Source organism: Aquibacillus sediminis, assembly GCF_005870085.1.
Lineage (GTDB): Bacteria > Bacillota > Bacilli > Bacillales > Amphibacillaceae > Aquibacillus_E > Aquibacillus_E sediminis.
Genome location: NZ_SZNM01000024.1, coordinates 1 through 56,771 on the forward strand (window position 1 = coordinate 1; position 56,771 = coordinate 56,771).

58 protein-coding genes, 1 rRNA gene, 2 riboswitches and 1 other annotated feature are annotated in these 56,771 nt (G+C 37.1%); of the genes, 36 read left to right on the forward strand and 23 right to left on the reverse strand.

Going from position 1 to position 56,771, the window contains the following annotated elements; translation table 11 throughout:
• Positions 1-86: IS3 family transposase (locus FCI53_RS17080; protein ID WP_138419539.1), on the forward strand; the 86-nt coding region annotated here is incomplete at its 5' end.
• Between the two features lie 58 nt (positions 87-144).
• Here FCI53_RS17080 and FCI53_RS17085 read toward each other — a convergent pair.
• On the reverse strand, positions 145-1,650 hold the full coding sequence (locus tag FCI53_RS17085; protein WP_138420258.1) for a nitrate/nitrite transporter: 1,506 nt from the start codon (positions 1,648-1,650) through the stop codon (positions 145-147).
• Between the two features lie 200 nt (positions 1,651-1,850).
• Positions 1,851-2,360, reverse strand: a complete 510-nt coding sequence (locus tag FCI53_RS17090; protein WP_138420259.1) for a phosphatidylglycerophosphatase A family protein — start codon at positions 2,358-2,360, stop codon at positions 1,851-1,853.
• 133 nt (positions 2,361-2,493) lie between these two features.
• Between FCI53_RS17090 and yutH the strand changes: the two genes are divergently transcribed.
• The 4 genes from yutH to thrB all read left to right on the forward strand — a co-directional run bounded on the left by yutH (position 2,494) and on the right by thrB (position 6,954).
• Complete coding sequence (gene yutH / locus FCI53_RS17095; RefSeq protein WP_171038217.1) at positions 2,494-3,465, forward strand: spore coat putative kinase YutH; 972 nt, start codon at positions 2,494-2,496, stop codon at positions 3,463-3,465.
• Positions 3,466-3,698: 233 nt separating this feature from the next.
• Positions 3,699-4,991 carry a homoserine dehydrogenase gene (locus FCI53_RS17100; RefSeq protein ID WP_138420261.1) on the forward strand — a complete coding sequence of 431 codons (1,293 nt, stop codon included), beginning with the start codon at positions 3,699-3,701 and terminating at the stop codon, positions 4,989-4,991.
• A gap of 2 nt (positions 4,992-4,993) precedes the next feature.
• Positions 4,994-6,055 carry a threonine synthase gene (gene thrC, locus FCI53_RS17105; protein ID WP_138420262.1) on the forward strand — a complete coding sequence of 354 codons (1,062 nt, stop codon included), beginning with the start codon at positions 4,994-4,996 and terminating at the stop codon, positions 6,053-6,055.
• A complete protein-coding gene (gene thrB, locus FCI53_RS17110) occupies positions 6,052-6,954 on the forward strand; it encodes a homoserine kinase (RefSeq protein WP_138420263.1) in 903 nt (300 codons plus the stop codon). The genes thrC and thrB overlap by 4 nt, the downstream gene beginning before the upstream one ends.
• 56 nt (positions 6,955-7,010) lie before the next feature.
• Here thrB and FCI53_RS17115 read toward each other — a convergent pair whose 3' ends face one another.
• Positions 7,011-7,235, reverse strand: coding sequence for a NifU family protein (locus FCI53_RS17115; RefSeq protein ID WP_246050140.1), 225 nt, complete (start codon positions 7,233-7,235; stop codon positions 7,011-7,013).
• Between the two features lie 149 nt (positions 7,236-7,384).
• Here FCI53_RS17115 and FCI53_RS17120 point away from each other — a divergent pair, with 149 nt between their 5' ends.
• The 4 genes from FCI53_RS17120 to FCI53_RS17135 all read left to right on the forward strand — a co-directional run bounded on the left by FCI53_RS17120 (position 7,385) and on the right by FCI53_RS17135 (position 9,936).
• The gene (locus FCI53_RS17120; protein WP_138420264.1) at positions 7,385-7,696 is read left to right on the forward strand and encodes a YuzD family protein; all 312 of its coding nucleotides are present in this window, start codon (positions 7,385-7,387) and stop codon (positions 7,694-7,696) included.
• Positions 7,697-8,393: 697 nt separating this feature from the next.
• A complete protein-coding gene (locus tag FCI53_RS17125) occupies positions 8,394-8,627 on the forward strand; it encodes a DUF1450 domain-containing protein (protein ID WP_138420265.1) in 234 nt (77 codons plus the stop codon).
• 29 nt (positions 8,628-8,656) lie between these two features.
• On the forward strand, positions 8,657-9,520 hold the full coding sequence (gene dapF, locus FCI53_RS17130; protein ID WP_138420266.1) for a diaminopimelate epimerase: 864 nt from the start codon (positions 8,657-8,659) through the stop codon (positions 9,518-9,520).
• A gap of 56 nt (positions 9,521-9,576) precedes the next feature.
• Positions 9,577-9,936, forward strand: a complete 360-nt coding sequence (locus tag FCI53_RS17135; RefSeq protein WP_138420267.1) for a HesB/IscA family protein — start codon at positions 9,577-9,579, stop codon at positions 9,934-9,936.
• Between the two features lie 131 nt (positions 9,937-10,067).
• Here the strand turns inward: FCI53_RS17135 and FCI53_RS17140 are convergent, their stop codons facing one another.
• Complete coding sequence (locus FCI53_RS17140) at positions 10,068-11,051, reverse strand: NAD(P)/FAD-dependent oxidoreductase (RefSeq protein ID WP_138420268.1); 984 nt, start codon at positions 11,049-11,051, stop codon at positions 10,068-10,070.
• A gap of 259 nt (positions 11,052-11,310) precedes the next feature.
• Here FCI53_RS17140 and FCI53_RS17145 point away from each other — a divergent pair, with 259 nt between their 5' ends.
• The 3 genes from FCI53_RS17145 (at position 11,311) to FCI53_RS17155 (ending at position 13,897) form a co-directional block, all read left to right on the forward strand.
• A complete protein-coding gene (locus FCI53_RS17145) occupies positions 11,311-12,528 on the forward strand; it encodes an NAD(P)/FAD-dependent oxidoreductase (RefSeq protein WP_138420269.1) in 1,218 nt (405 codons plus the stop codon).
• Between the two features lie 259 nt (positions 12,529-12,787).
• Complete coding sequence (locus FCI53_RS17150; protein WP_138420270.1) at positions 12,788-13,099, forward strand: YuiB family protein; 312 nt, start codon at positions 12,788-12,790, stop codon at positions 13,097-13,099.
• Positions 13,100-13,204: 105 nt separating this feature from the next.
• Entirely contained in the window at positions 13,205-13,897 is a 693-nt protein-coding gene (locus tag FCI53_RS17155; RefSeq protein WP_171038220.1) for a 3D domain-containing protein, read from the forward strand.
• A gap of 246 nt (positions 13,898-14,143) precedes the next feature.
• On the opposite strand, the gene FCI53_RS17160 is transcribed toward FCI53_RS17155, so the two are convergent.
• The 3 genes from FCI53_RS17160 to deoD all read right to left on the reverse strand — a co-directional run bounded on the left by FCI53_RS17160 (position 14,144) and on the right by deoD (position 16,469).
• Positions 14,144-14,617 carry a divergent PAP2 family protein gene (locus FCI53_RS17160; protein ID WP_138420272.1) on the reverse strand — a complete coding sequence of 158 codons (474 nt, stop codon included), beginning with the start codon at positions 14,615-14,617 and terminating at the stop codon, positions 14,144-14,146.
• A gap of 504 nt (positions 14,618-15,121) precedes the next feature.
• Positions 15,122-15,514 carry a YuzC family spore coat inner layer protein gene (locus FCI53_RS17165; protein ID WP_138420273.1) on the reverse strand — a complete coding sequence of 131 codons (393 nt, stop codon included), beginning with the start codon at positions 15,512-15,514 and terminating at the stop codon, positions 15,122-15,124.
• A gap of 247 nt (positions 15,515-15,761) precedes the next feature.
• Positions 15,762-16,469 carry a purine-nucleoside phosphorylase gene (deoD, locus tag FCI53_RS17170; RefSeq protein WP_138420274.1) on the reverse strand — a complete coding sequence of 236 codons (708 nt, stop codon included), beginning with the start codon at positions 16,467-16,469 and terminating at the stop codon, positions 15,762-15,764.
• 243 nt (positions 16,470-16,712) lie between these two features.
• Here deoD and FCI53_RS17175 point away from each other — a divergent pair, with 243 nt between their 5' ends.
• Positions 16,713-16,976: a phosphocarrier protein HPr gene (locus tag FCI53_RS17175; protein WP_138420275.1), complete on the forward strand. Its 264-nt coding sequence runs from the start codon at positions 16,713-16,715 to the stop codon at positions 16,974-16,976.
• A gap of 185 nt (positions 16,977-17,161) precedes the next feature.
• On the opposite strand, the gene kapB is transcribed toward FCI53_RS17175, so the two are convergent.
• Positions 17,162-17,536, reverse strand: coding sequence for a kinase-associated lipoprotein KapB (gene kapB, locus FCI53_RS17180; protein ID WP_138420276.1), 375 nt, complete (start codon positions 17,534-17,536; stop codon positions 17,162-17,164).
• Between the two features lie 140 nt (positions 17,537-17,676).
• Here kapB and FCI53_RS17185 point away from each other — a divergent pair, with 140 nt between their 5' ends.
• Positions 17,677-17,865 carry a hypothetical protein gene (locus FCI53_RS17185; protein WP_138420277.1) on the forward strand — a complete coding sequence of 63 codons (189 nt, stop codon included), beginning with the start codon at positions 17,677-17,679 and terminating at the stop codon, positions 17,863-17,865.
• Positions 17,866-18,100: 235 nt separating this feature from the next.
• Positions 18,101-18,679, forward strand: coding sequence for a superoxide dismutase family protein (locus tag FCI53_RS17190; protein ID WP_138420278.1), 579 nt, complete (start codon positions 18,101-18,103; stop codon positions 18,677-18,679).
• 83 nt (positions 18,680-18,762) lie between these two features.
• Here FCI53_RS17190 and FCI53_RS17195 read toward each other — a convergent pair whose 3' ends face one another.
• Positions 18,763-19,929 (reverse strand): MalY/PatB family protein, encoded by a 1,167-nt coding sequence (locus FCI53_RS17195; RefSeq protein ID WP_138420279.1) that lies wholly within the window; start codon positions 19,927-19,929, stop codon positions 18,763-18,765.
• 1,008 nt (positions 19,930-20,937) lie between these two features.
• Here FCI53_RS17195 and yugI point away from each other — a divergent pair.
• Positions 20,938-21,339 carry a S1 domain-containing post-transcriptional regulator GSP13 gene (yugI, locus tag FCI53_RS17200; protein WP_138420280.1) on the forward strand — a complete coding sequence of 134 codons (402 nt, stop codon included), beginning with the start codon at positions 20,938-20,940 and terminating at the stop codon, positions 21,337-21,339.
• 182 nt (positions 21,340-21,521) lie between these two features.
• On the opposite strand, the gene FCI53_RS17205 is transcribed toward yugI, so the two are convergent.
• Entirely contained in the window at positions 21,522-21,761 is a 240-nt protein-coding gene (locus FCI53_RS17205) for a DUF378 domain-containing protein (protein WP_138420281.1), read from the reverse strand.
• 156 nt (positions 21,762-21,917) lie between these two features.
• Between FCI53_RS17205 and FCI53_RS17210 the strand changes: the two genes are divergently transcribed.
• Both FCI53_RS17210 and FCI53_RS17215 read left to right on the forward strand, forming a co-directional pair.
• Entirely contained in the window at positions 21,918-23,264 is a 1,347-nt protein-coding gene (locus FCI53_RS17210) for a glucose-6-phosphate isomerase (protein ID WP_138420282.1), read from the forward strand.
• 188 nt (positions 23,265-23,452) lie between these two features.
• Positions 23,453-23,854, forward strand: a complete 402-nt coding sequence (locus tag FCI53_RS17215; RefSeq protein ID WP_138420283.1) for a YugN-like family protein — start codon at positions 23,453-23,455, stop codon at positions 23,852-23,854.
• Here FCI53_RS17215 and FCI53_RS17220 read toward each other — a convergent pair.
• Positions 23,849-24,847 (reverse strand): potassium channel family protein, encoded by a 999-nt coding sequence (locus FCI53_RS17220; RefSeq protein ID WP_138420284.1) that lies wholly within the window; start codon positions 24,845-24,847, stop codon positions 23,849-23,851. The genes FCI53_RS17215 and FCI53_RS17220 overlap by 6 nt on opposite strands.
• 740 nt (positions 24,848-25,587) lie before the next feature.
• Complete coding sequence (locus FCI53_RS17225) at positions 25,588-26,142, reverse strand: thioredoxin family protein (protein WP_138420285.1); 555 nt, start codon at positions 26,140-26,142, stop codon at positions 25,588-25,590.
• 133 nt (positions 26,143-26,275) lie between these two features.
• On the opposite strand from FCI53_RS17225, the gene FCI53_RS17230 reads away from it, so the two are divergent.
• Together FCI53_RS17230 and FCI53_RS17235 are read left to right on the forward strand one after the other, a co-directional pair.
• Positions 26,276-27,334 carry a M20/M25/M40 family metallo-hydrolase gene (locus FCI53_RS17230; protein ID WP_138420286.1) on the forward strand — a complete coding sequence of 353 codons (1,059 nt, stop codon included), beginning with the start codon at positions 26,276-26,278 and terminating at the stop codon, positions 27,332-27,334.
• Between the two features lie 86 nt (positions 27,335-27,420).
• A riboswitch (FMN riboswitch) is annotated at positions 27,421-27,570 on the forward strand.
• A 152-nt stretch (positions 27,571-27,722) separates the two neighbouring features.
• Positions 27,723-28,292 carry an ECF transporter S component gene (locus FCI53_RS17235; RefSeq protein ID WP_138420287.1) on the forward strand — a complete coding sequence of 190 codons (570 nt, stop codon included), beginning with the start codon at positions 27,723-27,725 and terminating at the stop codon, positions 28,290-28,292.
• A gap of 69 nt (positions 28,293-28,361) precedes the next feature.
• Here FCI53_RS17235 and FCI53_RS17240 read toward each other — a convergent pair whose 3' ends face one another.
• Positions 28,362-28,748 carry a hotdog fold thioesterase gene (locus FCI53_RS17240; RefSeq protein WP_138420288.1) on the reverse strand — a complete coding sequence of 129 codons (387 nt, stop codon included), beginning with the start codon at positions 28,746-28,748 and terminating at the stop codon, positions 28,362-28,364.
• A gap of 302 nt (positions 28,749-29,050) precedes the next feature.
• Positions 29,051-29,995 carry a 1,4-dihydroxy-2-naphthoate polyprenyltransferase gene (locus FCI53_RS17245; RefSeq protein WP_138420289.1) on the reverse strand — a complete coding sequence of 315 codons (945 nt, stop codon included), beginning with the start codon at positions 29,993-29,995 and terminating at the stop codon, positions 29,051-29,053.
• Positions 29,996-30,563: 568 nt separating this feature from the next.
• On the opposite strand from FCI53_RS17245, the gene FCI53_RS17250 reads away from it, so the two are divergent.
• The 5 genes from FCI53_RS17250 (at position 30,564) to FCI53_RS17270 (ending at position 36,933) form a co-directional block, all read left to right on the forward strand.
• Positions 30,564-31,952, forward strand: a complete 1,389-nt coding sequence (locus FCI53_RS17250) for an isochorismate synthase (RefSeq protein WP_138420290.1) — start codon at positions 30,564-30,566, stop codon at positions 31,950-31,952.
• Positions 31,953-31,954: 2 nt separating this feature from the next.
• Entirely contained in the window at positions 31,955-33,700 is a 1,746-nt protein-coding gene (menD, locus tag FCI53_RS17255; protein WP_138420291.1) for a 2-succinyl-5-enolpyruvyl-6-hydroxy-3-cyclohexene-1-carboxylic-acid synthase, read from the forward strand.
• 5 nt (positions 33,701-33,705) lie between these two features.
• Positions 33,706-34,500: a 2-succinyl-6-hydroxy-2,4-cyclohexadiene-1-carboxylate synthase gene (gene menH, locus FCI53_RS17260; protein ID WP_138420292.1), complete on the forward strand. Its 795-nt coding sequence runs from the start codon at positions 33,706-33,708 to the stop codon at positions 34,498-34,500.
• A 21-nt stretch (positions 34,501-34,521) separates the two neighbouring features.
• On the forward strand, positions 34,522-35,340 hold the full coding sequence (menB, locus tag FCI53_RS17265) for a 1,4-dihydroxy-2-naphthoyl-CoA synthase (RefSeq protein ID WP_138420293.1): 819 nt from the start codon (positions 34,522-34,524) through the stop codon (positions 35,338-35,340).
• 123 nt (positions 35,341-35,463) lie between these two features.
• Entirely contained in the window at positions 35,464-36,933 is a 1,470-nt protein-coding gene (locus tag FCI53_RS17270) for an o-succinylbenzoate--CoA ligase (RefSeq protein WP_138420294.1), read from the forward strand.
• A 607-nt stretch (positions 36,934-37,540) separates the two neighbouring features.
• Here FCI53_RS17270 and FCI53_RS17275 read toward each other — a convergent pair.
• On the reverse strand, positions 37,541-38,788 hold the full coding sequence (locus FCI53_RS17275; RefSeq protein ID WP_138420311.1) for a DNA polymerase IV: 1,248 nt from the start codon (positions 38,786-38,788) through the stop codon (positions 37,541-37,543).
• Positions 38,789-39,101: 313 nt separating this feature from the next.
• On the opposite strand from FCI53_RS17275, the gene FCI53_RS17280 reads away from it, so the two are divergent.
• Entirely contained in the window at positions 39,102-39,929 is an 828-nt protein-coding gene (locus FCI53_RS17280) for an ABC transporter ATP-binding protein (protein ID WP_138420295.1), read from the forward strand.
• Positions 39,930-40,089: 160 nt separating this feature from the next.
• Here the strand turns inward: FCI53_RS17280 and FCI53_RS17285 are convergent, their stop codons facing one another.
• Positions 40,090-40,347, reverse strand: a complete 258-nt coding sequence (locus FCI53_RS17285; protein ID WP_138420296.1) for a DUF6154 family protein — start codon at positions 40,345-40,347, stop codon at positions 40,090-40,092.
• 126 nt (positions 40,348-40,473) lie between these two features.
• On the opposite strand from FCI53_RS17285, the gene FCI53_RS17290 reads away from it, so the two are divergent.
• Entirely contained in the window at positions 40,474-40,788 is a 315-nt protein-coding gene (locus FCI53_RS17290; protein WP_138420297.1) for a hydrolase, read from the forward strand.
• A gap of 215 nt (positions 40,789-41,003) precedes the next feature.
• On the opposite strand, the gene FCI53_RS17295 is transcribed toward FCI53_RS17290, so the two are convergent.
• Entirely contained in the window at positions 41,004-41,207 is a 204-nt protein-coding gene (locus tag FCI53_RS17295; protein WP_138420298.1) for a hypothetical protein, read from the reverse strand.
• Positions 41,208-41,636: 429 nt separating this feature from the next.
• Between FCI53_RS17295 and ytkD the strand changes: the two genes are divergently transcribed.
• The gene (gene ytkD / locus FCI53_RS17300; protein WP_138420299.1) at positions 41,637-42,113 is read left to right on the forward strand and encodes an RNA deprotection pyrophosphohydrolase; all 477 of its coding nucleotides are present in this window, start codon (positions 41,637-41,639) and stop codon (positions 42,111-42,113) included.
• A gap of 86 nt (positions 42,114-42,199) precedes the next feature.
• Here ytkD and FCI53_RS17305 read toward each other — a convergent pair whose 3' ends face one another.
• Genes FCI53_RS17305 through FCI53_RS17315 form a run of 3 tightly spaced genes read right to left on the reverse strand, consistent with a single transcriptional unit; the run spans position 42,200 to position 44,776 of the window.
• Positions 42,200-43,018, reverse strand: coding sequence for an ABC transporter permease (locus FCI53_RS17305; protein ID WP_246050141.1), 819 nt, complete (start codon positions 43,016-43,018; stop codon positions 42,200-42,202).
• Entirely contained in the window at positions 42,996-43,775 is a 780-nt protein-coding gene (locus FCI53_RS17310; protein ID WP_138420300.1) for an ABC transporter ATP-binding protein, read from the reverse strand. Before FCI53_RS17310 ends, FCI53_RS17305 begins: the two co-directional genes overlap by 23 nt.
• Positions 43,776-43,786: 11 nt before the next feature.
• On the reverse strand, positions 43,787-44,776 hold the full coding sequence (locus FCI53_RS17315; RefSeq protein WP_138420301.1) for an ABC transporter substrate-binding protein: 990 nt from the start codon (positions 44,774-44,776) through the stop codon (positions 43,787-43,789).
• A 177-nt stretch (positions 44,777-44,953) separates the two neighbouring features.
• A riboswitch (SAM riboswitch) is annotated at positions 44,954-45,062 on the forward strand.
• Positions 45,063-45,409: 347 nt separating this feature from the next.
• Between FCI53_RS17315 and metK the strand changes: the two genes are divergently transcribed.
• Entirely contained in the window at positions 45,410-46,609 is a 1,200-nt protein-coding gene (gene metK / locus FCI53_RS17320) for a methionine adenosyltransferase (RefSeq protein WP_138420302.1), read from the forward strand.
• A 184-nt stretch (positions 46,610-46,793) separates the two neighbouring features.
• Here the strand turns inward: metK and FCI53_RS17325 are convergent, their stop codons facing one another.
• The gene (locus FCI53_RS17325) at positions 46,794-47,306 is read right to left on the reverse strand and encodes a gamma carbonic anhydrase (RefSeq protein ID WP_138420303.1); all 513 of its coding nucleotides are present in this window, start codon (positions 47,304-47,306) and stop codon (positions 46,794-46,796) included.
• A 704-nt stretch (positions 47,307-48,010) separates the two neighbouring features.
• Here FCI53_RS17325 and FCI53_RS17330 point away from each other — a divergent pair.
• Complete coding sequence (locus FCI53_RS17330; protein WP_246050142.1) at positions 48,011-49,057, forward strand: tetraprenyl-beta-curcumene synthase family protein; 1,047 nt, start codon at positions 48,011-48,013, stop codon at positions 49,055-49,057.
• Positions 49,058-49,164: 107 nt separating this feature from the next.
• Here the strand turns inward: FCI53_RS17330 and mnmM are convergent, their stop codons facing one another.
• Both mnmM and mnmL read right to left on the reverse strand, forming a co-directional pair.
• Entirely contained in the window at positions 49,165-49,731 is a 567-nt protein-coding gene (gene mnmM, locus FCI53_RS17335; RefSeq protein ID WP_138420304.1) for a tRNA 5-(aminomethyl)-2-thiouridylate-methyltransferase MnmM, read from the reverse strand.
• Positions 49,725-50,687, reverse strand: a complete 963-nt coding sequence (gene mnmL, locus FCI53_RS17340) for a tRNA modification radical SAM protein MnmL/YtqA (RefSeq protein WP_138420305.1) — start codon at positions 50,685-50,687, stop codon at positions 49,725-49,727. The genes mnmM and mnmL overlap by 7 nt, the downstream gene beginning before the upstream one ends.
• 129 nt (positions 50,688-50,816) lie before the next feature.
• Between mnmL and FCI53_RS17345 the strand changes: the two genes are divergently transcribed.
• The 6 genes from FCI53_RS17345 to FCI53_RS17370 form a co-directional block, all read left to right on the forward strand.
• Positions 50,817-51,098 carry a DUF2524 family protein gene (locus tag FCI53_RS17345; protein ID WP_171038219.1) on the forward strand — a complete coding sequence of 94 codons (282 nt, stop codon included), beginning with the start codon at positions 50,817-50,819 and terminating at the stop codon, positions 51,096-51,098.
• A 130-nt stretch (positions 51,099-51,228) separates the two neighbouring features.
• Positions 51,229-51,993: a hypothetical protein gene (locus FCI53_RS17350; protein WP_138420307.1), complete on the forward strand. Its 765-nt coding sequence runs from the start codon at positions 51,229-51,231 to the stop codon at positions 51,991-51,993.
• Positions 51,994-51,997: 4 nt separating this feature from the next.
• Positions 51,998-52,378: a GntR family transcriptional regulator gene (locus tag FCI53_RS17355; protein WP_138420308.1), complete on the forward strand. Its 381-nt coding sequence runs from the start codon at positions 51,998-52,000 to the stop codon at positions 52,376-52,378.
• Complete coding sequence (locus FCI53_RS17360) at positions 52,371-53,057, forward strand: ABC transporter ATP-binding protein (protein WP_138420309.1); 687 nt, start codon at positions 52,371-52,373, stop codon at positions 53,055-53,057. Before FCI53_RS17355 ends, FCI53_RS17360 begins: the two co-directional genes overlap by 8 nt.
• Before the next feature lie 243 nt (positions 53,058-53,300).
• Positions 53,301-53,515: a binding site (T-box leader), on the forward strand.
• Between the two features lie 106 nt (positions 53,516-53,621).
• Entirely contained in the window at positions 53,622-56,039 is a 2,418-nt protein-coding gene (leuS, locus tag FCI53_RS17365) for a leucine--tRNA ligase (protein WP_138420310.1), read from the forward strand.
• A gap of 604 nt (positions 56,040-56,643) precedes the next feature.
• Positions 56,644-56,771 (forward strand): 16S ribosomal RNA (locus tag FCI53_RS17370); the annotation flags it as partial.

Genomic DNA, 56,771 nt, shown 5'->3' on the forward strand with positions numbered 1-56,771 from the left:
TGGTTTACTATAACAATTATCGATATCAATGGAACTTAAAAAAGATGACCCCTATCCAATATAGGAATCATCTTCAAGTAGCTTAATCTCTTTTTTCATAGTGTCCTTGACACGGGTGCCAGTTTAATAGAGCGACTCTTATTTTTATGATTGGTGTTTAGTACCCGAAATATCACTAAACATCCCAACATAACACTGAATTTCTCCACCGCTATTTTTAATAGCACTTATTGTGAGCCATTCTGGGTAAATTTCGCCATTTTTACGTTTATTCAATATTTCCCCTTCCCAAGCTCCTTTTTCATTAATGCTATTCCACATTTCTTCGTAAAACTTAGCATCATGTTTACCAGAACTTAGCATGCTTGGGCGATTACCAACGGCCTCTTCTTCATCATAACCAGTAACTCTTGTAAAGGCAGGATTTACATTTTGGATTGTTCCATTGGAATCTGTAACCATGATTCCTTCAACTGTTCCTTCAATGATTTGACTTTCAATATCAAGTTTTTCTTGATAATACATCCAAACAACAATTACAAAACTAACTAAAGCAAATTGAGATAAAGCCATAAAGCCAATTGCATAGTGTCCAGTAATATTAAATACTGCTGTTAACACTAATGGTGGGAAGAATCCTCCTAGTCCACCCATAGCAGCAACGATACCATTTACAATACCTGCTTGCTTACTGAAATATAGTGGAACAAGTTTAAATACTGTACCATTACCTATCCCTAGACAAATCGCACAGAGAAGGGTTCCGACAGTGTAAAGTTCGATATTAGGTGAGAAGGATAAAATCACACCAGATATGGTAATACCAATAAATGTAAACATTAAAATGATAAACGGATTAAACTTATCTGCTAACCAACCACCTATCGGACGTAGGACTGTGGCTAGTGCGATAAACCCAGCAGTTCGCATCCCTGCATCGACTGGATCTAAATTAAAATAATCGACTAGAAAGTTTGGTAAGTAAACAGTAAAGGCTACGAACGCACCGAATGTAATGAAATAAAATAAAGATAAGAACCACAAAGTAGAGTTTTTATAGACCTCTTTGATTTGTTTGGTTAAAGCAACATGAACTTTTGGCTCATTACGGTCACCAAATAAAAAGTTTAATACGGCAAAAACAAGCATTATAATTAAAAATACTCGAACGGTGCCTACCCAACCAATCATATCTGCGATGACTGGTGCACCAAAAGAAGTAATGGCGGTACCGATATTACCAGCACCATAGATCCCATTAACGAAACCGTGTTTTTCTTTTGGATAATATTTAGGTAAGGAGGTAACACCTACAGAGAAGATTGCGCCACCGACACCTATTGCTAGACCTCCAATAATCAGATCAAACATTGAACTGGCAACACTGATATAAAATACAGGCAATAGTAAAATAATGAAACTGATTGAAAATACAATGCGAGCTCCATAGCGATTTGTCAGATAACCAATGGGTACTCGAAGTATCGATCCTAAAATAACAGGTACTGCTGTCACAAGTGATACTTGTCCTGGAGTCAGGGGTATATCTTGTTTAATACTAGGCATTAGGGAAGATATTAACACCCATACCATGAAGCCAGCGATTAAACTGGATGTTTGCAGTGGTAATTGTAATTTCTGCTTATTCATTAAAGAATCTTCCTTTCTTCATATATATCTAGTTGGGAAAAATAATCTAACGCTAGTTTAATGGGCATGATTCTTATTTTTAGTGAAAAACATCACAGCTTTTTTAAATTTTAAGTAAATAGGTGCTGGGGATGGTTGAATAGAAGGGATTCACTCCATATGTGAACAATCTGTTACACATATGGAGGATTAAGTTAAGATTAATCTACACTTTTATCATTTGCTGCACTATGTGCAAGGCGACTGGACGCTGCTGCAGCAATAGCACCAACAATATCATCCAAGAATGTGTGACATTCTCCACTGTTCTTATCATTTAATTTCTCTAATATACCTGGTTTTTGTTTATCGATATATCCATAATTAGTAAAACCAATCGATCCATATACATTGACGATGGAAAAGGCAATAATTTCATCCACACCATATAAACTTTCATCTGTTTCAATCGTCTCTTGCAATGGGGATTCTAATTTCTTTTGTTCAGCTAGCACATCTAGCTGAATCCCAGTAATAATCGCATTTTGCACTTCTCGTTTCATTAAAACTTTATTAACATGGTGGTTACAATCATCCATTGTTAGCTCTTCATTATATTTGTGTTGTAAGTAGTAAACGAGTTCGGCAATGTCTTTCACTGTCACGCCACGTTCGCTCATCCATGTTCTTGCTTTTTTTTCTAACTCAGTTGCGCTTGTATGTTGTTCCATCACTTTTCACCTTACCTTTAAATTTATAGTATTAGTTTTCCCTCTTATCATACGTTTAAATCATCAAATATGGTTCAGATTTATATACATATAACATAAACTTAATTAAAAGCAAAAAGGGGAGATTTGCCTGTTGGAACTTTTAAAACATTATGTTCCCTACTTTAACGGAAGAAAAACAACCATTAACGGCTACGACGGATATACCGATGGAAATAATGTATATTTTATCATTCCAATACAATATAATGAAGAAATATATTACGAACAAAAAGCAATCAGTGATTTTTTAAAAGATAATGGTATAGAAATGATTACGTCTCCAATGTTAAACACTCAAAATCAAATTGCAACACATCAGGATGAACAGGACTTTATTGTTTACCATCAAATATTGCAATCACGATCATTTTCGTTGTCACATGGCCAGTCATTAGCTACTTTTCATCAAAAAGGCGTGGATTATCCATATCAACCAAATTATATTTCAAGTTATGGACAATGGAAAACACTCTGGATTAATAAGGTGGAAGCCTTTGAAACAATCTATCAACAACAGTATCGGGAACGTCCGGTTTCACCATTTCAGCGATTGTTTATCGATACGTTTCCTTATATTATTGGCTTATCGGAGAATGCCATTCAATATTTACAAGAAACAGAACAAGAGCAACGGTTCGATCATAGTGATCGTCCGACAATTACTTTTCAGCGTTACCATGATCACATGCGGCAACAAATGATCTGGTCAGATGATTTAGTTTATGATCATCCAATTCGAGATCTAGCTGAACATATTCGATTCTTGCTATTACAGGATGATGACCGTTCATTTGAGAAAGTCCGCCAATTTATTGCGGATTATGAACAGGTTCAGCCTTTATCAATATTTAGTTGGCGTTTATTGTATGCACGGTTATTATTCCCTATTCACTTATATGATTTTATTGAAAAAACGTTAGCAAGTGGGGATCAGAGGGATCATTACAAAACATATAATTATTTGCTAGAAAACCAAGCGTATTATGAACAAACGATGAAAAACTTTTTTAGAGAATTGAATATAGATTCTTCCACACTACATATCCCAGTATTAGATTGGTGATGTAGAGGATGTGGAGTTTACTTAGGAACCAACTATAGATCAAGTTAAAATACCGGGCTTATTGTCCGGTATTTTTATGTTGAAAGCAAAGTATAATGTGAAACTTCAATTACTCTGCAAGTTTTCTCAATTTTTAGGCATTTGTATCTTGATTCTCCTTAGTGTGGGAGGTATAATGTCCTCTATAGATAAACAAATGTACATGGAAGAGAAACAAGAGGAGGTTGAAGCACATGAGTGTGATTAACATAGGATTATGTGGCTTGGGAACTGTTGGAACTGGAGTCTTAAAAATATTAGAAAACCATAAAGAAGAAATCAAGCATAAGTTGGGTTCTGACATTATTGTAAATAAAATTTTGGTAAATGATATACATAAACCAAGAAATGAAGAAATAGATCCCGATAAGCTAACGACAGACGCAGAAGAATTAGTAAGTAATCCTGATGTTGATGTTATTGTCGAATTAATGGGGGGGATTGATGACACCAACCTCCTTCTTGAAAAAGCGTTGAGAAATAAGAAACATATCGTTACTGCTAATAAAGACTTAATGGCTGTTCATGGGCAAAAACTATTACAAACAGCCAAAGAAAATAAATGTGATATTTTTTACGAAGCAAGTGTTGCTGGTGGTATTCCCATCCTTCGAACTTTAACAGATGGTTTGGCTTCAGATCGTATTCGAAAAATAATGGGGATTGTCAATGGCACCACCAATTATATTTTAACCAAAATGACTGATGAACAATTAGCATTTGAACCTGTGCTTAAGGAAGCGCAAGAATTAGGGTTTGCAGAGGCTGATCCAACTTCAGATGTTGATGGGTTAGATGCCGCACGGAAAATGACGATCTTAGCAAACTTAGCTTTTAAAATGGAATTTAGTTTAGATGATGTGGAAGTAACAGGTATCCGGGATATTACACAAGAAGATATAAGTTTTGCAGAAAATCTCGGCTATACCATTAAATTAATTGGTATTACTGCGATTCATAATGGAAAAGTAGAACTAAGTGTCGAACCTGTTCTTTTACCAACGGAACATCCATTAGCACAAGTGAAAAATGAATACAATGCCGTTTATGTGGATGGAGAAGCAGTTGGAGAGACGATGTTTTATGGACCTGGTGCCGGTAGCTTACCTACAGCAACAGCAGTTGTCTCCGATTTAATGGAAGTAGTGAAAAATATTCGTCTAGGTATTAGTGGAAATGCGCATGTAGGTCCACAATTTGAAACACAGTTGAAAGAAAACCATGAAAAGCACATGAAATATTTCTTGCGCATGGAAGCAGATGACCAAGCAGGAACTTTCCAAGCAATCACGAATATATTTACTGACGAGAAAGTTAGCTTTGCAAAAATATTGCAGCTTCCAGGCAGTGAAAAAGGAACGGCAGAGATAGTCATGATTACCCATAAGATTAGTAAACAACAATTAGTAAATAGTCTGGAACAATTGAAAAATTTAGCAGTTGTGAATCGAATGATTAGTTATTACCGCGTGGACGGGGAGGAATAATAATGAGTTGGCAAGGACTTTTACACGAATATGAAAATTATTTACCAGTGAATCAAAACACACCAAAAATCAGTTTAATGGAAGGTAACACACCGTTAATCAAATTAGAAAAGCTATCCCAACAGTACTCGATCAATGCGTATGCAAAAGTGGAAGGGATAAACCCAACCGGTTCTTTTAAAGACCGTGGAATGGTGATGGCAATGGCTAAAGCTGTAGAAGACGGGGCAAAAGCAGTGATCTGTGCTTCTACGGGTAACACTTCTGCATCGGCAGCAGCATTCGCAGCACGAGCTGGATTGAAGTGTATCGTTGTCATTCCTGAAGGGAAAATAGCACAAGGAAAATTAGCGCAAGCGGTTATGTATGGTGCAGATATTTTCTCCATTGAAGGGAACTTTGACGATGCACTTAAAATTGTTCGAAAGTTAAGTGAGACTGAGGATGTTACATTGGTAAACTCTGTTAACCCATATCGGATAGAAGGACAAAAAACTGCAGCATTTGAAGTGTGTGATACGTTAGGAAAGGCACCCGAATATTTATTTATTCCTGTTGGTAATGCTGGAAATATAACAGCTTATTGGAAAGGTTTTAAAGAATATCATCAAAGTAAACAAACAGGACTTCCAAAAATGATGGGCTTCGAAGCAAGCGGTGCAGCTGCGATTGTTCATAATCGGATATTTGAGAACCCTGAAACAGTTGGAACGGCAATTCGAATAGGTAATCCAGCAAGCTGGGACAAAGCTGTTCAAGCTCGAGATGAATCCAATGGTGCTATTGATGAGATCACGGATGAGGAAATGATTGAAGCATATCAATGGGTAGCAGCAAATGAAGGGATTTTTGCTGAACCTGCCTCTTGTGCATCGATTGCTGGTCTATTTAAAGCATTAAAGCAAGATAAAGTTGAAAAAGGTTCGACAGTAGTAACCGTATTAACAGGAAATGGGTTAAAGGATCCAAATACTGCGATTGACTATGGGGAAGTAAAACCACGCGTATTACCAAATGATGAAGAAAGTGTCGTCCAGGCAATCATGGACAGTGTTATGGTATGAGTTGGGTAATTAGGGTTCCTGCAAGTACATCGAATTTAGGTGCTGGATTTGATTCAATTGGGCTCGCGTTAAATCGATACCTTGAACTAAAAGTAACCCCGTCACAGTCGTCTTGGGAATTCGTTCCGCAGTCTGAATGTCTAAAGGACACCCCAACAGGAAAAGAAAACCTTATTTATAAAATTGCACAACAAACAGCAATTGAATTTGAGAGAAAAGAGTTGCCACCTTGTCAAGTAGAGGTAACGAGCAATATTCCATTAGCAAGAGGATTAGGGAGTAGTGCGACTGCAACCATTGCAGGAATTGAGTTAGCAAATCTATTGTTGGAATTAAATTTATCTCAAGAAGAGAAATTACAATTTGCTACATCTATTGAAGGTCATCCAGATAATGTAGCTCCATCACTAGTTGGTGGTTGTATCATTGGTCATTATGATGGAGAAGTCGATTGGTTGAAAGTCCCTGTACAAGATGTAACCTTTCTAGCTGTTATCCCATCGTTTGAATTGAAAACGAAAGAAGCGCGTGCTGCATTGCCAACTCAGTTCAGTTATAAAGAAAGTGTACATGCGAGTAGTGTGGCAAATGTGAGTGTAGCGGCAATATGTCAGCATAATTGGGAACTTCTAGGAAAGATGATGAAAAAAGATTGTTTCCATCAACCATACCGTAAAAAATTAGTACCACATTATGATGAGGTGACAACCTTTTTAGATGATACCGTATATGGCTCTTTTCTAAGTGGGGCAGGCCCAACCATTATTGCAATCGTTGCTAACGACGTGGTTGAGAAACAATTGCCTATTTGGAAGAAACAGTTTCCAGAATTTGAATGGCTACCATTGCAAGTGGAGAATGAGGGAGTCACAACGATGAAACTAAATGCTTCATTTTAAACAAAAGAAATCCTCCGTTGATACGGAGGATTTTATGTTCATATGGGATTGTTTATTTAAAATACTTGTTCAATTTCGGTAACGCCAGGTACTTCAGCCATAAGAGCTCTCTCGATACCAGCTTTTAACGTAATCGTAGAACTTGGACAATTTCCGCATGCTCCCATTAGACGAAGACGTACAATGCCATCATCAACATCAACTAATTCAACATCGCCACCATCACGCAGTAAAAATGGACGCAGCTTATTTAAAACTTCTTGTACTTGCTCTTGCATCATCCATCTTCTCCTTTCTTTATTACAATTATATTATAGATTGTTTTGTTTGAAAAATCCATCTTGATTGAAATGTTAAGTACTTTTATTTTATCTTTATCGTTAGTTTTTGTAAAATAAAACTATTCCATTTAATGAGGGGGGCTTTCTAAATGAGTACAAGTAGAATTGTATTAACGGTTTATGGTGCAGATCGAATTTGTGCAAGTTGTGTTAATGCACCAGGCTCTAAAGAAACGTATGAATGGCTACAAGCCGCGATTGCAAGAAAGTATGAGACTGCTTCGATTGAGTACGAATACATTGATATTGATCAGCCTCCAAGGAATGATACATTTATTGAAAAAATCAATAACGATGAATTATTTTATCCATTAGTTTTAGTAAACGGCGAAATTGTAGCGGAAGGAATCCCGCGATTAAAACCAATATATCATGCCTTAGAACAACTGGGAGTATCATAACAAGGGGAAAACCTATTATAGTTCTAATGCGCATAAGCTGTATTATGTGCAGTAACTATACTAAATTTACTTTCTGGCATTCTGATTGAAATAAGTTCGAATATATCGTTCCGGCAGAATACTCCGCTTTCCATGGGCACGGCTTCAGCTAACTTGGTAAAGAAAACCACTTTACCAAGTGGATCTTCAGCTCGTGCTGTTCCCATAGGACAAGGAAGGCTTCGGCAGCAATACACCGCACGAAGAAAATTGGTCTTTATTTTCGAGGAGTCTCCGTATTCTGCCTCCACTAAAATAGGTTTTCTGATTATTGGTAGGTTTTATACTGCAGTAAATTCAAGAGTAGTAAATTAATTGCAATATTATGTTACAACATGTCAATTAACAATAAATAAAAAGGTATATTTTATTATTTTTATTAAGTAACGCTCTATAAAGCTTCAAAGTTCTAGAAAAGCGGAGGCAATACACGAAGACTCCTACGGGAGGAAAGGCCTAGGTGAGACCCCGCAGCGAGGGACGAGCGAGGAGGCTCATCAGCCGCCCGTGGAAAGCGTAGTGTATTGCCGTAGCGTTTGTTCAACACCTTCCAATATTAAGGATGGCAAAAAGTCATGATTAATTTACTGCACATAATACAGCTTATGTGTCATATTAACCAAAGCGTAGCCTTATATTTTCAGCAATAGGAGTGTTTATGAATCCTAAAATAGAATTTTGTATCAATAATATTGTCCGAGGGTCTCAAAAAGCGAAGGAAGAATTAGAGCAAGACCCTGACCTTGATGTTTTTGAAACAGGTTGTCGGAGGTTTTGTGGTATTTGTTCGCGTCATTTAGTTGCTGTTGTGGAGGGCAAACCTGTTACAGCGAATAATACAGAAGAATTACTAGACAAGGTATATGCCTATATAGATGAAAATTTTGACTAAATACAATAAGGAAATAGAGGGTGTTCACGATGGAAATACCATTTACAAAAATGCATGGATTAGGAAACAGTTATATTTTCTTAGATTTATTTCATATGGATCTAGAAGAAGGCTTATTATCTAAACTAGCGATCGATGTTGCTGATGTGAATACAGGTATCGGTTCTGATGGTCTGATCTTAATTCATCCTTCAACAACAGCAGATGTAGGAATGAGGATTTTTAATAAAGATGGTTCTGAAGGAAAGAACTGTGGCAATGGTTTAAGATGTGTTGCAAAATATGCTTATGAAAATCAGCTAGTCGATCAAAAGACTTTTCAAATTGAAACAAAAGCAGGTAATGTTACTGCAGAGGTTCAAGGTGATCCTAATTATGTGGAGGAAGTAACAGTGGATATGGGGCCTCCAATCTTAGAACGTTCTAAAATTCCGATGGTTGGAAAAAATGATGAAAGCGTCATTGCAGAAGCCTTTGAATTAGATGAACGCCGATTACAAGTGACAGCGGTATCGATGGGGAATCCACATGCGGTGTTTTTTGTCGAGGATATTAATGAAGCACCATTATATGAACTAGGCCCAATTGTGACGAATGATGATCGTTTCCCTGAAGGAGTAAATGTTGAGTTTGTTGAGGTTGTTTCAAATAAGGAGATTCATTTTAGGGTATGGGAGCGAGGTTCTGGTGTTACCCAAGCTTGTGGTACAGGTGCATGCGCTGCAGTGGTTGCAGCTACGTTAAATGGCTATGTAACAAGAGGACAATCTGTTGTTGTTCATCTTAGTGGTGGAGATTTAACGATTACATGGGCTGAAGATGGGACAGTATGGATGACAGGAAGTGCTGTTACAACATGCACTGGAAAATTTTTCTGGAATCAACAGAGTTGAATAAGCATTGGATTGTTTAGTATACTTTAGTGAGTATCATTTAAGGAGGATGGCAAATGGTATTAAATATTACAGACAACGCAAGTCTCCAAATTAAAGAAATGATGAAAGATGAAGATAGTGAGAATATTCGTTTGCGTTTTGGTGTAAAAGGCGGAGGATGTAGTGGCTTATCCTATTCGATGGGATTTGACCAAGATATAAATCAAGATCTAGATATGACGGAAGAAGTGAACGGTATACCATTAACGATTACCAAACAAGATATTCCGATCATTGAAGGCACGACAATTGATTTCAAACAAAACATGATGGGTGGGGGATTTACAATCGATAATCCGAACGCCATTGTGTCTTGTGGTTGTGGATCTTCATTTAAGGCAAAAGAGCGTGAAGGCACACCGGAGAATTGTTAAACCTAACTTAGGAAAGAAGCTGTTTGATAAGAACAAGCAGTCTCTATTTTGAACATCAGTAAAATTCTAGTTGTGAAAACTTGAAACGTCCACGTGTTAAAAAACAGGCTGTCCTTGACAGCCTGTTTTTTTTAAAACATACTTGTTGAATGTTTTGGTTGTACACGTGCACTAGGATCAATGTAAGATTTCGCGTTGTTAATTGCTGTTGGTCCTTCACCAAAACCTGACGCTATGAGATTAACTTTTCCTGGATAAGTGCATATGTCACCTGCAGCATAAATTCCCGGTACATTTGTTTCCATTTTTGAGTTGACGACAATACTATTTTTTTCGATTTCAAGGCCCCAATCTTTGATAGGTCCGAGTGACGAGATAAATCCATAATTAACAAGAACATGATCAACATCAATGATTTCCTCATGATCGCCTTTTACCTCTGTTAATTTCACTTGCTCGATCTGGTCATTACCAATTAATTGATCCGGCACATAAGGTGTCATAATTCGTACAGATGAGTTAAATAAATTCTCAACACTGTGTTCATGTGCTCTGAATTTATCACGACGGTGAACAAGCGTTACTTCTTTGGCAATTGGTTCAAGCATTAATGCCCAATCAACCGCTGAGTCTCCTCCACCAAATAACACAACTTTTTTATCACGAAAGTCTTCCATATTGTCAACGAAGTAATGTAAGTTTTTTCCCTCATACTGTTCAGCACCTTCAACGGATAACTTACGAGGTTGAAAAGCACCATTACCTGCTGTTATGATAAGTGTTTTGGTATAATGGACGTCCGTAGATGTGGTGATTTTCAATGCGTCATCATCGGTACGTTCCACTGTTTCCACGGATTGATTTAAGACAATAGTTGGATCGAACAGATCTGTTTGTTCTTTTAAATTGTCAATAAGTTCTTGAGCACGTACTTTTGGAAATCCAGCTACATCATAAATGTATTTTTCTGGATAAAGGGCACTTAATTGACCACCAATATGTGGAAGGCTCTCTATAATTTTAACGCTGGCTTGACGAAGACCACCGTAAAACGCAGTAAATAAACCGACAGGGCCGGCACCAATAATTGTGACATCATAAACCTGATCAGTCATGATTCATTCCTCCTATATATACATAAACTATATGTAGAACAACATATAGTTTATCATAATTCTTGATTATGTGTAATTGGCTAATGCTTATCACTAGGTAATTAACAGAATTTTCTGTATCAATACTAAGGGGTTGAAAATTTAGATGAAACAGGCTACTATAAGCATTGGAATAATTATTACAATTTTGTGTCGGATTACGTGAATTATATCACGATGTAAAGAAATTGACAAAATATGAAATTGGAAGTGATTAGAGATGAAGAAACCAAGAATTTTGATCCTTGGAGCAGGCTATGGTGGATTAATGACAGCGGTGAAACTACAGAAAAAGCTAGGCGTCAATGATGCATCGATTACATTAGTAAACAAGCATGATTATCACTATGAGTCAACATGGCTCCATGAAGTAGCAGCAGGAACGATTGCGCCTGATAAAGCACGATTTGCAATTAAAGATATTATTAACACTTCAAAGATTGATTTTGTACAAGATACTGTCCTGTCAATTGAACCAGATGATAAGAAGGTAATTCTTGAAGATGGGGAATTAGAATATGATTACCTTGTTGTTGGCCTAGGATTTGAAGCAGCTACATTTGGTATTCCGGGACTATTAGAAAATGCATTTACAATTGGTAACATTAATCAATCTCGTTTAATAAGAGAGCATATTGATTATAACTTTGCGATGTACAACAATGAAAAAGAAAAGAAACCAGAACGTTTGACCATTGTTGTTGGTGGTGGAGGTTTCACAGGAATTGAATTTCTTGGTGAACTAGCTAACCGCGTACCTGAGTTATGTAAAGAATACGACATTGACCGTGATCAAGTACGTATTATTAATGTTGAAGGTGCACCAACTATTTTACCTGGATTTGATCCAGAATTAGTGGAATATGCAATGAACTCTCTAGAAAAACGCGGTGTTGAATTTAAGTTAGGAGCAATGCTTAAAGAATGTACACCAGATAGTATTACATTTGAAAAAGATGGTGAACAAGAAACGATTGCAACCAAGACAACTGTTTGGGCTGCTGGAGTTCGTGCCAATAGTATTGTTGAGAAGTCTGGTTTAGAACATAATCGTGGTAAAGTAGAGGTTTCGCCAGAACTACGCGCACCTTCACACCCAGAAGTGTTCGTTGTAGGGGATTGTGCATTAATTATGAATGAAGAAACTGGAAGACCATATCCGCCAACTGCACAAATTGCAATGCAAGAAGCAGAAGTGTGCGCAGATAATTTAGCAAAACTTGTCAAAGGTGAGGACGAGTTAGAAGCTTTTGAATTCATTAACAGAGGGACAGTTGCTTCACTAGGTCACAGTGACGCAATGGGAGCTGTATTCGGTGATAAGAAATTATTCGGATTCACAGCATCTCTTATGAAAAAAGTGATTGATAACCGTTCATTATTCAAACTAGGCGGTATTGGCTTATTACTTAAAAAAGGTAAATTTAATATCTTTTAAGATGGCAAAAAGCAAGGACAAGTCACTGTCCTTGCTTTTTTTAGAGGTTACGGTGCATTATATAGCCTTAACGAACCTAGCAAACAAAAATAACCTTGTTTATACTAGAAATGATATAAGTTATTGCAGAGGAAAAGCAAAATGTTATAGAAACAGTATAAGTGCAATAGCTCTAAGGCTTGCTACTAGACAAGCTTTCGATGTGTGCGTCATAATGGAATAAAATTGATTAATTAGGGGATTTGAGGGGAGAAAGTTCATGCTACAATTGGTTGTTTCTATTGTATTATTTTTTGTATTATTTTTTGGGATTGCTTTTATTTTAAATATGTTATTACGTCAAACTTGGATTATGTCTTTTTTGTATCCAATTGTTATATTCTTAATTGTAGACGATTTTCCACTATCAAATTATGTTCGTCAACCGGTGGAAGCAATTTCTACAGTAATTAGGAATATTACTCAATTAACCACTCAGGACATTCTCATACTGTCGTTTGGTTTCATTGGAACCATTACATCGGGGATTGTTATAAAGTTACTAAGAAAAAACGGGTATCGGATGTTCTAGGTTACCAGTTTACGCTATCATTCTGTAATTTGGCTATTATTCGTGTATAAAACATTCATCATTTGGAAAAGATGACATTTTGAGAGAGGTGTTATCGAAAAAATGATGAATATTAAGCTTTTGAAGCGAATTGTCATGACTGTTTTATTTCTTGTAGCTTTTTATATAACATTTGCTTTTATTACAAATGTCTCTGCTGTGCACTTAGAGTATGGTAGTTCAAGCAACCGTGTGGGGAGCGAAAAATTTTCAATACCAATGTTAGAACAACCACAACGAGACATAGCATTGAGTAAAAAGCGTTTGAATCATCAGCAAGCAACAACAAGATATATTTCAAGTCAACAAATTGAAGGACCAAAAACATTAGAAGAAGCAATTGATTTTGAACAATATCCTAGTACAACGGTTACTGCAACTGGTTATACAGCTGGGATAGAGTCAACTGGTAAATCCCCAGATCATCCAGAATTTGGAACAACTTATTCCGGTGTTCAAGTTAAACGGGATTTATATTCAACAATTGCAGCAGATTTGAGTGTGTATCCGATTGGAACCATTATGTATATACCTGATTATGGTTATGGTGTAGTTGCAGATAAAGGGTCAGCCATTCAAGGGAATAAAATTGATTTATATTACCCTACGGTTGAAGATGTTTATGAAAAGTGGGGAAAAAAACAAGTCGAAGTTTATATCATTAAAAAAGGTGATGGAAGCTTAACTGAAGAAGCGTTGCAAGACCTTAATGAAACGGAATCATTACAGGTATTCCGTGATCAAGTCCGAAAAGGTTAACAAAAACCTCCAAGAAATTGCTTTTTTGAAAAGCAACCCCTTGGAGGTTTTCCTATTTTTAATTAACTCAAGATTTATCCCGCATGTAACTGTCCGTAAGAGCCCATCTCAATCTATGAAATAAAACCAAAGAAGATAAGAGAGGATGGGGCTGCCAGGATATGTCTCAATGAACTGCAGCTAAGTTAGTACCTAACAATCATTGCAGTACGGAAGGTCCTCAATGATTAAGTTTCACTTTAAGGATTAAAATAATGGATAAATGACAAATGCTAGTAGGATACCAGTAAGTCCGCCAAAAAAGACTTCAATTGGTTGATGGCCTAGCAATTCTTTTAATTCCGCTTTCTTCTCATATTCTCCTTTTTTAGACCAGACCTTTGCTTCCTCAACAAAATATTGAAAATCTTTCACAAGTGTATTTAATAAAATAGCTTGTTCACCAGCTTGACGGCGAATGCCAGTCGCATCAAACATAATAATGATGCTAAATACACAGGACACAGCGAAAAGGCCTGAAGACAATCCGTGTTCAATAGCTATACCGGTTGTGACAGCTGTAACTGCAGCGGAATGACTACTTGGCATTCCTCCAGTACTAAAAGCTAAGCCCGGCTTAAATTCTTTCATTGCGATGAAATGGATTGGGATCTTAATACCTTGTGCAAAAACAATGGCAAAAAGCGCAGTCCATAAAGGAAAATTTGAAAATAAATCCACGTTTAACACCCTTTCTCTGTCACGGTCATGTATGTACAGTGATTCAATTATATCATAAGACGATTAATAATTATTCAAAAAAATAGTTGTTTTAACCAATCTATACCAAAACAAAAGAGTGCGTTTGGGTCCGAATAAGAACCCGAGCGCACTCTTTTGTTGGTCTCACTTCTTCATGTAGGAATGTTGGCGGTAATGGATGGAAAGACGAACACTCTTCTACTATGTATATACCATCAATAGATTATTAGACAATAACTCAGACGATGATACAAATAAATAAGGGAGTAACTTCGGTTCATTTGTTCACTCAGCAGTACAACCTATTATATTAGCAACAGATAGAAGCTTAAAGAAAGTCACCGGTATACTAATGCAAATTGTTAAGCGCTCATCTGAGCAACTATAGGAACTTCAGTTACTCCTATTTATAGGTAGGTAATCATTGATGATGAAATAATTCTTTTTTCGAATCCTTTTATCAATTTCTTCACGATGGTAGGTTTACCAATGAAGGGAGACGCGAAGAATACTGCTATCCATATCGTCAACTTGATTTATTAATTTAAGCTGTAAGCTATCTGGATTGTAGTTTATTTCCATCGGATGGGTTATGCCGATTTCTTCCATATATTGATGGATTTTTTCCGTCTGTGATCGTTGGGCCGCATCTAACACTTTATATGCAAAGTCATCTGAATCTGTGAATTCATGAATAATCTTGTCTACCTCATGCATTAATGGTTTAAATGATTCTGCTGATTTTTTCAATTGTGTTGGATTCACTTCGGGAAAATTTGGCCGACTATATCTTTGTACATCATAAGGATATACTGGTTGACCTGGATAGTAATTCCAATAGTAATAGGGGTAATAATGGTCCTGCCGATAAAACATACTATTCCTCCTTTTGTTACACCTATGAATAGTATATTAGTTGACAAGAGAAGTGTTCATGTTAACGCGTAGAGTGGCGTAATCCATAAAAATTTATTGCGACAAAACAACACTCTTTAAAAAACAGCCTCGACATAACTAAATGTTAAATTCTATATCCTATATACAATCTAAATATGTTACGAATTAGATATAAAAAAGATCACGATAGTCGTGATCTTTTATCCTGGGGTATTGAAGTTTCATTCTATTTAATTGCTGCCTCTAGTGCAACTTCAATCATATCATTAAACGTTGTCTGACGTTCTTGTGCACTTGTTTCCTCGCCAGTAATGATGTGATCAGAAACAGTGAGTACAGATAATGCTTGGCGATTGAATTTTGCAGCAAGTGTATACAGTGCAGTTGTTTCCATTTCTACACCTAGAACATTATAACTTGCCAGCAGTTCGAATAGTTCCTTAGCATTATCTCGGTAGAAACTATCACTTGTAAATACATTACCAACACGTAGGTTTAAGCCTTTATCTTCCCCTGATTCGTATGCTGCTTTTAATAAGTCAAAGTTTGCAGTTGGAGCAAAGTCAATGCCTCCAAAGTTCATACGATTCATTTGAGAGTCAGTGGTAGAGGTAGATGCTAAAATAACATCTCTAACTTTTACATCTTTTTGTAGAGCACCACATGTCCCAACACGGATCAATTTTTGGACATCGTATTCTTGGATTAATTCATTTACATAAATAGAAATAGAGGGTACACCCATTCCTGTACCTTGAACGGAAATATTTTTACCTTTATATGTACCCGTATATCCATACATACCTCTGACTTCATTATAACAAACAACATTCTCTAAAAAGTTTTCGGCAATATATTTTGCCCGTAATGGGTCTCCTGGTAACAATATTGTATCCGCAATATCTCCTTGTTTTGCACCAATATGAACACTCATGATCTTACCTCCTATACTATTTTATAAAAGTAACGTACCATACCAGGAACTAGAAAACAAATTTGTGTTGGTATGTTTGACCCATAATCAAAAAAAATATAAAAAAGGTTCCGATATAGTTTCTAATCTAATCATTTTCGTATATAATAAGTTTAGTTCGGAATTTCACATATATTGGAACCTAACCATATATGTACAAACGATTTTATTCCAACTGTAAGCTTGGAAATAGGAGGAATACTAATGAAAGAACAAAAATTTAAAATTACGGATGACACAGGTATTCACGCACGACCGGCTACGATTTTGGTGAATAAAGCTGGTCAGTTTCAGTCAGAGATAGAACTTCACTATAATGGAAAATCTGTCAACTTAAAATCTATTATGGGTGTTATGTCACTAGGAGTACCTCAAGGGGCAGAAGTGACAGTTACTGCCGATGGTGGAGATGAAGACAATGCAATCGAAGGGATTGCAGAGACAATTAAAGAACATCTTGGAGAGTAACATATAGGGTATAGAAAAAAGCTAGAGCAACCTCTAGCTTTTTTTCTTTGCAATCATGTAAGTACTTTGAAACTTGGTCAATCTTTATGCTGACTCTAACGCACATTGACCTCAAGTTCTATGTTGTAAAATTTAATTTCTTCAGTGAAATATTTATGTGACCAAGAAACTCACGGATGTTCATTTTATTTACTGAAATACATCATTTCTAATTGATTTAAGTTTTCTAATGCTGCTTGATTAAATTCAGTATCTTTTTTTGTTAGTTTATCCTTAAGAGCTTCGACAGCTTGTCTTAAAGAAGTTTGATAATCAGGTACTTCTTCCCCATAGGGATGGACAGCAGATTTGTTCACATTCATTTTTTCCAAGTAACTCAATGCTTTTCGTTGGTGAAAAAAGACACCATCTAATTGGCCATAATTATGAATGTCACCCTGGAGTGGGTGTTTGATTACAGCTAACACTTGAACTAAATATTTCTCTCCTCTGTCTTCAACCAGTTTGCCGATATAGGTTCCAGATTTGTAATGAGCTTTTACAATGTCATCTATATTCATTGAATCAACCTCCATGTGGTGTTTGACTGACTATAGTAATTGTGACAGAGTAATGCTAGAAAATTCAAGTTTTCAAACCTATAAATAGTGGAGACCAGCCATGATTTGTTATAATGTGAATAAAGGATGTGATTGAACCGATGATGGAGTTTTTATATTTTCCAGAAGATAAAACAAGCTATATACCATCTATTATTAGTTTAATTATTATTGTGATTGGTGCGATTGTCACAATGTATATGTTTAAACGTTTATCTAAGAAAGAGGAAGAGAAAGTCGATCACCAGTATCAATTGGATCGTACATCAGATTATAAAGACGACACTTAAGGCCTTCACCATTTGGTGGGGGTCTTTTTAAACTGATAGGAAAGTATAAAAACTTTTGTCGCAGATGAATCGTTAGCGTAGTTAAAAAGTTACAAGAATTTAGTAAAAGTTATAAGTGCAACTAAGCCTCTGTCTTTGCCAAAGTTGGCAAGTTTTCTTTATAGAGATAAAGGAATAGAATGTTTACCAATTGTCAATACTAGATTGAGATTATTCAAGAAGGGAGAATACATAGATGAGAATGGTAACAATGTTCATGGTTAGTTTTCTCTTCCTTATTTCAGCTTGTCAGGGACAGGAGCGTTCGCCAATAGACGTAACCATGTATAATCCAGCGGGAGATTCGATTGGTACAGCGACATTAAATGAGCAGGCAGATGGTGTTCAAGTAACGCTTTCTGTAGAAGGGTTAGAGCCAGGCTTACATGGTATTCATGTCCATGAATATCCAGAATGTGAAGGGCCAGATTTTAAGTCGGCTGGAAGTCACTATAATCCAGAAGGAAATGAACATGGTTTAATGCACCCAGAAGGCTCTCATTTGGGTGACCTACCTAATATCGAGGTTAGTGAAGATGGAATGGTTGATGAGGCTGAACTTCAGATTAACGGAGCAACCTTAACAGATGGAAATACATCCATTTTAAAAGAAGATGGCACTTCTCTAATTATTCATCAAAAACAGGATGATGGTGTTTCACAACCCGCTGGTAACGCTGGAGAAAGAATCGCATGTGGTGTGATCTCCTTAGATGAGGCGGATCAAGAGGCTCCAACAGATCCAACAGAAACCGATGAAGATACAGAAGAATAGGTGCTACTAAATGGTAGCACCTAAGTTTTTCATAGTACCATCGCGTTCGTAAATAAGAATTAAGAAACGCTTCTGGAGCTTTGCTATCTTTGATCTAAGGCGTGAATGATTTGATTTAGCCCCTTCTCAAGTGTTGCTTGTGAACAAGCAATATTCATCCGCATAAATCCATCACCTTGGTCACCAAACGATACGCCATCGTTTAACCCTACTTTAGCCTTTTCTTGCATAAAGTTCTTAAGATCTTGATGAGGCATATTCATATTTCTACAGTCCATCCAAACTAGGTAAGTGCCTTCTGGCTCAATAATTGTAATTTCGTCACGATTTTTAAATGTATCGATAACAAGATTACGGTTTGATTCTAACACGTCTAACAATTCATTAAGCCATGCTTTCCCTTGTGTGTATGCTGCCTCTAATGCTGTGTTTCCCATTGTATTTAACATATTAATGCCTTGTTTCTCAAAGAACTGTTTTAATTTATCGCGTTTTTCTTTATCAGCAACCACGACAAATGATGCTTGTAAACCAGCCAAATTAAATGTTTTAGTTGGAGACATAGCGGTAATCGTCTTTTGATTAATTTCATCCGATAGGGATGCTATTGGAATATGTTTATGGCCAGAATAGATTAAATCAGCATGGATTTCATCTGAAAGTAGCAATACATCATATTGCAAACATAATTGTGCCATTTTTTCTAATTCTTGTTTGGTCCAGACGCGTCCAACAGGGTTATGAGGGTTACAAAGAATAAATACTTTAACCCCTTGTTGTAATTTTTTCTCGAAATCATCAAAGTCAATTTGGTATTGATGATTTTCATATTTTAATGGATTGGTTACCAATGTACGGTCATGAGCTTCAATCACTTTATAAAATGGTGGATAGACTGGTGTTTGAATAAGTACCTTATCTGATGGTTCAGTAAAAGCTTGAATTGCCATGTGTAAGGAAGTAACGACACCAGGACTAAATAGAATTGATGAAACACTTACATGCCATTGGTGTTGATTTTCCAGCCAATTCGTTACGGACTTGGTATAGGAAGGATCTGTGAATGTATAACCGAATATTCCGTGCTGTGCTCTTTCTACCAAAGCATCTGTTACAGGTTGGGGGATTTCAAAATCCATATCAGCCACCCACATCGGTATGACATCTTCTGATCCATAAATGGATTCAACTAAATCCCATTTTACTGATCTTGTACCTTTTCTATTTGGAACTCTCTCGAAATTACTCATTTTACTACCTCCTAACAATAAACACTCTTCACATCATATATAGTTATTATAGATAAAATTAGTTTTGATTGGAAATGTTTGAGATTTTCGATGCGTTTCAAAACGTCGTAGTTGATAGAAACCCCGACGTAACTCTTTTTTTGTGAATTATACTGTTTTCTGATTTAAACTGAGTACTATGCAATCGCTTCGGTAGAATACTCCGCTTTCCATAGGCACAGCCTCGGGCCAACAGGATGTTGGTCACGCAGGCGTTGCTCGCGTGTCCATGGCCACCTTAGCATGTGTTCCTTTACCAAGAGGATCTTCGACTCGCGCTGTTCCAATAGGACAGGGAAGGCTTCGGCAGCGATACATCGCACGAAGAAAATTGGTCTTTATTTTCGAGAAGTATTCTAACCTTTGCTGTAGTGGTGTTCTGATTAACGTCAGATAAGATGCCTAAAGCAATAGCTGAGCCTGAGTGCATTGTTACTTACGAGAAAATTGATTCTGTGTCATAAAATCAAGCAAAAAGCTATAAAATTACGATACACATACCAGAGCGGAGGAAATACACGGAGACTCCCGTGGGACTAGTGGCATCGGTGAGACCCCGCAGTGAGGGTCGAACGAGGAGGCTCACCAGCCCCCACAGGAAAGCGTAGTGTATTTCCGCAGCGGCAATAACACCACTCATTTTATTAAGAATGGAAGGAATCATGAAAAAGTTACGTCGTAGTTTATAGTTATTGTGTCATAAACAACGATTTTTTAAAACGGCAAAAAAAAAGCAAAGCGTTAAACGCTTTGCTCTCACAGGGGGAATACGAGAAAGTCTTACATTCCTATTTATATCCTAAAAAAGCGCAAGTTAAACATGTGACATGAAAGTTTTTTAAATAAAAATAGTTTTATTTAGGATAATAATCTTTATTTTGAAAATAACTTTTTCAAAAACAGACATTATATGGTAAAATATATAATTGTGTATAAAGTAGTATGAATAAAAAGCGGGAGTTGTTCAGCATGTCGGAAAATTTAACTGAAGGTCAAGTTTTAACAGGTAAAGTAACTGGAATTCAACCATATGGTGCGTTTGTTGCACTTAATGAAGAGGTACAAGGTTTGGTTCATATATCTGAAGTTACACATGGCTATGTAAAAGATATAAATGAACACCTTACTGTCGGTGATGAAGTAAAGGTGAAGATTTTATCTATTAATGAAGAGAATAACAAATATTCTCTATCCATTCGTGCAACACAAGAAGCACCAAAACAAGCACCAAAACAAGCACCTAAGCCAAAGCAATCTCAAAAAACAGTAAGCGGGCAACAAACTTCTGAACCAGGATTTAACACATTGCGAGATAAGCTAAACGATTGGATTGAACAATCCAAAGAACGTGAAAGTACATTTAAAAAATAAACTTAACAACAAAATAGCGTAGTCGCTAGCTACGCTATTCTAAGCAAGTTTAGATCCGTAAGCACAAATTAATACTTGCTTAACTAAAAAAGGCTCCTATCTACCCATTCTTTATAGGAATGGATAGATAAGGAGCCTTTGTGTTTAGATTTGTTCGTCAAACAGGATACACTGTATAATGTTTATCGTTCTGTCCTTGGTTCTCTACGATCAGACAATTCTTCAGATGGTTTAAATAAAAGGGATAAACTTATTAAGCCACTAATCCCAACAAGGGAATAAATAATTCGAGCAAATGCCCCACTTTGCTCACCGCCACCGAATATAGCAGCAACCAAGTCGAATTGAAATAAACCAATAAGTCCCCAATTGATTGCACCAATAATCACGAGAAATAATGCAATACGTTGAAGTCCGCTCATCTTTCATCCCTCCTTTGCATGTATCTTAGTAAATATTTTGATCTTTACTTGATAAAATTATTCTAAAATTTAAAGAATTGTTCATTGCTTCACTTGATTTATATGGATTGTTTAGGGTACATTAATTAGGAGTAATAAATTTTGGAGGGTGAATAAATGAGTTACGTACGTTTTGAATATGATAAAGCGTTGTCCTTTTTTGGGGAACATGAACTAGACTACTTAAAAGAACCTGTTAAGTTAGCACACGAAGCAATACATAACAAGACAGGCGCAGGGAATGACTTCCTCGGATGGGTGGATTTGCCTGAAAATTATGACAAGGAAGAGTTTAGCCGAATTCAAAAGTCAGCAGAAAAAATTAAATCTGATTCAGATGTTTTGCTAGTTATTGGAATCGGTGGTTCCTATTTAGGGGCTAGAGCTGCAATTGAAATGCTAAATCATTCTTTTTACAATCAATTAACATCTGAACAACGTCAAACCCCACAAGTGATTTTTGTAGGAAATAGTATCAGTGCTCCATATATGAATGATCTGTTTGACTTACTAAAAGATAAAGATGTATCAATTAATGTTATTTCTAAAAGTGGAACAACAACAGAGCCAGCGATTGCATTCCGAATTTATCGAAAATTCTTAGAAGAAAAATATGGTAAAGAAGAAGCAAAAGGACGTATCTATGCAACGACTGATAAGGCGAAAGGTGCGTTAAAAACACTTGCTACGGAACAAGGTTATGAAAGTTTTGTCATTCCAGATGATGTAGGTGGACGTTATTCTGTCCTAACAGCTGTAGGTTTACTACCAATTGCAGTAAGTGGTGTTAACATCGAGGAAATGATGAAAGGTGCCCAAAAAGCTCAAGCAGAGTTAGCGGAAGAAGATCTTGCGAAAAATCCAGCATACCAATATGCAGCAGTTCGTAATGTATTGTATAACAAAGGAAAGACAATCGAGATGCTTATTAACTATGAGCCTTCACTGCAATATTTCGCTGAGTGGTGGAAACAATTATTTGGTGAAAGTGAAGGAAAAGATTTTAAAGGGATCTATCCTTCATCTGCAAACTTTTCAACTGACTTGCACTCATTAGGGCAGTATGTACAAGAAGGACGTCGTGATTTATTTGAAACAGTTCTTCATGTGGAAGAACCGAAATCAAATATTACGATTGAAGAAGAAGAGCAAGACCTTGATGGCTTAAATTATCTTGCAGGTCAAACAGTTGATTTTGTTAATGAGAAAGCATATCAAGGGACAATGTTAGCACATACAGATGGACAAGTTCCAAATTTAATTGTTCACCTACCAAAATTTGATGCGTATACATTTGGTTATGTCGTGTATTTCTTTGAAAAAGCTTGTGCAATAAGTGGTTACTTACTTGGAGTTAATCCATTTGATCAACCAGGTGTTGAAGCATATAAGAAAAACATGTTTGCGTTATTAGGTAAACCAGGTTTTGAAGAAGAAAAAGCAAAGCTTGAAAAAAGATTATAAACAATAATTTTTAAGAGGTCCTTGTCATTGACGAGGACCTTTTTTTCATTAAAATAAACAATTTTAATTTTCTTTTATAGGGAAAGCCAAGTTAACTCCTACCTTGATTCGAAAATTGCTAATTTGGATCATAGACATAGAACCGGATAATTTAGGGTAAAGTATAATAAAAAAGGAGTTTTCCTATCATGATACCTGTTCCATCACAACTTGAAGACCGTGTATTCCCATTATATGAGCTAGAAAAGCAATTAAAACCGTTAGGCTATGTCATTGGTGGTAATTGGGACTATGACCATGGATCAATCGACTATAAGATGGCGGACGATGATGGCTATCAATTTATCCGCATCCCCTTTACACTTGAAGAAGGCATGCTTGATGCACCAGGAGCTATTGTTCGGATTGGACAACCTTTGTTACTCCATCATAAATATCAACCAAGTGTTGAGGATCATGCGGATAATGGAGTCATTCAAGGAGCGATCAACCAATTTCAATCACCTACAGATCCAGATGCGGAAGTTTCGGATAAGTATATCGAAAAAGGCAAACGGTTAATTGAGCAAGTGGAACGGATTTTATTATAGACTTGTCAACACAAGTAAATAATCATTATCTTTTAATTTTGTGTCGAATGGAGGGTTAAGCATTAACTCTCCATCCCTCATGATTCCAATTAAAATTTGTTCTAGTGATACATAGTAATCCGAGCATTCTAGAAAAGTATATCCCTTCATTTCTGGTGGTAACAGAATATGGTGAAATTGTTGATTTCCTAATACCTCCAGTAATACATCAAAAGGTTTGACTGGTTCATCACGAAAGATTTCTTGGAAAAATAATGTGCTCATAAAGTCGTTGGAGCGGATAACACTGTCTGCCCCTGCTCTTTTTGCATTGGTAATTTGTTCTTTGGTTAAGATTTCAGATATGATATACACATTTGGATTATTTCCTTTAACAGCAAGGGTTGTTAAGATACTTGTTTGATCTGCTTGCCGCTCTTTTTTGTTAGGATCCGACGTAATAACAACATACTTCGCTTCATCAATATTGGCTTTTTTCAAAATTTCATCTTCTGTAGCATTTCCGCGAATAAAATGGATGTAATGTTTTTGGAATGCTAAATTGTCTAAGGATTGATCGATTAGAACAATTTGTACATCAAAGTCTTTTTTATGAATGGTGTCTACCAATTGTTTTGTTCTTTCATTCCAACCAACAAAAATAATGTGATCTTTGCCTTTATATTCAACTCTTCCTTTCGATAATTCTTGTTCTTGTTTTATTGTTCCAGCAGATATGGTAGCCATATAGAATGTTACCACGCCGCCTCCAGCTAAAATTAGAAAAATTGCTAAAACTTTTCCCATAGCACTTAAGGGTACATAGTCCCCATAGCCGACAGTTGATCCTGTCACAAATGCCCACCAGATACCATCAAATACACTAGGGAAATGCTCTGGTTCGATTAGATGAATGACCGTACCGAACAACAGCATGGTGATCAGAACGGTTAAAAGTAAACGAACAAAAACAGGTAGATGAAAATAAAATTGCCAAAATCTGTATAAATTCATAACTGCATACTTCCCCTATCTTTTTTAAGGCTCTTATCGTAAGTTTTGTTAATCTCTAGTGCATATAAGCTGTATTATACGACATAAATTTACGTTCCTTTCTGTCTGAATTTAATATGTATTATACGATCGTTCCGGCAGAATACTCCGCTTTCCGTGGGCATGGCCTCAGCCTCCTCGCAAAAACCGCTGCGGGGTCTTCGGACTCATGCTATTCCCACAGGAGTCTCCGTATTCTGCCTACACTGTAATAAATTTTCTGTTTTTTGATCATTTTTTTAGGATAACTAAACTAAAAGCTTATTGGCTTTCATCCGCTTTAACATAAAAATATCTAGTAATCGAGATTTTATCTGCATACATATAATGCTACAAGTAGTGATTTTATGGAAGTTCCTTAAACTATGGTCAAACTATAAATCCTGACAAGTTCAAAACGCGCAAACAGCGGAGGCAATACACGGAGACTCCTACGGGAGGAAAGGCCTAGGTGAGACCCCGCAGCGAGGGACGAGCGAGGAGGCTCATCAGCCGCCTTAGGATGCGCGTAGTGTATTGCCGCAGCGCCATTCAGCACTCACCTTACTAAGAATGGACGGCAGTCATGTCGTATAATTCAGCTTATATGCATAAACAGCAAGGTATTAAGAACAGCCTTTTAAAAGCCAGTATTGCCCAAAGTAATGAATTGTATAATGCAAATATGTAATAAAAAAAACCAACTTGCAGTGAAAGTTGGTTTAAATATTCGTTAATGTTTGCTTAATACTTAGATATACTTGGTTCCAAAAATCTGTATTTTCACGGTAGGATTTGCTTACAAAAGTGAATACTTGTTTTTGTTTATCTTTAAAATCTGCTGCATTTTTTGCTGGGAGGTTAGCTGTAGCTTCCTCAACAAATGTTTGAATCTTTGGTGCACGAGGTCCCCATGTTGCTCGTTCTTTCCCTTCTTCATCAATAAAAATAAAGATAGGAATCGACCTTGATTTTCCGTTCGTTAGATATTGATCCATTAATTCAAGGTTGTTGTCCCTCGCCAAAAAACTTGCTTCGATATTTGCTTTTTGAGCGATATGTAATAGGATTGGGATGTTCATCATTGCATCCCCACACCAATCTTCCGTTAAGACAATCACCCGTAAGTTCTTTTTCTGTACTTGTTTAAAGAAATCATCGTCATCTGGGATTTCAAAATGATCAAAAACATGTAATAAATTTTCTTTATTTGTTTTCATTGATTCAATATATTCGTCTGGGTCTATCCCTTTTTCAAACCATTCTTGTAAATTCAATTAGTCCATCCTCCTATTCATAAAAAGTATAAACAACTTTAATAAAGGAAGTAAAAGGATATGCCTTTTAGCCATCTTATTTAGTAATTTCCTGAATTTTTGATATGATGAGGATTGAAATGGAGGTAGTAAAATGGAACAAAACAGACAAGATTTTTTATTGGAGTTATTGAAGACACCATCTCCTTCTAGTATGGAAATGGAAATTCAGAAGAAATGGATCGACTATGTTAAACCCTTTGCAGATGAAATCATGACCGATAATGCTGGGAATGCAATTGGTGTATTGAATAAAGATGCTGATTTTAAGATATTGTTAGCGGGCCATTGTGATGAAATTGCCTTAGTGATTAATCGGATTGATGAGCAGGGCTTTTTACATTTCGATAAGATGGGTGGCATTAATCCAAAAGCGGCTGTTGGTATGAAGGTAACTGTGCTTGGATTTAATGAAACAGTAACCGGCGTTATAGGTGTTAACGCACAACACCATGGTGGAATTAAAGGTGATTTTGATTTAGAAGATTTATTTATCGATTGTGGTGCAAAATCAAAAGAAGAAATGGAAAAATATGTTCAAATTGGTGATTTAGCGGTCTACAAACGTGAACCAGAATTCTTAATGGATCGTTACATAACAGGTAGAGGGTTAGATAACCGAACAGGGGCATTTATCGTTGCTGAAGTTTTAAGACGTTTATCAGAAAAACAAATCAATGTTGGTGTGTATGCTGCAAGCACAGTTAATGAGGAGACCAATATGGGTGGCGCTTATTTTGCTGCAGCCGGCATCGAACCAACGATGGCTATTGCTTGTGATGTTACGTTTTCGACAGATTATCCAAGTGTGAATAAGAATAAACATGGAGATATTCGCTTAGAAAAAGGACCAGTACTAGCTAAAGGAGCCCCAATTAATATTAAAATCAATAAGCTGTTAGAACAAGCAGCACGTTCATTGAATATGAATGTACAATATGAGTTAACAACAAGAAACACTGGGACAGATGCCGATCGTATGAGATTGACTGGTAGAGGTGTTCCAGTTAGTTTGGTATCTTTGCCATTACGCTACATGCATGCTCCAGTTGAAACAGCTAGTATCAAAGATATTGATGAAGAAATTGATCTAATTGTGAAAATGATTGAAGATTTAACAGGGAAAGAGAGCTTGAATCCATTAGAAGATTAATATTCACTCAATGTTCACTAATTCACAAGTGTATGTATTCACAAATTACGAAAAATGTTATACAATAACTTTAAATTAAATATCGATTCTATCTTCGGGGCAGGGTGCAATTCCCGACCGGCGGTGATGAGTGTAATGAAACACTCTTAGTCCGTGACCCGCTTTCAAAATGAAAAGCGGTGGACCTGGTGCAACTCCGGGACCGACAGTTACAGTCTGGATGGGAGAAGATAAAGAGCGAAAAAGGTATAGTATATACCTTTATTTCCTATTATACGTATACCCTAAAGCCCCCATAGGTTTTAGGGTTTTTTATATGGTAGGAATAAGTGCTCTCCCTTCATCAGTAGATTAGAATCGATGTAAAGTGATGAAGGAGGAGAAGATTATGCAAAAATCTTCAAAATTATTAAAGTTAATTACTTTCTCGTTGTTGGGTACTGTTTCGTTTTTGGTCATGTTTTTAAATTTCCCGTTGCCGTTTTTACCAGCCTTTTTAAAAATTGATTTTAGCGACGTGCCAGCATTAATTGCAGCGCTAATTTTTAGTCCGGTAGCAGGTGTCATTGTTGAATTGATTAAGAATATTTTACATCTCTTATTAGGTGGCGGTGAACCTGTTGGTGTTACTGCTAACTTAATTGCAGGTATTCTGTTCGTTGTGCCTGTTGCACTTATTTATCATCGTTTTAAAGGTGTAAAGAGTATTGTTTCTGGTCTTGTAGCCAGTACGATTATTATGACGATTGCTATGGGAGTTCTAAATTATTACTTCCTTTTACCAGCATATAGTTTGATGTTTGGTATTGAAGAATATAACACAGCTAAATTTGCCATTGTAACCGGTGGTGTTATACCGTTTAATATCGTAAAAGGAATTATTGTTGGTTTATTATTCATACCATTATTTACAAAATTACGACCATGGATGGAGCGAAAACAAGCTAGTTTTTCATAAAGGTACAGGGATGCTAATGTAGCATCCCTGTTTTTAGGTGTTAGGAACGGTTAATAGTGATAACTGTCATTATTTCTTCTTTGGTACAATCCCAATTGTACATCTAGATATTGCAATTAATTGCTCTTCTTCATCAACAATCTTTATTTCCCATACCATCGTAGTTTTTCCAATATGTATTGGAGTTGCTCGCCCTAGGACCCAACCATCGCGTTTACTTTTAATGTGATTGGCGTTAATTTCGATTCCAAAAACGTTGAACTTAATAGGGTCAACATGTAAGAATGCTCCAATACTAGCTGCAGTTTCCGCAAGCGCCACACTTGCTCCCCCATGAAGAACCCCCATTGGTTGGTGTGTTCTAGCATCCACGGGCATTTTTAGTTCAACGTTGTTTTTTTCTACTCGGACTGTTTCAATTCCTAGTGATTCCATTAATGTATTAGAAAAATCCATTAGTTTCTCTCCTTTGCAAAAAACTCTTTCATAATAAATTTTTTGGTGCCTACTATTCTCAAAGAGCATTCTTGTGGACATGGACATTTTGCGGAACGAAGAACCATTTCTATTCTTGGGCGGTCTCTCATTCCGTTATTCTTGTTTTTAGACGCTTTTTGCGGTATAGCCGTTCCTCATGCTGTTATCTGTGGATTTTTGGTGTGTTGGCAAGCTTTGATTGGTCACACAATGCGATGGTAGAATAAAAAGGTTGTCCTACAGTAATGGATAATCTCCCTCTTACTTGTAGGACAACCTTCTTAAAATGTTATAGGAATAAAAAGTTGTATTAGTAACGATAATCCTAATAAGAAGCCAAAAATTGTATTTGTTTTGGCTGAGAATCCCATCGCTGACATCATTTCATAGTTGTATTTTTTACCCTTGAATCCTTTATAAGCATTATTCGCCATTTTCAAACTTAATAAAGTAATAAGTGACCATAGTGGTAAAATTCCTATCACAATATAAATGATGGTCAATAGGTAGTTTAGGATAAACATAATTCCAAGTAGATGGATTGCATTCTTTTGACCAATTAGAATTGCGATCGTTTTTCTTCCGTTTTCTTTATCTCCATCATGATCTCTAATATTATTAGCAAGGTTGATCAAACCAATAAATATGGCAACAGGAATGGAAATAAGAAAAACGTTACCAGTAAGTTGTCCTGTCTGAATAAAATAACTGATGGCGATTATGACTGTACCCATGAAGAACCCTGAGCTTAATTCCCCAAATGGTGTGTATGCTATTGGACGAGGTCCACCAGAATATAGGTAGCCTTGTAGGATACAAATTAAGCCGACAGCCATTACCCACCAATTGGATTGAATACAGAGGAAGACACCGAGTAACATGGCAACACCAATAAATGTATTGGCTAAGTTCCGTACGGTCTTTGGTTTAATGCCATCACGTACAATGGTACCGCCAATACCAATCGAGTTTTCATTATCCAACCCTCTCACATAGTCAAAATATTCATTAAACATGTTGGTAGCCGCTTGAATTAGTAAAGATGCAATCAGCATTGCCAAAAATAGTAAAAAGCTAAAGGCTTGGTCAAGTGTAGCTAACATAGTTCCAACAAATACTGGGATAAATGATGCCGTTAATGTATGTGGTCGTAGCATTCGCCACCATACATGAAAGCCAGGCTTTTCATTTAAGGCGCTCTTTACATTATTGTCGAGTGTTTGCATAATGATTATTTCTCCCCTTAACAACGCCTATAAGTGCGTGCTCAAAAAGGAATTTAAAAGGACCAAGAAGATCGAGGCGGTTCATCTCTCAAGGACTGAGCGTATGCTTTTAGGGAACTAAGACCTAAAAAAGCAAACGATCCAGAACCGACGATATGTCCTTTTACCAGACCTTTTGAACATTCTCTATAAAAGCGAATATTATCATATTAAGTTTAGGTAATACAATCAAGTGTGTCAATGTTAACCCTTGTATTATTTGTTAGGAATTAGTTCCAATTGTTGAGAATCAAAGATAAACAGAATAAAATAGATAATGATGTGTATCTCATATTTTGCCCGCTTTAACAGCAGTAAAATCCTTACATAAAGCTTAAGAGGAATTAAAAAAAGATAAACGGGGGTTTATTTGACTGTAAAGCTTTCCCTTGGTTAGACCACTATCACTGAGGATGAAGCATGCAGATTACTGAAGCAAGATTCACTTTGTTTTCAAATAGAATGCAATATAATATAATATATAAGTCTTAAAAAGGACAACCATAAACCTATTGGAGGGTTTATTAAGATGATTCAAAAAGAAATGAAACGTGTTGTGGAGCTTGTAGGAGAAGTTATTCATGTAGCAAAACAAAAACAATCTCCACAACTTTTAAGTATAACGGATAAAATTGAACCGACGGATCCATACCACTTTTTTGAACAAGCTAAACAGATTGGTGAAAATCGATTGTTTTGGTCAAGCACGACAGAAGGATTTTATTTGGTTGGTGCTGGTGAAACTTTTGCAATCAAAGCTAATCAAAGAAATCGATATGAGCAAACAGAAAAACAATGGCAACAAATGCTAGCAAATGCCGTGATTTATAATCCTTATCAATCACCAGGAACTGGCCCAATTGCAATTGGGGGTTTTTCATTTGACCCTGAAAAGGAAAAAACGACTTTATGGAATAATTTTGATGATAGTCAGTTTCGAGTACCAACTTATTTATTGACAATTACAGAGAACACGTATTATTTGACGCTGAATATTATGGTACGTCCAGAAGATCATGCACAACAAATTGAATATATGATTGAGAAGGACAAGCAACTATTGTTTCACACCACAGGGTCAACATATGAGACACCAGTCATTTCAAACAAACAAGAAATTGGTGCTACTGACTGGAAGCAAGTTGTCGATCAAGCTACCGAGGCGATTATGCAAAATCAAGTAAGTAAAGTAGTACTCGCGAGAGAAATGCGGGTAACATTTGAAAAAACGGTAAATATAACTGCTATCTTAGCTAATTTGATGCGTACGCAAACAAGGAGCTATATTTTTGCTATCGAAAACAACAGCGATTGTTTTTTAGGTGCTACACCGGAACGTTTGGTTCGTGTCGATGGTGAGCAATTGTTATCAACATGTCTTGCAGGTACGGCACCTCGTGGGAATAGTGTGGCAGAAGATAACCAAATTGGTCAGCAATTGTTGCATGATGAAAAAAATCGTTCTGAACATCAATTCGTTGTTGAAATGATTCGAGATGCGATCGCTTCCTATTGTGATAACATTGTAATTCCCAATAAACCAGTCTTATATCCTTTGAAAAACTTGCAACATTTGTATACACCTGTTAAAGCAAAATTGAAAAAAACACATACGATTTTTGATATTGTGAAAGAACTTCACCCAACCCCTGCACTCGGAGGGTTCCCAAGACAAGCATCGCTAACATTTATTCGCGATTATGAACAACTAGATAGAGGTTGGTACGGGGCACCAATAGGTTGGCTTGATGCTAATCAAAGTGGCGAATTTGCTGTTGCGATTCGGTCCGCATTAGTAAAAGAGACGGAAGCCTCCTTATTTGCAGGTTGTGGAATTGTAAAAGACTCTGACCCCGAGGAAGAATATCAAGAAACAACGATGAAATTCACACCAATGCTATCGGTTTTAGGGGGGTAAACATGGAATATACAGAAAAACTTACAAGGTATGTCGCATCTTTTGTGGATGAATTGTATCAAAACGGTGTCGAAGATGTTGTGGTATCACCTGGTTCACGATCGACTCCAATGTCGATGACGTTTGCTGAGTACCCTCATATTCAACATTGGGTAAATATGGACGAACGTTCGGCAGCTTTTTTTGCTTTAGGAATGGCCAAACAACAGCATAAACCCGTGGCGCTTGTCTGTACATCTGGAACAGCAGCTGCTAATTATTACCCAGCCATCGTGGAAGCTTATTATAGTAGAACCCCATTAATTGTCATAACAACGGATCGTCCTCATGAACTAAGGGATGTAGGCGCGCCGCAAGCAATTGAACAAATTAATATGTATGGGGAATATGTCAAATGGTTCCATGAAATGGCATTACCTGAGGCTACACCAGCCATGCTTGATTATGTTCGAAGTAAAGGGGCAAGGGCATTTCATACTGCAATGCAGGGAAACCCAGGTCCTATTCATTTGAATTTTCCATTTCGAGAGCCATTAATGCCAGATTTTACTCTTAATAATCTATGGAATAACGAGACTCTATTGACTAGCCATCATGCAACGCTAGATGGTGAACGCAGATTATCTAATAGGCAACTTGATCAATTGATTTCCCAATTGGCAGAATATCGCCAAGGGTTGATTGTTTGTGGGCCGCAGATGGATCTAGCATTGGCTAACAGTGTGACAGAACTTGCCAAACACTGGGGGATTCCAATACTTGCAGATCCATTATCCCAATTACGTACTGGTGATCATGATAAGGAGTACGTTATCGAAAGTTATGATGCGATATTAAAAAGTCAACAAGTGAGGCAGCAATTAAACCCAGACTTCATCATTCGATTTGGTGCTATGCCTGTTTCGAAACCGTATTTATTGTTTTTGAAAGAAAAACAAGGGATGACGCATTTTGTTGTGGAAGCAAGTGAAGGGTATCGGGAGCCTACAGGTAGTCCGACGCGGTTTATTTATGTAGAACCGGCTCAGTTGTGTGAAGATTTGCTAGCAGCTAGTTCGCTATCCTTTGATACTAGTTGGTTAAGTCGTTGGCAGCAGATGAATCGTATTGCCAAACAGTATCTTTTAGAGCCTGAAGGAGAAGCATTAACAGAGGGCCATGCCGTTACATATTTAGCAGAAGCTGCACCGGATTCAAGTACAGTATTTGTAGGGAATAGTATGCCAATCAGAGATATTGACACGTTCTTTATGAATCGCACGAAGCAGATCAAATTGCTCGGTAATCGTGGGGCGAATGGAATTGATGGGTTAACCTCAAGTGCACTAGGCGCAGCCGCTCATGGAGAAAAGGTTACACTTTTGATTGGCGATTTATCCTTTTTCCATGATTTTAATGCATTATTGATAGCGAAACAATACAATTTAAATTTAACCGTCGTGCTAATTAACAATAATGGTGGTGGAATCTTTTCCTTTTTACCACAATCGAAGGAAAACTCCCCGCATTATGAAGTACTATTTGGTACACCGTTAGATATTGATTTTAAACATATCGTTACCATGTATCAAGGCACTTACCAACAGCCTACAACATGGGAGGCATTCCAGCAAGCTTTATCGGAAAGCTATCAGCATCAAGGACTGTCTGTTATTGAAGTTCAAACCAACCGGCAGGAAAATGTCGATTGGCACAAGCGGAAGTGGGAACAGATCCAAGAGCATCTAGTTTCTCTATTTGAAGGGTGAAAACTATGTACTATTCAATAGGTCAAAAGCAGTATTGGTTGGAGCAACATGGACAAGGTGATCCGCTTGTGTTACTTCATGGTTTTACAGGAAGTACAAGAACTTGGGATGCCTTTGTGGAAAAATGGAAGGATAAGTATAAGGTGCTTACTATTGATCTCCCAGGCCATGGCAAAACACAAGTGAATAAAATTGTTCAAATGGAAGAGGTTTGTGACGACTTACATACCTTGCTTCGCGGCTTAGGTTATCCACCTGTTCATGTGATTGGTTATTCAATGGGTGGTAGAACAGCTCTTTCTTTTGCAATGATGTATCCTAATGATGTCGCTTCGCTTATGCTAGAGAGTGCATCACCTGGACTCCGTGAGTCAAAACAACAATTAGCAAGACAAAAAAATGATGAACGTCTAGCAAGAAAAATAGAGACAGAAGGTTTACGTGCTTTTGTCGATTACTGGGAAAAGATCCCTTTATTTGAAACACAGCACATGCTTCCGCAATCTATTCAAACTAGATTACGACAGGAGCGTTTGAGTCAATTTGAACAAGGGCTTGCAGCTTCATTAAGAGGTATGGGAACAGGCCAGCAACCTTCATGGTGGGACCAATTATCAAACTTATCAATCGATGTTTTATTAATTGTTGGTGCATTAGATAGTAAATTTGTTGACATTGCCAAACAAATGTCGGATAGTATAAAATCGAGTAGATTGGAAATTGTTGCACAGGCGGGACATGCGGTTCATGTGGAACAAGCTCAAAAATTTGATACAATAGTAAGTGATTTCTTAAGTTAATCATGAATGGAGGATCAATCAATGGCTATTGAATGGACTAATGAAAGAAACTATGAAGATATTCTTTATGAAACATATAATGGGATTGCCAAAATTACCATTAATCGCCCGGAAGTGCGAAACGCCTTTCGTCCACAAACAGTCAATGAATTAATTGACGCATTTACATATGCTAGAGATGACTCGAATGTCGGTGTAATCGTACTTGCTGGTGCGGGTGACGATGCATTTTGTTCTGGTGGGGATCAAAAAGTACGAGGTCATGGTGGCTATGTAGGTGATGATCACATCCCTCGCTTAAATGTTCTTGATTTACAACGACTGATCCGTGTTATACCAAAACCAGTTGTAGCAATGGTATCTGGTTATGCGATTGGTGGTGGCCATGTACTACATGTTGTTTGTGACTTAACAATTGCAGCAGATAATGCTATTTTTGGACAAACAGGACCAAAAGTTGGAAGCTTTGATGCTGGTTACGGTGCTGGTTACTTAGCACGTATTGTAGGACATAAAAAAGCTCGTGAAATATGGTTCTTATGTCGTCAGTATGATGCACAAGAAGCGAAAGAGATGGGGCTTGTTAATACAGTAGTACCGGTTGATCAATTAGAAGCGGAAACAGTACAGTGGTGTGAAGAAATGTTAGAAAAATCTCCAACAGCTTTACGTTTCTTAAAAGCTTCATTCAATGCAGATACTGATGGATTAGCAGGTTTACAACAAATGGGTGGAGACGCAACATTGTTGTATTACACAACAGATGAAGCGAAAGAAGGCCGAGATGCATTTAAGGAAAAACGTAACCCAGACTTTAAACAGTTTCCACGTTTCCCTTAATAAAACACATGTCAATGGGACCAATGCACGTTTGTGTGTTGGTCTTTCATATGTAATGAAGTAATAATCCGTTTAAGAAGGAGCTTTTTGAACGTTCCTCTATTGAAAGAAAGGGTTCTGTGAATGAGTGAAATAATGGAGCACTGGCTAGAGAAGCGAGCAAATCTCTCTCCAAATGAATTAGCAATAGAAATGCCGAATCATACCTCGATCACTTTTAAACAATTACGGGATCGTGCGAGAACCTTTGCGAGAAAATTGGTAACTTGTGGGGTGCGTGAAGGAGATCATGTTGCCCTTTATGTTAATAACTCTGTAGAAATGGTTGTTGTCATTCATGCGATCTCCTACATAGGTGCCGTTGCTGTATTGATTAATACTAGATTGTCAAAGACAGAAATTGCTTATCAATTAACAGATGCGCGTGTTTCCATGTTGGTAACGTCTGATCAACTGTATGAACAAGGAACAGATATAGAAACCGCTATCCCTGTTTACTGCTTTAAAGATATCGAACAACAATCAGCTGCAAACATTGACCTTAAACAAGAAGTAAGCTTAGATGACTTGTTTACGATTATTTATACTTCTGGTACAACCGGTTTCCCTAAAGGGGTCAAACATACATACGGAAATCATTGGTGGAGTGCTGTTTCGTCTGCATTAAATATAGGTTTAGATCACGATGATAAATGGTTGGCTTCCTTACCACTATTTCACGTCGGTGGATTGTCGATCTTAATGAAAAGCGTTATTTATGGGATGCCTGTTTATTTACTAGAAAAATTTGATGTAGATGTGGTACATAAAGCTATTGTTCAAGAAGGAGTCACAATGGTTTCGGTTGTATCTATTCTTTTAGATCGTTTAATCGAAAGATTGGCGGATGGGTTTTATCCTGAAACCTTTCGATGTATGTTGCTTGGTGGCGGACCAGCACCTCAAGTTCTTTTACAAAAAGCTAAAAATAAAGGGATACCTGTATTCCAAACGTACGGTATGACAGAAACCTCGTCGCAAATCGTTACATTAAGTCCAACGTACGCTTTAGATAAATTAGGTTCAGCAGGCAAAGCACTATTCCCCGCCCAATTAAAAATAATGAAAGAGCATCGTGTTGCGGATGAATTTGAAGTTGGAGAGATTACAGTTAAGGGTCCAATGGTGACAGATGGCTACTTTGCTAATGAGGAAGCGAACGAAAAAGCTTTTCACAATGACTGGCTTTCCACTGGTGATTTAGGATATCTTGATGATGAAGGATTTCTATATGTCATGGATCGGCGAAAAGATTTAATTATTTCTGGGGGAGAAAACGTTTATCCAGCAGAGATTGAAAGTGTATTGGCTGGGATACCTGGTGTGAAAGAAGCAGGGGTTGTTGGGATTGAGGATGATACTTGGGGGCAAGTGCCAGTTGGATTTGTCGTGAAAACTAGCGTTGATTTGGATGAGGACGCGATCTTACATAGTTGTTCTGATCAGTTAGCGAAATATAAAATACCGAAGCAAATTTATTTTGTCGATGCACTTCCTAGAAACGCATCGAATAAACTAGTAAGGCATAAATTGCTAGAGTGGATAGAGCGGTAGCGGCGAGTCTATTCCTTACATTCTGATTGAAATTAGTGCGACTATATCGTTCCGGCAGAATACTCCGCTTTCCATGGGCACGGCCTCGGGCCAACAGGATGTTGGTCACGCAGGCGTTGCTCGCGTGTCCGTGGCGACCTTAGCCTGTGTTCCTATATTCACTGTAGGATCTTCATCTCGTGCTGTTCCCATAGGACAAGGAAGGCTTCGGTAGCGATACATCGCACGAAGAAAATCGGTTTGTATTTTCGAGGAGTCTCCGTATTCTGCCTACACTGTTAAAAATTTTCTGATTACTGATAGATGTAATACATTCCAAAACAGTAATAAAGAAATTTACTTTAATGTTGTGTTATAACATCCCCAATTAAAGTAAATATCTGATTTTATCAAGCAAAGCACTAAAAAGCTTCAGAGTACTGAAAAAAGCGTAGTGTATTTCCGCAGCGATATTAGCACTCATCATATATAGGAAGTTGCAAGTTATGGCGTATAATATAGCAAATGCGCCACAAAAGTAATAAAGCTTATAAAATGTCTTCCTCTAAAAGTTAGTCGACTATGAACCCTCTATTAACCCAACAATAGGGGAGACATTCAGGAACTTTTAAGCTTTATGCCCACCAATTTTTTTACTGCGTTCTAAGGTCACACCTCCATCAGTAAAACTAGTTGCTCGTAATAGAGATGTAGGACCATAACGTTCTCGAATTTGATCCATTACATAGCCAATATCTTTTTTCTTTGTTCGATTTTCAAATAAATCGAGCTGTGTTTCTTGATCATCATATAACTGTTCTAAAGACACAGATACTTTTCGAATTTTACTGGTTCCATCATAAAATTTATGAAATAATTGGATACAAACATGATAGACATCCATGGTCACATTAGTTGGTAGTTCAATCGAACGAGAGCGATGAAAACCGCCACCAGTTTCTAGGGAGTAACTAATTCCTAAATGAATGGTTCGACCAGCTTGATGCGCTGTTCTGGCGCGGCGACAAACCTCTTCACACAGATCCAAGATACAGGCAAATACTTCGTGTTGCTCGTAATCACGTAATAATGTAATACCATGACCAAAGCCTTTTTGTTCATTCTGAAAGTCTCCAAGGACTGGACTAAGGTCAATTCCCCAGGCATGCCAATACAATTGTTCGCCCATGATACCGAAACGCTTTTTTAAGCGTTCTAACGGAAAGTTTGCAACTTGTTCTAAGGTAACAATGCCAATTCGATTTAAATTGCGTTTCATTCGTGTGCCAATTCCCCAAATATCTTCAACAGGAACAGGCCACAGTTTGGTTTTTACATCTTCATATGTACATTCAGCAATCCCTGTTTTTTTTGCGTATAAATCCATTACGACCTTTGCCAAAAATTTGTTATCCCCAATACCAATCGAACAAGTAAGTCCCATCGTATCTAGAAGCTCATCTTTAATTTGTTGCGCTACATTCCAACGATTCCCATACAGTCTTTCGAGGCCATCAATCGTCACCCAAAGTTCATCAATTGAATATTGGTGAATCGCTTCTTTTGGTACATATTGGTGTAGTAACTTGGTAATCTCCACGGATACTTGTAGATAGTCTCCCATTTTTGCTTCCACGACATAGATGTTAGGATCGTCAGGTAACTCAAAATAGCGACTTACATTCTTAACACCGTGTCTTTTCTTCAATTCAGGAGATGCAGCTAGAATGATACTTCCAGATCGACTTTTATCACCAACGACAGCTAGCATGGTTGTCATTGGATCAAGCCCTTGTTTCACGCATTCGACACTAGCATAAAAGGAACGCATATCAATGCAAAGCACATCATGTTTAGGAAAATTCGTATAATCAATCATTTGCTCCACCTCCAGGAACGTATGTTCGTTTTGTATAGTATAACTTAAATGGTATGTAATAGACAATGTAAAAAATTTCCATGCAATAAAGCATAACTAGTTAGTGGGTGCAATAGGATGATGGTGATAATGCTTCTAATAAGTACCAAAGAATGTACATATATTATTTGAGAAACGTTCTCAAAACCATTGACGAAAGTCGGGAAACACAATAAACTAGGGTTAGGTATAATTCAAAATGAAAATCAGTATCAATTAGAAACTATACATTATTTTGATTGAACGCAAGCCTCGTAAGGGAGAGATTGCAATGGAAACATTGGCAGCCAAAGATTTAACGCTTGGTTATGGTGATGATATTATTATTGATGATTTAAACATCACTATTCCAAAAGGAGAAATAACCGTTTTTATTGGTGGAAATGGTTGTGGGAAATCGACATTACTTCGATCGATGGCACGATTGTTAAAACCAAAAGAAGGTGGCGTCGTGCTACATGGGGAAGATATTGCGAAAGTACCGACAAAAGATGTAGCTAAAAAATTGGCGATTTTACCGCAAAGTCCTGTAAGTCCAGAAGGCTTAACTGTTATGGATTTAGTCAAACAGGGAAGACATCCACATAAAAGTTTATTTAAAAAATGGTCACAAGAAGACCAACAAGCTGTAGAAGAAGCGTTGCAGTCCACCAATATGCTTGATTTACAAGATCGGGCAGTTGATTCATTATCAGGAGGCCAGCGTCAACGAGCGTGGATCGCAATGACCCTTGCTCAACAAACAGATACGATTTTATTAGATGAACCAACAACCTATTTAGATATGACACATCAAATTGACATTTTAGATCTCTTGTTTGAGTTGAACGAACGTGATGGTCGTACTGTCGTGATGGTTTTACATGATTTAAATCTTGCTTGTCGCTATGCACATCATATTGTTGCGATTAAAGACAAGAAGGTGTATGCGCAAGGAAGACCAGAACATATTGTCAACTGTAGTATGGTTAGTGACGTATTTCAAATGAACTGTGATGTGACATACGATCCCATGTTCGGAACACCAATGTGTATTCCCCATGGAAGAGGACGTTGTTTAATAAAAAGCGCTGTAGAAGAAGCGAAAAAAGTAAATTAAGATATCCTCACCATATAGGTGGGGTTTTTTATTGCACTGATAAGAAGTATAAATTTTAGCAAAGATGAATGTCCGGCGTAGTTGACATTTAAGAAAATCGGTATAAATTGGGATCACCTGCCCTTAAAGGCTTGTCAAATCAGCCATTAGAAACCTTCAGTTATTGTATAGATTGAGAAAATGAACTGTCATCCTCATCATCCATGATCGTATTTTTAAGTTTATTCCCCACATGGTTATGAAGATAATGAGCAAGTACTGTGTTTAATTCTTCTTTGTGACAATCTCTACAAATTTCCAATAAATCTTTATGATCCATTTGTTCTAAAATGGAATGGATAAACACCTCTAAAGATTCAGATTCATCATCATTAAAATGTTTTAAATACAATTCTAAAACCTCATCGGCAAATTTCATTTTTATCTTCCTTTCCTTTTTTGTTATAGAAGATGGAGTCTTTGTAACATACCATATGCAAAAAGATGAAAAAGTTGTTCATAAATCTTATCAAATAGAGAAAATTAAAGGGTAGGAGGGAAAGAGATGGAAAGAAAAAAATACTATGTCAATGTAGGAACGCATGAAATTTCTCAAGTTCAAGTCGGTAATAACAATGATTTTACCATTTATGCGACAGATGACGAAGTGTACCTATTAAGGCAAAAATTAGATGAAATGCATCATGATGACATACATGCTTTTTGGCGAGCGCATGTCCCAATTAAACCATATCACAATGATGAGGAAAATGATGCATACGATGAGGACATTATTTCTGCCTTTGCGATGATCCGCGATCTTGGAGATGACAAGACGAAGGAACACATTGAGAGTATGGAAATATTAGATTTGGAGTAAGAAAAAGGTGTCTTAGGAGCAACTGCTACAGACACCTTCTTTGTTTGTTTTTTATCCATTTTAATGCACATAGGCTGTATTATGTGCAGTAACTTTTATAATAGTTTTTTTATTTGAGTACTTTTTCTTTAGATAATGAGCATTTAGTACTTTTCATACATCATCCAGCGCTTTTTCTCAAGATCCTGCGTATTTACGTTTTTTTCATACATCATCTAGCGCTTTTTCCAAAGATCCTGCGTGATTACGGCTTTTTCATACATCATCCAGCGCTTTTCCCAAAGATCCTGCGTGATTACGGCTTTTTCATACATCATCCAGCGCTTTTTCTCAAGATCCTGCGTATTTACGACTTTTTCATACATCATCCAGCGTTTTTTCTCAAGATCCTGCGTATTTACGTTTTTTTCATACATCATCTAGCGCTTTTTTCAAAGATCCTGCGTGATTACGGCTTTTTCATACATCATTCAGCGCTTTTTCTCAAGATCCTGCGTGATTACGGCTTTTTTATACATCATCTAGCGTTTTTTCTCAAGATCCTGCGTATTTACGTTTTTTTTATACATCATCCAGTGCTTTTTACGTTGATTGCCACGTAATTTGAAAATCACTGTACTACACTATTTTAATTAATTAATAATTTGATGCACATAATACAGCAAATGCGCAATAAAACAGAGGGGGGAAGTAATGCATTTGTAGGAAACAATTCTCCTTGTTTTAAAAAAGTTCATAATATGAGATGATAAACTTGTATGGATTGCATATATGAATAAATGTACTAAAATGAATCATAGAAGAGGACAAACTAGAAATGCATTTAATAAAAAGGTAGCTGAATACATATGAAAATTTTTACTGATTATTATGGTAATGAAGTGAAGTTATCGTTTGAGGATCATCCCTTTTCAAAAAAACCTAAACATGTATGGGTGATTTGTCGGTATAAAGATTATTGGTTATTGACAAAACATAAAGATCGCGGGCTTGAATTTCCAGGCGGGAAAGTAGAAAACGGTGAATCTGCTGAACAAGCAGCAATACGAGAGGTGAAAGAAGAAACGGGGGGAGAAGTAAGCCAACTATTTTATGTAGGACAATATTTTGTAGATGGGAAAGGTGGAAGTATTGTAAAAAACATTTATTTTGCCTTGGTTGATGAGGTGTGTAAACAAGCAACCTATTATGAAACGGACGGCCCAGTATTGTTGGAAGAACTTCCAAACAGGATTGTCACAGATGCAAACTACAGTTTTATGATGAAAGATAAAGTGTTACCAAACAGTTTAGACTACATAGCTAATATGTCTCAATTTCAATAAGAGAAGGCTGCAGAAAAGGTTGAATCAAACCTTTTGGACAGCCTTTTATGCTGGTAGTTTGAAGCGTCTTTTTTGTCAAAAACCATTTACTCATTTTTCGTATTTTTAATTAACCATTTCTCTAATTTTTCTACTAGTTGATACATAATCGCTGCAAAAAATGCAATGATTAATAAACTATAAAGGACTAGTGTGAAGTCAAACACTTGGAATCCGTATACGATTTGATACCCTAAACCTTCTGCAGCTACTAAAAATTCACCAACAATTACCCCTACCCAAGATAACCCCACATTCACCTTAAGTGTAGAAATCATGGCAGGGAAAGAGGCAGGAACTATGGCTTCTTTAAAACATTGCCATTTACTTGCACCAAAACTTTTAAGAACTTTTATATAATTATCATCTACTTCATTAAAAGCAGAATAGATGACAAGGGTTGTAATAATAACAGAGATAATCGCCCCCATCATAATGATCGACAAGTAACCAGGACCAAGTGCAACAATGATAATAGGCCCTAAAGCTACTTTCGGTAGTGCATTTAAAACAACAAGATAAGGGTCCAAAATTTTAGAAAGTCGCTCAAACCACCATAGAAGGGCTGCTAAAAGTATACCGACAACAGTACCGATAATAAATCCAGCTACGGTTTCAAACAGCGTAACTTTTGAGTGATGCCAAAGAGAACCGTCCACTAATTTATCTGTAAACATTGACCATACCTGTGAAGGTGAGCTAAATATTAGAGGGTCAATCAATCTGAATGAACTAAGGAGTTCCCATAGTGCAAAAAAGCTAAAAAAAATGACCAGTTGCCATAAGCGAATTTTTACTCGATTAACCTTTAGCTGTTTTTGATACTGTTTAAATAATTGTTCGTCAGACAATTGTTTTTGTTTCAAGCATATTCAACTCCTCCCATACCCGATCAAATAACTGTTGATACTTTACATGTTTGCGGGCTTGAAATGGGGATAGGTCTCTGATTTCGATTGGGACTTCAAAAGTTTGATGGATGGAACCTGGATTTGCTTTCATTAGATAAATTTTATCGCTCATTGCAATTGCTTCTCCAATGTCATGCGTAACTAAAACAGAGGTTTTGTTGTATTGCTTTAATAAAACAGAGACAAGGTTTTCGAGTTTTAACTTGGTTTGGAAATCTAGAGCTGAAAATGGTTCATCAAGTAACAAAAGCTTTGGATCAGTAATCAACGTTCGAACAAGAGCTGCACGTTGCCGCATCCCACCAGATAAGCTATCAGGATAGGCATCAATTACATTTGCTAAGCCGATATCTTCTAGTAACTTAATCGCTTTTTCTTTTATTGCTCGCTGCTTGGTTTGTTGAATTTTAGGACCTAATAACACATTATCTAAAATCGTTTTCCATGGAAATAGATAATCTTGCTGCAACATATAGCCAATATTTGAATAAGAAGTAGACAGAGGCCGATGATCTAAAAGGACCTCTCCACGAGATGGTTCAATAAGGCCAGCAATAATAGATAATAGTGTTGTCTTGCCACAACCACTAGGACCTAGAAAAGAAACGAATGAACCTTTAGGGACTTGTAACGTAACATCTTCCAAAGCTTTGGTATATCCAGTTTTATAAAAGTATTGGTGTGAAGCATGGTTTACTGTTAGAAAAGACATGTTCATCCCCCCTATTCATTCATCACATCTTCAGCGATTTCTGTATTCACAAGGTCTTCATGGGCAATGTCTGCTGGTAATTCACCTGCTTCATCCATAATGGCTTTTAGGTTATTCCATTCTTCTTCATCTAGAATTGGATTTTCTGCAAAGGACCCTTGTGATTTGTAGCGATCAATCGACGATTCTAATAATTCTAGGCTCGTATCTTCAAAGTAGGCTTGCACAATTTCAGCAATTTCAGCGGCAGAATGTTCTTGAACATAGTTTTGCGCTTTATAAACTGCTCTCGTAAATTTCTTGACAGTTTCTTCGTTCTCATCGATAAAGCTTTGTTTTGCCATAAATACTGTGTATGGCACATGACCTGATTCTTCGCCAAATGAAGCAACGATATGCCCATTACCTTCTTGCTCTACTTTACTTGCAGTTGGTTCAAATAATTGAACATAATCACCAGTACCAGAAATATAAGAACTAGTTATGTTGGCAAAGTCAATGTTCTGAATTAGGTTCAGATCATTTTGTGGGTCGATTCCGTTTTGTTTTAATACAAATTCGCCCACCATTTGCGGCATCCCGCCTTTACGTTGTCCTAGAAATTCACTGCCCTTTAAATCTTCAAAGGTAAAGTCATCATGTGGTTCGCGAGCAACTAAAAAGGTACCATCTGTTTGCGTAACTTGGGCGAAATTAATAACGGGGTCGTTTGCTTCTCTGGATTCTACATAGATGGACGTTTCGGAACCAACAAGCGCCACATCGGTATTATCAGATAATAAAGAGGTCATCACTTTATCTCCACCAGCAATTGTTTGTAACTTAACATCCAATCCTTCTTCTTCAAAAAAGCCTTGCTCTAGGGCAACATATTGCGGTGCGTAAAAGATACTCCGTGTTACTTCTCCAAGGTTAACTTCTGTATTGGATTCGTTGCTAGAGCATGCAGTAACGATCAGTAATAGAGTGAATAAACTTATATTAATCAATATTTTTTTCATAACAATCACCCTTTCGTTTGTAAAGGTTTTATTTTATACAATAACTTATGTGTAGATTAAAAATGTGTGAATGCCCAACTGATTAGAAGTGAAAAATGTTGAAATTTGGATAGTAATTGTTTTGTATAAATTGACAAGGCCCTTTTGTTTCGATACGATGAAATGCGAACGGACACTCTCTTATCCAGAGTGATGGAGGGACAGGCCCAATGAAATCCAGCAACCACTAACTGTGAGATGTAGAGGTGCTAACCTGTTGCAAGGGAAATACCTTGAACGATAAGAAGAGCGGAAGACCATTCGTCTTTTTCTGGTGAAAGTCTACATAATTCTAATGGTACAGGGCGTTTATTTCCAAAAAAGCCCTGTATTTCTATGGGACATATTGTTTGGAATGAAGCATGTATAGAGAAAAAGACACTGTCTAAAATTCCTTTCGAGTGTAGGGAGGTTTGTTTAGAAATACACAATGGTCGGTACTCATAAATGAAACTATCTTAGTAAAGAATGAAGGTATACATGATAAAGTTACGTATTTCAAGTGAAGAAATCATGGATATATAGTTTCGGATTATCATACTGGGGAGAAGAGAAGTTCCGTATTCCAAGAAACGTGAAGGAGGATTTAGCAGAATGGCTGCAAATCGTCGATTATTTACATCGGAATCGGTTACAGAAGGACATCCAGATAAAATTTGTGACCAGATTTCTGATGCCATTCTAGACGCAATATTAAATAGTGATCCAAATGCTCGTGTTGCTTGTGAAACTACTGTGACAACAGGGCTTGTACTAGTAGCGGGAGAAATTACAACAACTACGTATGTTGACATTCCTAGTATTGTGCGAAAAACCATTAAAGGCATAGGTTACACTCGTGCAAAATATGGCTTTGATGCAGATACGTGTGCTGTGTTAACAGCAATTGATGAACAATCTCCTGATATTGCAGGTGGTGTTGATCAAGCATTAGAAGCAAGAGAAGGAAATATGACAGATGAGGAAATAGAGGCAATTGGGGCAGGTGACCAAGGGTTAATGTTTGGTTATGCCAATAACGAGACACCTGAGTTAATGCCACTACCAATTGCTTTAGCACATAAGATTTCCAAGCGATTGTCAGATGTTCGTAAAGATGGGACATTGGCTTATCTGCGGCCTGATGGAAAGACACAGGTAACGGTTGAGTATGATGAAAACAACAAACCAATCCGGGTGGATACGATTGTTATTTCTACACAACACCATCCAGACATAGAAACGAAGCAAATCCAACAAGATTTAAAGCGTGATGTAATTGAACCAATTGTCCCAGCAGAATTTTTGGGTGATGAAACAAAGTACTTTATTAATCCAACTGGAAGGTTTGTTATTGGTGGTCCACAAGGTGATGCAGGGCTAACAGGACGAAAAATCATTGTCGATACGTATGGTGGTTACGCACGTCACGGTGGTGGTGCATTTAGTGGCAAGGATGCAACAAAAGTTGATCGTTCTGCAGCTTATGCAGCCCGTTATGTTGCGAAAAATATTGTTGCGGCAGGTTTAGCTGATAGTTGTGAAGTACAATTAGCTTATGCGATTGGTGTAGCCGAACCCGTTTCAATCTCCATTAATACCTTTGGGGCAGGACAAGCATCAGAAGAAGAATTGGTTAAGGCGGTTCGAGCATTGTTTGATTTACGCCCAGCCGGTATTATTAAAATGCTTGACTTAAGAAGACCAATTTATAAAGATACTGCTGCTTATGGTCATTTTGGAAGAACGGATATCGAATTCCCATGGGAAAAAACAGATAAAGTAGATGACTTGAAAAGATTTGTATTGAAATAAAGAAAAGACCAATTCTCGAGGGAATTGGTCTTTTTTAATGACCAGAAAAAGCCAAGTCCAGCTTCAGCGCATACTAGTCTTAAGTCAATGCTCTTTGGGAAGAAAGCACTAAGCCGAGGATTGCGTCGGAGGATAACCAAGACGCCCCGAGCTTTTGTTCTTCAATGGAGGTATCCAACAAGTGTTAGTCTTGTAATGTTTTATAGTATTTTCCTTTTTCTACATAGGAATTTTTGATTCTTTCCATTTCCTGGATATCCTCATCAGTTAAATCGCGAACAACTTTTGCCGGTCTACCAAAGGCAAGTGTTCGAGGTGGGATTTTTTTACCTGGTGGGACTAAACTTCCCGCGCCAATAAAAGCCTGCTCCCCAATTTCTGCTCCATCTAAGATAATCGATCCCATTCCAACCAGCGCCTTCTTTTTAATGATTGCAGAGTGGAGCGTTACTTGATGCCCAATTGTGACATTTTCTTCGATTATTAATGGCATGTTAGGGCTTTGGTGTAATAAACTTAGATCTTGAACATTGGAATTTTCACCAATATGTACGGGTGCAACATCGCCGCGGATGACGGTTTTGAACCAAACACTTGCATACTTATCGATCGTGACATCTCCAGTAATAACGCTGTCTTCCGCTAAAAAGGCGGTTGGAGCAATAGTAGGTTTTTTTCCTTTGTATTCATACAACATTACAGTTGCCTCCTTTATGGAATAAAAATGTATGTTTAGGTACCATCGGAAAAGTTTACTGCTAAGGCTTACTTCTTACGTAAGATATCGCATTAATGCGCATTTGCTGTATTATGTGCAGTAACTTTTATAATAGTTTTTTATTTGAGTACTTTTTCTTTAGATAATGAGCATTTAGTACTTTTTATACATCATCCCGCGCTTTTTCTCAAGATCCTGCGTATTTACGACTTTTTCGTACATCATCTAGCGCTTTTTCCAAAGATCCTGCGTGATTACGGCTTTTTTATACATCATCCCGCACTTTTTCTCAAGATCCTGCGTGATTACGGCTTTTTCATACATCATCCCGCGCTTTTTTCAAAGATCCTGCGTGATTACGGCTTTTTCATACATCATCCAGCGCTTTTTACGTTGATTGCCACGTAATTTGAAAATCACTGTACTTCACTATTTTAATTAGTTAATAATTTGCTGCACATAATACAGCTTATATGCAGCAATAACAATCTTTTAATAAATAGCTCAGACAAAAAAATGATTGTCATGCAAAAGTCATGGGTCTGGAAATGGAAGAATTTACTTCACATGCTATAATTAATAGTAACACAGTCCAAACTATGATTGTTGGAGTGAATCTATACAGTGTAGCAAGGGAGGGGAATGGATTGTACCATTCCATACCGAAAACATCACCGATTTTGATGAGTTATGTTTACAGTAAAGTTTTTCCAAGAGTAAAAAAAGAATTAGATTATTGGATTCAACAAGCGCGCCGTATTGAGAATCCTGAGTTAAAAACACAAGCATTGGCAAGCATTACAGAAAAAAAGTTTCATTGCCAAGGTGGTAGTGTTTACAGTATATTAGCGAAAAAACGTTGGCCTGATGCTATTCGATTTATCGTTGCGTATCAAACGATTAGCGATTATTTAGATAATTTATGTGATCGTAGTACATCTTTAGATCCGAAAGATTTTCGCATGTTACATCAAGCTATGGAAGACGCATTAACTCCCAATAATGAAGTGAAAAATTATTATAAGTATCGACAGGAACAAGATGATGGAGGCTATTTAGCTGCTCTTGTAAAAACATGTCAAAATAGCTTATCGACACTTGAGCATTATTCCGCTATTCAAAAGCAGTTATTACAGTTAGAACGTTTATACAGTGACCTTCAAGTACATAAGCATGTAGTAGAACAGGAACGGATACCAAGGCTTAAAGCATGGTTTAACTCCTTCAAGTCACAATGGACGATGTCCTTACACTGGTATGAGTTTTCTGCTTCAAGTGGATCAACCTTAGGTATTTTTTGTCTTGTTTCCTATGCAATGGGTGGGAAAATGACAGAGCAATTAGCAGAGGATATATGTAAAAGTTATTTTCCGTATATGCAAGGATTACATATTTTGTTGGATTATTATATTGACCAACAAGAAGACTTAAATGAAGGCGATCTAAATTTTTGTAACTATTATGTAAATAATGATCAATTAATTGAGCGGTTTATTTATTTTATTGATCAAACAAAAAAGCAAATCCAGCGTCTTCCAAACAAGCATTTTCATGAGATGATTTATAACGGTTTAGTAGGGTTATATTTAGCGGATCCAAAAGTAAGGCGGTTAGATAGCGGAGGGAAGGTTACCAAGGTATTATTACAGGCCAGTGGTCGTCGATCTAGTTTTTTTCATTTGAATGCAAAAGCTTATAATAAATTAAAGGGTAAGTATCGGGTGTCATAGTCCTGAAACACCTTTGTTAGAGCAATATAGCAAGCGCCACAATGGAATTAAATTTTAAAAAGAGCCACCAAAAAAACAGCATGGATCACATCCAAGCTGTTTTTTTGTTAATTTTTTCCTATCGCTAATACAAATGGTGGGTTATTTTTTTGATTAATAAATCGATATTGTAATACTTGATACTGTTTTTGATCATAACGATGAAGATGTTCTAATAATGCGTCTCTTTCAATATCTCCTCCGTGGTGACCGTGGTACACAACTAGTACTAACACTCCACCAGGTTTTAAGTAATCCGTTATGGTATCTACTGCGGCGATGGTACTCTCTGGTTTCGTAATAACGGATTTATCGCTTCCAGGTAAATAACCAAGATTAAATATTGCCCCACCTATATGATTTTTCAAATGATCAGAAAGATGTGATCCAAGGTATTGATGATCCTCTTGGATTAAAGTGACATTGGAGATGCCTTCTTCTGTTATACGTTGTTTCGTATGAGTGATTGCTTCAGATTGAATGTCGAAAGCTAGAACGTGCCCTTCTTTACCAACAATATGGCTTAAGAAGATCGTATCATTTCCTTTTCCGCACGTACCATCGATCACAGTCTCGCCAAGTTCTGCAGAAGCCTTTAATAGTTCATGTGCATATGGAATAACTCGCTTTAACATGATAAAATCTTTTCCTTCACATTATAGTATTTACCTTGCCAGCTATTGCGGCGTTCTAGTTCATGGTCAATCGAATTAAGGACGTCCCATTTCTTAATACTCCACATTGGACCGATTAATAAATCAGGAGGTCCATCCCCAGTGATACGGTGAATGATCATGTCCTTTGGTAATAATTCCAACTGATCTACAACAAGGTTGATGTACTCCTCTTTTGATAAAAATTGCAATAAACCTTTTTCATATTGCTTTACCATTGGAGTTCCTTTTAATAAGTGTAGTAAATGAATTTTGATGCCTTGTACATCCATTTCACTAACAGCCTTGGCAGTTTGTAGCATCATGTCATAGTCTTCTCCAGGTAAGCCGTTGATGATGTGAGAACAAACACGTATATTGTGTTTGCGTAATTTTGCAACACCTTCAAGATAACAATCTAGGTCATGGGCACGGTTAATTAGGTCAGAAGTTTCTTGGTGCATGGTTTGTAGTCCTAATTCTACCCATAAATAGGTTCGTTCATTTAATTCGGCTAAATACTCCACCACATCATCAGGTAAACAGTCTGGGCGAGTCGCAATCGACAAGCCAACAACCCCATCTTGTTTTAAAACTGTTTCATATTTCTCTCGTAATTCCTCTACAGGTGCATGGGTGTTTGTGAATGCTTGGAAATAGGCCATATATTTTCCATCTTTCCATTTATCGTGCATCTTGTTTTTTACATTGTTAAATTGTGTTTCTAAATCATCCACACGGTTTCCAGCGAAATCGCCACTACCAGCAGCTGAACAGAATGTACAACCGCCATGGGCCACTGTGCCATCACGATTTGGGCAATCAAAACCGCCCTCAAGCGCAACTTTAAACACTTTGTGTCCAAAATGGTTTTTCAGGTGATAATTCCATGAATGATATCGTTTTTGGTCAAATGAATACGGAAATGGATTGTTCATAATCTAGCTCCTTTAATGAAATATAACTATTGTAGCATGAAGTGTTTCGCAAAACACTCCCAGATAAGTGTAACATCTTCCATGTATGTACGATGTGATTTAGAACAACTTAGGAATGAGGTGATGATAGTGGCAACAAGAGATTCTGTAGAAGAACTGGTTCAACAAGCAGATATAACATTGGAAAAAGCGCAAAAACAGTTAGAAGTCACAAATCGTAATGGGTTTGAAATCGATAATGAGTACTCCGATGTACAACGACAACTATCTGAAGTGGCAGCTGAAATTGAAAATATGATGACTAGTGCCAATCATCAACAACGAGAGCAGTTGCATCGACTTAAATTACAAGTGAATGGTTATCTAAATGACATGATATTAGATCAAGTCGATTTAAAGCAATTTGAATAGAGAAAAAACCCTTACTTTTTGGTAAGGGTTTTTTATATGAGGAAGCATCATTTTGCTGTATGAAGTCTTGAAGTTCCTTTTGTTCTAGTGTACTATTTAGATAGCACACTAGAACAGGGGAGGAATATTCGTGGATCAAAGGCTAAAGGGGCTTATATTTAAGGAATATCGGATGATGCGCAACTTTTATATTTCTGTATTTTTACTGCAATTTGCCTACTTCATTTTTCTTGGTTGGAACGCTGTATCGATTGATGATTTAATTATTCGCTTTTCATTAGAGTTAGCAATCGGATTAATTATTTTGCCTGCAACTGTATTATTTAGTTTAAATATGGAAGTAAATCAAATGGCAGATTTTTTACATATTCCAACCACCGTCCACAAGAAAATTTTCGTGAAATTATTTAATGCTACCATTGTTGCGCTATTATTTTTTGCGATCTATACAATTGTATTGGTTGGGCTTACTTTGATTGGAGGAAAGGGAATTGAAATGACCGATTTATTGCAATTGCTATTATGGTATTGTATTTCGGCCTTAAGTATTTCCGTTTTTTTCGTTGCTATTATTTTATTGTTATGGAGTCTACATCAATATTTAAAGTTGTTTATTGGATGGGGATGGAGTGCTGTTTCCATTTTTATTTTCTTTTATGTTTTTTTCTGGGGGATAGACAAGATTAAAGAAACAACGATGTATGATCAGATTAGTGGATGGGGACAAGTTGCTATCCCATTTTCATCGACAACTCAACCGCCATTCTTTATAGGGATGGAGCATACAAACGGACAAATTATCCTATTTTTAGGTTATTACCTTTTCTATACGATACTAATCTTGGGAGCTTATTTTACTTCAGTGTTTCTAATCGAACGAAAATTGGAGGTGTAGTCAGGTGGCTCACTCTTTCTTACCTGATAAGCCAATTTACCTTCAACTGGTAGATCGTATATCAAGTGAAATCGTACGTGGGGAACGATTACCAGGGGATAAATTACCTTCTGTTCGCGACTATGCAATTGAATCCGGTGTGAACGCGAACACGGTGCAACGCGTATATCGAGAATTAGAGTTCTTACGAGTAGTTGAGACACGTCGAGGTCAGGGGACGTTTGTTATTGAAAATCAAGAGAAGTTAAACCAATTAAGAGAGGATATGAAACAAAAGTATATAGATCTGTTTGTAACAGACATGCGTGAACTAGGTTTTACGTTAGAGGAAATGGTCAAAGGGATTTTACATTATCAAGAAAGGGAGGGGGGAAGCGATGATTAACTTGCAACAGGTAACCAAGAAGTTCGGACGTTTTTCAGCGCTTAAGGATTGTAATGTGTCGATTGAATCTGGAAAGGTGATTGGGGTTGTGGGTGAAAATGGTAGTGGTAAGTCAACAATGTTAAGATTGTTAGCTGGATCTCTCCGCCCGACGCATGGAAAAGTAATGATAGATGGTGCAGTTGTTACTCGGAAAATCAGTGAAAAATTAGCCTATCTAACAGACAATAACTATTTTTATCCATATTTTACAATCCAGCAATTAATTGATTTTTATCATAGTCAGTTTAATGATTTCGATAGGAATAAAGCGCAACAACTGCTTCACTTTATGGAACTCGATTCATCAACTAAAATAAAACATTTATCAAAAGGAAACGTTGGACGGATAAAAATAGTGATCACGTTGTCTAGAAATGCACCATATCTTGTGTTAGATGAACCATTCTCAGGTTTAGATCCGATGGTGCGTAAATCAATCATTACTAGTATGATTCGTTTTGTAGATTTAAGCCAGCAAACATTAATTCTAACCACACATGAAATAAATGAAATAGAACCGATATTGGATGAGGTGATTTTGCTAGGGAGTGGTGAAGTTGTCGCGCAACGGTCTGTTGAAGCTATTCGAGATAAATACCAAATGAGTGTGGTGGATTGGATGGAATCAAATTACTAACTAAGATGTTTATCACGGTGTAACCATCCGAAAGGGTTCCCACTTTAAAACATGAAATGAAACGAGATGTGTACGTGGGAGTAAACTTTCGCTTTTACCCCGATTGGTTCAACTAACACTCAGTGGGGAAAGAGCAAAAAACCCCCACTGAGGAAGTTTCACTTTTTCTCTTGCTTAAAAGCGTAAAAATTGGCAAACCTTGACAAAGGGGGTTGCTTTCTTTAAAATACGGTTACAATAACTCGAACGATTATGAGAAGGAATAGTAATAAATGTTCAGGTTTAAGAGAGACAGTGGTTGGTGGAAACTGTCCCTGGATTTTATGAACTCGCCTTTGATAGATCGCAGAATGTGAACACTAGTAGCTTCTGCCGTATTCCGCGTTAAGGAGATAAAGCGGGTGCAGGTAATAGTGCACTAACTTGGGTGGTACCGCGGGAAGTCTCTCGTCCCATTTTTTGGGATAGGAGACTTTTTTTATTCCGAAAGAACAAGTGTTTGCGTTTGACTGCGCTAAGTTCACACTTTCTAAATAAATAGTGCAAACATAAGGAGGAAGAATCATGTCATTTGATCACAAGATAATTGAAGAAAAATGGCGTAATTATTGGCTTGAAAACAAAACATTTAAATCAAATGGTAAAACAAATAAGGAAACGTTTTATGCTTTAGACATGTTTCCTTATCCATCTGGTGCAGGTCTACACGTGGGACATCCTGAAGGATACACAGCAACAGATATTATTTCACGCATGAAACGTATGCAAGGATATGAAGTCCTTCATCCAATGGGGTGGGATGCGTTTGGTTTGCCGGCTGAGCAATATGCATTAGACACAGGAAATGATCCTGAGGAATTTACGAAAAAAAATATTGATACCTTCAGGCGTCAAATCCAAGAGTTAGGCTTTTCCTATGATTGGGATCGTGAAATTAATACAACCGATCCAAATTATTATAAGTGGACACAATGGATCTTTTTAAAACTATACGAAAAAGGTTTAGCATACATTGATGAGGTACCAGTAAACTGGTGTCCAGCTCTTGGTACTGTATTAGCAAATGAAGAGGTTATTGATGGGAAAAGTGAGCGTGGCGGCCACCCTGTTGAACGTAAACCAATGAAACAATGGATGTTAAAAATTACAGCCTATGCGGATCGACTTCTAGAAGACTTAGAAGAGTTGGATTGGCCAGAAAGCATAAAAGATATGCAACGTAACTGGATCGGACGCTCAGAAGGGGCGGAAGTTCATTTTGGGATCGATGGTCATGCCGATACTTTTACCGTATTCACAACAAGACCAGATACCTTGTATGGTGCGACTTATGCTGTATTAGCCCCCGAGCACCCACTAGTTGAAAAAATTGTTACAAATGACCAGCAGCAAGCTGTTGAAAATTATTTAAATGAAGTAAAGACTAAAAGTGACTTAGAACGAACAGATTTGGCTAAGGATAAGACGGGTGTGTTTACAGGTGCACATGCGATTAACCCAGTAAATGGTGAAAAGCTTCCAATTTGGGTTGCTGATTATGTTTTAATGTCGTACGGATCAGGTGCAATCATGGCTGTACCGGCGCATGATGAGCGTGATTATGAATTCGCTGAAAAGTTCGGTCTTGAAATTATTCCTGTTCTAGAGGGTGGGAATGTAGAAGAAGAAGCATACACAGGTGATGGAAAACATATTAATTCTGGTTTTCTAGATGGCTTGAATAAAGAGGATGCAATTGAAAAGGTAATTACATGGTTAGAAGAAAATAATAAGGGTGAGAAAAAAGTAACGTATCGTTTAAGAGATTGGTTATTTAGCCGTCAACGATACTGGGGAGAACCAATTCCAGTAATTCATTGGGAAGATGGCACAATGACAGGTGTACCCGAACAAGAACTACCATTGACATTACCGAAAACAACGGAAATCAAACCGTCTGGTACTGGTGAATCACCACTTGCCAATATTGAGGATTGGGTCAATGTGGTGGATCCAGAAACAGGTAAAAAAGGACGTCGTGAAACAAATACTATGCCACAATGGGCTGGAAGCTGTTGGTATTTCTTGAGGTTCATTGATCCGAATAATAGTGAAAAACTTGCAGATTATGAGGATCTGAAAAAATGGTTGCCAGTTGATATTTATATTGGTGGGGCAGAACATGCTGTGCTTCACTTGTTGTATGCACGTTTTTGGCACAAATTCCTATATGATATTGGTGTTGTACCAACAAAGGAACCATTCCAAAAATTATATAACCAAGGGATGATTCTTGGTGAGAACAATGAAAAGATGAGTAAATCAAAAGGAAATGTCGTCAATCCAGATGAAATTGTTCAAACACATGGTGCAGATACATTAAGGTTATATGAAATGTTTATGGGGCCTTTGGATGCTGCAGTAGCTTGGTCAACAAATGGTTTAGATGGTGCTAGACGATTCCTTGACCGTGTGTGGAGATTATTCATTACAGATGATGAAAAACTTTCACCTAAAGTGGTGGACAGTGTTTCTAATGATACGTTGGAAAAGGTTTATCATGAGACGATTAAAACTGTCACAGAAAACTTTGAGGATCTAAGGTTCAATACAGGCATCTCACAAATGATGGTATTTGTTAATGAAGCATACAAAGCAGATGAAATTTCTAAAGACTATGCAGAAGGATTTGTGAAGATATTATCTCCAGTAGCCCCTCATCTAGCAGAAGAACTATGGGAAAAATTAGGGTATGAAGACACGATTGCATACCAAGCATGGCCTGCTTATGATGAAGAAAAACTTGTTGAAAATGAAATAGAAGTAGTTATTCAAGTAATGGGTAAAGTAAGAGCAAAAATGATGGTCGATAAAGATGCTACCAAAGAAGAACTAGAAAAGCATGCATTAGAAAATGAAACAATAAAAGAACGACTTGAAGGTAAAACCGTTCGCAAGGTGATTGCAGTTCCAGGTAAATTAGTAAACATCGTTGCGAATTAAAGCACAAGGTTTGACTTAATCTGTTCATGAATTAATTGGATTACGGTAGCGGTTTTTCTCAATTTCTACTATTGAAAAGCTCTCTTGTAACGTAAGGCTACAAGAGAGCTTTTTACTATTATTTAAGCAATATAATGGTTTGTATTCTTAAACAAAATCCGTTGCTTTTTCGGCATGTTTTTTTCAACAGACCAGCTTAAAAACCCACATTACTAATTGGATGCATGAACTTAAACAGAATATTATAGTTTACACGAAAGCGTAAATAGACAAGAAAGTTTTAAATAACTTTAAAACCTATTAAAAAATATGTTGACTTACCTAATAAAAAAGTGTATTATAAATTTTGTTGTCACAAAAATTCTTTGTGAAGACATTAAGCAGAACACATTACCACGAATTGGTAATGGAATATAATTGACAAAATTCATTGTTATTGCTAAAATGAATTTGTTGGCGAAAAAACGACAAAATTTGATCTTTGAAAACTGAACAAAACAACCAGTATGAAACAGATTGGGTGAAACGTTTCATTTATTTGAAACAGACTACCCTGAATCATTTTTTAAAGCTAGTTTTTGTATGAGTGAAAGACACTCTTTCTATTATGGAGAGTTTGATCTTGGCTCAGGACGAACGCTGGCGGCGTGCCTAATACATGCAAGTCGAGCGCGGGAAGCAAGCAATCACCCTTCGGGGTGTGCGCTTGTGGAACGAGCGGCGGACGGGTGA

What these genes read in the sequence shown, in the direction of transcription:
- metK (WP_138420302.1), top strand. Translation starts at nt 45,410, where the DNA reads ATGGCTGCAAATCGTCGATTATTTACATCGGAATCGGTTACAGAAGGA.
- menD (WP_138420291.1), top strand. Translation starts at nt 31,955, where the DNA reads ATGGAATATACAGAAAAACTTACAAGGTATGTCGCATCTTTTGTGGAT.
- FCI53_RS17285 (WP_138420296.1), bottom strand. Translation starts at nt 40,347, where the DNA reads ATGAAATTTGCCGATGAGGTTTTAGAATTGTATTTAAAACATTTTAAT.
- mnmM (WP_138420304.1), bottom strand. Translation starts at nt 49,731, where the DNA reads ATGTTAAAGCGAGTTATTCCATATGCACATGAACTATTAAAGGCTTCT.
- FCI53_RS17165 (WP_138420273.1), bottom strand. Translation starts at nt 15,514, where the DNA reads ATGTTTTATCGGCAGGACCATTATTACCCCTATTACTATTGGAATTAC.
- FCI53_RS17220 (WP_138420284.1), bottom strand. Translation starts at nt 24,847, where the DNA reads ATGAATTTATACAGATTTTGGCAATTTTATTTTCATCTACCTGTTTTT.
- FCI53_RS17100 (WP_138420261.1), top strand. Translation starts at nt 3,699, where the DNA reads ATGAGTGTGATTAACATAGGATTATGTGGCTTGGGAACTGTTGGAACT.
- FCI53_RS17150 (WP_138420270.1), top strand. Translation starts at nt 12,788, where the DNA reads ATGCTACAATTGGTTGTTTCTATTGTATTATTTTTTGTATTATTTTTT.
- deoD (WP_138420274.1), bottom strand. Translation starts at nt 16,469, where the DNA reads ATGAGTGTTCATATTGGTGCAAAACAAGGAGATATTGCGGATACAATA.
- dapF (WP_138420266.1), top strand. Translation starts at nt 8,657, where the DNA reads ATGGAAATACCATTTACAAAAATGCATGGATTAGGAAACAGTTATATT.
- FCI53_RS17290 (WP_138420297.1), top strand. Translation starts at nt 40,474, where the DNA reads ATGGAAAGAAAAAAATACTATGTCAATGTAGGAACGCATGAAATTTCT.
- thrC (WP_138420262.1), top strand. Translation starts at nt 4,994, where the DNA reads ATGAGTTGGCAAGGACTTTTACACGAATATGAAAATTATTTACCAGTG.
- FCI53_RS17120 (WP_138420264.1), top strand. Translation starts at nt 7,385, where the DNA reads ATGAGTACAAGTAGAATTGTATTAACGGTTTATGGTGCAGATCGAATT.
- FCI53_RS17315 (WP_138420301.1), bottom strand. Translation starts at nt 44,776, where the DNA reads ATGAAAAAAATATTGATTAATATAAGTTTATTCACTCTATTACTGATC.
- FCI53_RS17295 (WP_138420298.1), bottom strand. Translation starts at nt 41,207, where the DNA reads ATGATGTATGAAAAAAACGTAAATACGCAGGATCTTGAGAAAAAACGC.
- FCI53_RS17085 (WP_138420258.1), bottom strand. Translation starts at nt 1,650, where the DNA reads ATGAATAAGCAGAAATTACAATTACCACTGCAAACATCCAGTTTAATC.
- FCI53_RS17145 (WP_138420269.1), top strand. Translation starts at nt 11,311, where the DNA reads ATGAAGAAACCAAGAATTTTGATCCTTGGAGCAGGCTATGGTGGATTA.
- FCI53_RS17240 (WP_138420288.1), bottom strand. Translation starts at nt 28,748, where the DNA reads ATGGATTTTTCTAATACATTAATGGAATCACTAGGAATTGAAACAGTC.
- FCI53_RS17310 (WP_138420300.1), bottom strand. Translation starts at nt 43,775, where the DNA reads ATGTCTTTTCTAACAGTAAACCATGCTTCACACCAATACTTTTATAAA.
- FCI53_RS17360 (WP_138420309.1), top strand. Translation starts at nt 52,371, where the DNA reads ATGATTAACTTGCAACAGGTAACCAAGAAGTTCGGACGTTTTTCAGCG.
- thrB (WP_138420263.1), top strand. Translation starts at nt 6,052, where the DNA reads ATGAGTTGGGTAATTAGGGTTCCTGCAAGTACATCGAATTTAGGTGCT.
- mnmL (WP_138420305.1), bottom strand. Translation starts at nt 50,687, where the DNA reads ATGAACAATCCATTTCCGTATTCATTTGACCAAAAACGATATCATTCA.
- ytkD (WP_138420299.1), top strand. Translation starts at nt 41,637, where the DNA reads ATGAAAATTTTTACTGATTATTATGGTAATGAAGTGAAGTTATCGTTT.
- leuS (WP_138420310.1), top strand. Translation starts at nt 53,622, where the DNA reads ATGTCATTTGATCACAAGATAATTGAAGAAAAATGGCGTAATTATTGG.
- FCI53_RS17090 (WP_138420259.1), bottom strand. Translation starts at nt 2,360, where the DNA reads ATGGAACAACATACAAGCGCAACTGAGTTAGAAAAAAAAGCAAGAACA.
- FCI53_RS17140 (WP_138420268.1), bottom strand. Translation starts at nt 11,051, where the DNA reads ATGACTGATCAGGTTTATGATGTCACAATTATTGGTGCCGGCCCTGTC.
- FCI53_RS17270 (WP_138420294.1), top strand. Translation starts at nt 35,464, where the DNA reads ATGAGTGAAATAATGGAGCACTGGCTAGAGAAGCGAGCAAATCTCTCT.
- FCI53_RS17185 (WP_138420277.1), top strand. Translation starts at nt 17,677, where the DNA reads ATGATGGAGTTTTTATATTTTCCAGAAGATAAAACAAGCTATATACCA.
- FCI53_RS17325 (WP_138420303.1), bottom strand. Translation starts at nt 47,306, where the DNA reads ATGTTGTATGAATACAAAGGAAAAAAACCTACTATTGCTCCAACCGCC.
- FCI53_RS17190 (WP_138420278.1), top strand. Translation starts at nt 18,101, where the DNA reads ATGAGAATGGTAACAATGTTCATGGTTAGTTTTCTCTTCCTTATTTCA.
- yugI (WP_138420280.1), top strand. Translation starts at nt 20,938, where the DNA reads ATGTCGGAAAATTTAACTGAAGGTCAAGTTTTAACAGGTAAAGTAACT.
- FCI53_RS17195 (WP_138420279.1), bottom strand. Translation starts at nt 19,929, where the DNA reads ATGAGTAATTTCGAGAGAGTTCCAAATAGAAAAGGTACAAGATCAGTA.
- FCI53_RS17280 (WP_138420295.1), top strand. Translation starts at nt 39,102, where the DNA reads ATGGAAACATTGGCAGCCAAAGATTTAACGCTTGGTTATGGTGATGAT.
- FCI53_RS17250 (WP_138420290.1), top strand. Translation starts at nt 30,564, where the DNA reads ATGATTCAAAAAGAAATGAAACGTGTTGTGGAGCTTGTAGGAGAAGTT.
- FCI53_RS17230 (WP_138420286.1), top strand. Translation starts at nt 26,276, where the DNA reads ATGGAACAAAACAGACAAGATTTTTTATTGGAGTTATTGAAGACACCA.
- menH (WP_138420292.1), top strand. Translation starts at nt 33,706, where the DNA reads ATGTACTATTCAATAGGTCAAAAGCAGTATTGGTTGGAGCAACATGGA.
- FCI53_RS17115 (WP_246050140.1), bottom strand. Translation starts at nt 7,235, where the DNA reads ATGATGCAAGAGCAAGTACAAGAAGTTTTAAATAAGCTGCGTCCATTT.
- FCI53_RS17135 (WP_138420267.1), top strand. Translation starts at nt 9,577, where the DNA reads ATGGTATTAAATATTACAGACAACGCAAGTCTCCAAATTAAAGAAATG.
- FCI53_RS17155 (WP_171038220.1), top strand. Translation starts at nt 13,205, where the DNA reads ATGAATATTAAGCTTTTGAAGCGAATTGTCATGACTGTTTTATTTCTT.
- FCI53_RS17175 (WP_138420275.1), top strand. Translation starts at nt 16,713, where the DNA reads ATGAAAGAACAAAAATTTAAAATTACGGATGACACAGGTATTCACGCA.
- FCI53_RS17245 (WP_138420289.1), bottom strand. Translation starts at nt 29,995, where the DNA reads ATGCAAACACTCGACAATAATGTAAAGAGCGCCTTAAATGAAAAGCCT.
- menB (WP_138420293.1), top strand. Translation starts at nt 34,522, where the DNA reads ATGGCTATTGAATGGACTAATGAAAGAAACTATGAAGATATTCTTTAT.
- FCI53_RS17235 (WP_138420287.1), top strand. Translation starts at nt 27,723, where the DNA reads ATGCAAAAATCTTCAAAATTATTAAAGTTAATTACTTTCTCGTTGTTG.
- kapB (WP_138420276.1), bottom strand. Translation starts at nt 17,536, where the DNA reads ATGAATATAGATGACATTGTAAAAGCTCATTACAAATCTGGAACCTAT.
- FCI53_RS17125 (WP_138420265.1), top strand. Translation starts at nt 8,394, where the DNA reads ATGAATCCTAAAATAGAATTTTGTATCAATAATATTGTCCGAGGGTCT.
- FCI53_RS17215 (WP_138420283.1), top strand. Translation starts at nt 23,453, where the DNA reads ATGATACCTGTTCCATCACAACTTGAAGACCGTGTATTCCCATTATAT.
- FCI53_RS17205 (WP_138420281.1), bottom strand. Translation starts at nt 21,761, where the DNA reads ATGAGCGGACTTCAACGTATTGCATTATTTCTCGTGATTATTGGTGCA.
- FCI53_RS17210 (WP_138420282.1), top strand. Translation starts at nt 21,918, where the DNA reads ATGAGTTACGTACGTTTTGAATATGATAAAGCGTTGTCCTTTTTTGGG.
- FCI53_RS17330 (WP_246050142.1), top strand. Translation starts at nt 48,011, where the DNA reads ATGAGTTATGTTTACAGTAAAGTTTTTCCAAGAGTAAAAAAAGAATTA.